Annotated in this window: 38 protein-coding genes (1 of these 38 running past the window's edge); 23 read left to right on the top strand and 15 right to left on the bottom strand. The window is 72.1% G+C overall.

The genetic code is table 11. The features are described 5' to 3' along the window. Window positions 1-485: 485 nt before the first annotated feature. A complete protein-coding gene (locus K8556_RS32720) occupies window positions 486-3,962 on the bottom strand; it encodes a protein kinase (RefSeq protein ID WP_223744038.1) in 3,477 nt (1,158 codons plus the stop codon). A 108-nt stretch (window positions 3,963-4,070) separates the two neighbouring features. On the opposite strand from K8556_RS32720, the gene K8556_RS32715 reads away from it, so the two are divergent. After that, on the top strand, window positions 4,071-4,877 hold the full coding sequence (locus K8556_RS32715) for a S9 family peptidase (protein WP_223744037.1): 807 nt from the start codon (window positions 4,071-4,073) through the stop codon (window positions 4,875-4,877). A gap of 14 nt (window positions 4,878-4,891) precedes the next feature. Here K8556_RS32715 and K8556_RS32710 read toward each other — a convergent pair whose 3' ends face one another. The 3 genes from K8556_RS32710 to K8556_RS32700 are packed head-to-tail and all read right to left on the bottom strand — an operon-like array spanning window position 4,892 to window position 9,064. Further along, complete coding sequence (locus K8556_RS32710; RefSeq protein WP_223744036.1) at window positions 4,892-5,938, bottom strand: efflux RND transporter periplasmic adaptor subunit; 1,047 nt, start codon at window positions 5,936-5,938, stop codon at window positions 4,892-4,894. Next, entirely contained in the window at window positions 5,935-7,620 is a 1,686-nt protein-coding gene (locus K8556_RS32705; protein WP_223744035.1) for a peptidase domain-containing ABC transporter, read from the bottom strand. The genes K8556_RS32710 and K8556_RS32705 overlap by 4 nt, the downstream gene beginning before the upstream one ends. Window positions 7,621-7,624: 4 nt before the next feature. Further along, window positions 7,625-9,064 carry a TolC family protein gene (locus K8556_RS32700; RefSeq protein ID WP_223744034.1) on the bottom strand — a complete coding sequence of 480 codons (1,440 nt, stop codon included), beginning with the start codon at window positions 9,062-9,064 and terminating at the stop codon, window positions 7,625-7,627. A gap of 205 nt (window positions 9,065-9,269) precedes the next feature. On the opposite strand from K8556_RS32700, the gene nhaR reads away from it, so the two are divergent. Then, window positions 9,270-10,175 carry a transcriptional activator NhaR gene (nhaR, locus tag K8556_RS32695; protein WP_223744033.1) on the top strand — a complete coding sequence of 302 codons (906 nt, stop codon included), beginning with the start codon at window positions 9,270-9,272 and terminating at the stop codon, window positions 10,173-10,175. Between the two features lie 169 nt (window positions 10,176-10,344). Further along, window positions 10,345-11,193, top strand: coding sequence for a DUF1206 domain-containing protein (locus tag K8556_RS32690; RefSeq protein WP_223744032.1), 849 nt, complete (start codon window positions 10,345-10,347; stop codon window positions 11,191-11,193). Here K8556_RS32690 and K8556_RS32685 read toward each other — a convergent pair. The 4 genes from K8556_RS32685 to K8556_RS32670 form a co-directional block, all read right to left on the bottom strand. Next, window positions 11,190-12,629 carry a glutamine synthetase family protein gene (locus K8556_RS32685; protein ID WP_223744031.1) on the bottom strand — a complete coding sequence of 480 codons (1,440 nt, stop codon included), beginning with the start codon at window positions 12,627-12,629 and terminating at the stop codon, window positions 11,190-11,192. The two genes, K8556_RS32690 and K8556_RS32685, sit on opposite strands and share 4 nt — an antisense overlap. Window positions 12,630-12,870: 241 nt before the next feature. Continuing rightward, a complete protein-coding gene (locus K8556_RS32680; protein WP_223744030.1) occupies window positions 12,871-14,133 on the bottom strand; it encodes a C39 family peptidase in 1,263 nt (420 codons plus the stop codon). 184 nt (window positions 14,134-14,317) lie between these two features. Further along, complete coding sequence (locus K8556_RS32675; RefSeq protein WP_223744029.1) at window positions 14,318-15,649, bottom strand: ferritin-like domain-containing protein; 1,332 nt, start codon at window positions 15,647-15,649, stop codon at window positions 14,318-14,320. 132 nt (window positions 15,650-15,781) lie between these two features. Further along, on the bottom strand, window positions 15,782-16,594 hold the full coding sequence (locus K8556_RS32670) for a TetR/AcrR family transcriptional regulator C-terminal domain-containing protein (RefSeq protein WP_223744028.1): 813 nt from the start codon (window positions 16,592-16,594) through the stop codon (window positions 15,782-15,784). A 91-nt stretch (window positions 16,595-16,685) separates the two neighbouring features. Between K8556_RS32670 and K8556_RS32665 the strand changes: the two genes are divergently transcribed. The 8 genes from K8556_RS32665 to K8556_RS32630 all read left to right on the top strand — a co-directional run bounded on the left by K8556_RS32665 (window position 16,686) and on the right by K8556_RS32630 (window position 27,115). After that, entirely contained in the window at window positions 16,686-17,093 is a 408-nt protein-coding gene (locus tag K8556_RS32665) for a VOC family protein (protein ID WP_223744027.1), read from the top strand. Between the two features lie 7 nt (window positions 17,094-17,100). After that, complete coding sequence (locus K8556_RS32660; protein ID WP_223744026.1) at window positions 17,101-17,619, top strand: cyclopropane-fatty-acyl-phospholipid synthase family protein; 519 nt, start codon at window positions 17,101-17,103, stop codon at window positions 17,617-17,619. 104 nt (window positions 17,620-17,723) lie between these two features. Next, window positions 17,724-18,809 carry an AAA family ATPase gene (locus K8556_RS32655; protein WP_206800695.1) on the top strand — a complete coding sequence of 362 codons (1,086 nt, stop codon included), beginning with the start codon at window positions 17,724-17,726 and terminating at the stop codon, window positions 18,807-18,809. Further along, window positions 18,809-21,121: a DUF5682 family protein gene (locus tag K8556_RS32650; RefSeq protein ID WP_223744025.1), complete on the top strand. Its 2,313-nt coding sequence runs from the start codon at window positions 18,809-18,811 to the stop codon at window positions 21,119-21,121. Before K8556_RS32655 ends, K8556_RS32650 begins: the two co-directional genes overlap by 1 nt. Then, window positions 21,118-22,335, top strand: coding sequence for a VWA domain-containing protein (locus K8556_RS32645; RefSeq protein WP_223744024.1), 1,218 nt, complete (start codon window positions 21,118-21,120; stop codon window positions 22,333-22,335). Before K8556_RS32650 ends, K8556_RS32645 begins: the two co-directional genes overlap by 4 nt. Beyond that, window positions 22,328-25,204 (top strand): HEAT repeat domain-containing protein, encoded by a 2,877-nt coding sequence (locus K8556_RS32640; protein WP_223744023.1) that lies wholly within the window; start codon window positions 22,328-22,330, stop codon window positions 25,202-25,204. Before K8556_RS32645 ends, K8556_RS32640 begins: the two co-directional genes overlap by 8 nt. A gap of 100 nt (window positions 25,205-25,304) precedes the next feature. Beyond that, window positions 25,305-26,054 (top strand): class I SAM-dependent methyltransferase, encoded by a 750-nt coding sequence (locus K8556_RS32635; protein ID WP_370640002.1) that lies wholly within the window; start codon window positions 25,305-25,307, stop codon window positions 26,052-26,054. 119 nt (window positions 26,055-26,173) lie between these two features. Continuing rightward, window positions 26,174-27,115: a serine protease gene (locus K8556_RS32630; protein WP_223744022.1), complete on the top strand. Its 942-nt coding sequence runs from the start codon at window positions 26,174-26,176 to the stop codon at window positions 27,113-27,115. Between the two features lie 55 nt (window positions 27,116-27,170). On the opposite strand, the gene K8556_RS32625 is transcribed toward K8556_RS32630, so the two are convergent. After that, window positions 27,171-28,565, bottom strand: coding sequence for a M20/M25/M40 family metallo-hydrolase (locus tag K8556_RS32625; protein ID WP_223744021.1), 1,395 nt, complete (start codon window positions 28,563-28,565; stop codon window positions 27,171-27,173). A gap of 96 nt (window positions 28,566-28,661) precedes the next feature. Between K8556_RS32625 and K8556_RS32620 the strand changes: the two genes are divergently transcribed. From K8556_RS32620 to K8556_RS32600, 5 genes are all read left to right on the top strand, one after another. Continuing rightward, complete coding sequence (locus K8556_RS32620) at window positions 28,662-29,681, top strand: dipeptide epimerase (RefSeq protein WP_223744020.1); 1,020 nt, start codon at window positions 28,662-28,664, stop codon at window positions 29,679-29,681. After that, a complete protein-coding gene (locus tag K8556_RS32615) occupies window positions 29,678-30,880 on the top strand; it encodes a DUF819 family protein (RefSeq protein WP_223744019.1) in 1,203 nt (400 codons plus the stop codon). The genes K8556_RS32620 and K8556_RS32615 overlap by 4 nt, the downstream gene beginning before the upstream one ends. 12 nt (window positions 30,881-30,892) lie before the next feature. Further along, entirely contained in the window at window positions 30,893-31,837 is a 945-nt protein-coding gene (locus K8556_RS32610; RefSeq protein WP_223744018.1) for a serine hydrolase, read from the top strand. A gap of 38 nt (window positions 31,838-31,875) precedes the next feature. Then, window positions 31,876-32,295, top strand: coding sequence for a hypothetical protein (locus K8556_RS32605; RefSeq protein WP_223744017.1), 420 nt, complete (start codon window positions 31,876-31,878; stop codon window positions 32,293-32,295). 115 nt (window positions 32,296-32,410) lie between these two features. After that, the gene (locus K8556_RS32600; RefSeq protein ID WP_223744016.1) at window positions 32,411-33,487 is read left to right on the top strand and encodes a nitronate monooxygenase family protein; all 1,077 of its coding nucleotides are present in this window, start codon (window positions 32,411-32,413) and stop codon (window positions 33,485-33,487) included. Between the two features lies 1 nt (window position 33,488). On the opposite strand, the gene opgC is transcribed toward K8556_RS32600, so the two are convergent. Beyond that, window positions 33,489-34,589, bottom strand: coding sequence for an OpgC domain-containing protein (opgC, locus tag K8556_RS32595; protein WP_223744015.1), 1,101 nt, complete (start codon window positions 34,587-34,589; stop codon window positions 33,489-33,491). Window positions 34,590-34,683: 94 nt separating this feature from the next. Here opgC and K8556_RS32590 point away from each other — a divergent pair, with 94 nt between their 5' ends. The 6 genes from K8556_RS32590 (at window position 34,684) to K8556_RS32565 (ending at window position 46,287) form a co-directional block, all read left to right on the top strand. Next, the gene (locus K8556_RS32590; RefSeq protein ID WP_223744014.1) at window positions 34,684-36,003 is read left to right on the top strand and encodes an AHH domain-containing protein; all 1,320 of its coding nucleotides are present in this window, start codon (window positions 34,684-34,686) and stop codon (window positions 36,001-36,003) included. Between the two features lie 161 nt (window positions 36,004-36,164). Beyond that, the gene (locus K8556_RS32585; RefSeq protein WP_370640001.1) at window positions 36,165-36,602 is read left to right on the top strand and encodes an imm11 family protein; all 438 of its coding nucleotides are present in this window, start codon (window positions 36,165-36,167) and stop codon (window positions 36,600-36,602) included. A 364-nt stretch (window positions 36,603-36,966) separates the two neighbouring features. Beyond that, a complete protein-coding gene (rnk, locus tag K8556_RS32580) occupies window positions 36,967-37,383 on the top strand; it encodes a nucleoside diphosphate kinase regulator (protein WP_223744012.1) in 417 nt (138 codons plus the stop codon). Between the two features lie 222 nt (window positions 37,384-37,605). Continuing rightward, window positions 37,606-39,375: an OmpA family protein gene (locus tag K8556_RS32575; RefSeq protein ID WP_223744011.1), complete on the top strand. Its 1,770-nt coding sequence runs from the start codon at window positions 37,606-37,608 to the stop codon at window positions 39,373-39,375. 57 nt (window positions 39,376-39,432) lie between these two features. Continuing rightward, window positions 39,433-42,612, top strand: a complete 3,180-nt coding sequence (locus K8556_RS32570; RefSeq protein ID WP_223744010.1) for a DUF4215 domain-containing protein — start codon at window positions 39,433-39,435, stop codon at window positions 42,610-42,612. Window positions 42,613-42,744: 132 nt separating this feature from the next. Continuing rightward, a complete protein-coding gene (locus K8556_RS32565; protein WP_223744009.1) occupies window positions 42,745-46,287 on the top strand; it encodes a serine/threonine-protein kinase in 3,543 nt (1,180 codons plus the stop codon). Window positions 46,288-46,366: 79 nt separating this feature from the next. Here the strand turns inward: K8556_RS32565 and K8556_RS32560 are convergent, their stop codons facing one another. The 3 genes from K8556_RS32560 to K8556_RS32550 form a co-directional block, all read right to left on the bottom strand. Then, entirely contained in the window at window positions 46,367-46,747 is a 381-nt protein-coding gene (locus tag K8556_RS32560; RefSeq protein ID WP_223744008.1) for a hypothetical protein, read from the bottom strand. A gap of 129 nt (window positions 46,748-46,876) precedes the next feature. Beyond that, window positions 46,877-47,233 carry a hypothetical protein gene (locus K8556_RS32555; protein WP_223744007.1) on the bottom strand — a complete coding sequence of 119 codons (357 nt, stop codon included), beginning with the start codon at window positions 47,231-47,233 and terminating at the stop codon, window positions 46,877-46,879. Window positions 47,234-47,266: 33 nt separating this feature from the next. After that, the gene (locus tag K8556_RS32550) at window positions 47,267-48,910 is read right to left on the bottom strand and encodes a sigma 54-interacting transcriptional regulator (protein WP_223744006.1); all 1,644 of its coding nucleotides are present in this window, start codon (window positions 48,908-48,910) and stop codon (window positions 47,267-47,269) included. A 188-nt stretch (window positions 48,911-49,098) separates the two neighbouring features. Between K8556_RS32550 and K8556_RS32545 the strand changes: the two genes are divergently transcribed. Then, window positions 49,099-49,812, top strand: a complete 714-nt coding sequence (locus K8556_RS32545; protein WP_223744005.1) for an HAD family phosphatase — start codon at window positions 49,099-49,101, stop codon at window positions 49,810-49,812. On the opposite strand, the gene K8556_RS32540 is transcribed toward K8556_RS32545, so the two are convergent. Both K8556_RS32540 and K8556_RS32535 read right to left on the bottom strand, forming a co-directional pair. Then, entirely contained in the window at window positions 49,784-50,536 is a 753-nt protein-coding gene (locus K8556_RS32540) for a hypothetical protein (RefSeq protein WP_223744004.1), read from the bottom strand. The two genes, K8556_RS32545 and K8556_RS32540, sit on opposite strands and share 29 nt — an antisense overlap. A 40-nt stretch (window positions 50,537-50,576) precedes the next feature. Further along, window positions 50,577-52,024: the 3' portion of a TonB-dependent receptor gene (locus K8556_RS32535; protein WP_255652789.1), read on the bottom strand. The gene runs 1,717 nt beyond the window's last position; 1,448 of the gene's 3,165 nt are visible here — the last part of the coding sequence; the start codon falls outside the window, past its right edge; it ends in the stop codon at window positions 50,577-50,579.

Genomic DNA, 52,024 nt, shown 5'->3' with positions numbered 1-52,024 from the left:
GGCTTCTTCTTGCGATGTCACCCCACCTCTATGCGGCTCGTAGGACTGCTTATTCCGCGCAGACCTCCAGTCGGACAAGTTCTGGGCGGTCAAGCCCACCGGGTGCCCTGCTCCCTCCGAGCCGCGAAAACCTGTCGGACAGTCGGACAAGTTCTGGGCGGTCAAGCCCACCGGGTGCCCTGCTTCCTCCGAGCCGCGAAAGCCTGTCCGACAGTCGGACAGGTTTGGTGCAGTCGTGTCCGCGGGGCGCCGCTCCATTCAAGCCGCAGAAACTCGGACAGGTTCTGGGCGGTCAAGTCCGCGGGGTGCCCTGCTTCCTCCGAGCCGCGAATGCCTGTCCGACTGTCGGACAGGTTTGGCGCGGTCGTGTCCGCCGGGGCGCCGCTCCATTCAAGCCTCGGAGACCTGTCGGACAATGGGACCGGTTCAGACGGTCATGCGTGGAGACCCGAGCACGGCCTCCTTGCCGCACCCCACCGGTGGGGTCAGTCCGGCGGCAGCTTCGCGAGGGCTCGACGCAGGTCTTCGCGCAAGCTGCTCGCGTCCTTCCACCGGGGGCGCGCGGTGTGCACGGCCTCGATGAGGGACAGCGCCTGCTGGAGGCGGGCGCGTGCGTCCGGGCCGGAGGCCGTCGCGCTCCAGTCGCGAAGAAACGCGCTGTAGGCCAGACGTGGCTCCAGGTTCTCGGGCTCCAACTCCAGCGCCTTCTGAAAGTCGCTCGCCGCGGCCTGGAAGGATGCGTCCGGCTTCTGGCCCCTGCGGACCTCCTCGCGAGCCTGGATCGCCCGCACTTCGCCCCGCCAGCGCCATGCCTGCGCGAGAGACGGGTTGAGCTTCAGCGCGCGCTCCAGTGCTTCCGTGGCCTGGACGAGCGCCGGCCGTGGGTCCCTCCCGTGTTTCAGCGCGTACGCGGCCACGGTGTGGTGCACCTGGCCCAGGTTGGCCCACGGCTCCGCGAGTCCCGGCAGCAATGTGGTGGCCTGCTGGAACTCGGCCTGGGCCTCCTTCGCGCTCGCGGTGGGGTCCTGGTCGCGTGACAGGCTCCAGGTCGCGCGCCACATGCGCACCTCGCCCAGGTTGTTGTGCGCGAAGCCCACCTTGGGCGCGATGGCGATGGCCTGGAGGAAGGCCTGCTCCGCCTGGTCCAGCAGGGGCTCTGGCGCGGCTCCCCGGTCCCACGCCTCGCGGGCCTGGTCGAGCAGGATGGTCCCCACCCCGTTCTGGAGCGGCGGCAGCTTCGCGTTGATGGCGACGCCCCGGCGGTAGGCCTCCAGCGCACGCGCGAGCCCGGGCCCGGCGTCACCGCCGTGGTCTCGCAGGCGCAAGGCGAGCGCGCGGTGCACCTCCGCCAGGTAGAACCAGGCGACGACGTGCCCCGGGTCCAGCCTGCTCGCGCGCTCCAGCGCGGCCCGGGCCTCTTCCAGGTCCGCGTCCTTCGACGGTGCACGCGGATGGTTGGCGCGGTTCACATACGCCGTGCCCAGGTTGATCCACGCATCCGGCCGCTTCGCGTCCAGCGCCAGCGCCTGCCGATAGGCCGTGATGGCCCGCTGCCGGAATGGCAGTGAATCCCCGCCGCGCCCGTCCTCCGAGTCCGCCCACACCTTGAAGACGAGTCCCAGGTCCAGGTGGAAGTCGTAGTCGCGCGCGGACTCGGGAATGGATTCGAAGGCGGCGACGGCGGCCCGCAGTTGCTCGCGCGGATCCTCGTTCCGGTCCTGACGGTAGCGGGCCCACTGCCACCAACCCATGGCCAGCGCGTGGCGCGCCTCCACCTTCCCGGGAGCGAGCCTCAGCGCCTCCTTCGCCGCGTCGAGCGTGCGCGTCAGGAGCGGCACCACGTCGCCTCCACTGCTGAGGCTCGCCTGGGCCAGCCGCCGGTGCAGCCAGGCCTCCAGCACCCAGGTGTCCGCTTCATCGGGGGCCGCCGTGCGCGCCCGTGACACGGCCTCCATGCCGCGCGTGTACGCGGGCAGCACGTCCCCCTTGCCGGACAACTCCAGGAGCAGTGCCTCCCGCTCCAACTCCGCCCGCGCGCGGTGCACGGCGGACACGCTGCGGCCGATGTCCGCCGCCGCGCCGTAGGCCCGCCGTCCGGCCTCCAGGTCCTCCCGGGCCGCGTCCCGCTCACTCGCCAGGGCATGGCGCACGGCGCGAGCGAGCAGCACGTCGCCCCGGAGCAGCGGCGCCTCGTGGAACCACGGCAGCCGCGTGCCCAGCGCGTCCAGCGACTTCAGCGCGTCCTCGAAGCGCTCCTGATGGAAGGCGCGGAGGGCCTCCGCGTATTCCGGGGCGGGCACCTCCGCGCCCCGGCCCTGCTCCAGGAAGGCCAGCGCCGGGTCCCGGGAGCGCGTCCAGGCCTCGCGCCGCTTCGCCTCGCGGCGGTCCGCGTCCGGGATGCGGTCCGCCTCCAGCCGCTCGCGCTGGTAGCGGTGGCCCAGCACCAGCGCGAGCGCATACGCCACGCGGGGCTCGCGGAAGCCCTTCCCCCAGGCGGCCTCCAGGTGCGTGAGCGCGGCCTCCTCGTCCCCCAGCGCGAGGAACCCGCGCCCCAGCGCGTAGTGGCCCGGGCCTTCCGCGACGGGACCGGCGTCCCGCATGGAGGCCTCGATGTCCCGCATGCGGGCGCGCATCGCCTCTCGGTCCGGCCGCGTGTCGTGCAGGGGCGCCTGGCCGGAGTAGCGGGCCTGGGCCTCGATGCGCTCGACGCCTTCCGTGAAGCGCCGGGCCAGCGACTCGCGGCGCGACACCTCCCGTTGGGCCATCACGCCCTGGCCCACGGCGCCCGCCACTGCGAGCCCGGTGATGCTCGCGACGACGACGGCGACCCGGTGACGCGCCACCCACTTGCGCACCCGGTACGCGGGGCCCGTGCGCGCGAGCACCCGGTCCCCTTCGAGGAACCGCGTGAGGTCGTCCGCCAGCGCTCGCGCGGAGCCGTACCGCCGGGAGCGGTCCTTCTCCAGGCACTGGAGGACGATGGCCTCCAGGTCCGCCGGAATGCCGGCGTCCAGCTCCCGCGGCCGGCGAGGCTCCTGGGTGGCGATGCGCCCGAGCACCTCCAATCCATTGGCACCCGTGACAGGCGGTTGGCCGGTGAGCAGGTGGTACAGCGTGGCGCCCAGGCTGTAGACGTCCGCGCGCCGGTCCAGCCGGGTGACCTCGCCCCGGGCCTGCTCGGGGGCCATGTACTGGGGCGTGCCCAGCACGGTGCCGGTGGCGGTGGCGGCCTCGTCGCTGGTCCAATCGCGCGCCAGACCGAAGTCCATCACGTAGGGGCGCTGGGCGCCGTCCTCGCCGCGCTCCACGAGGATGTTGGACGGCTTGAGGTCTCGGTGCACGAGCCCGGCCAGATGGGCCGCGTGGACGCCCAGCGTGGCGTCGCGAAGCACGAGCGCCTTCTGCTCCACGGACAGCGTGCCGGCGAGCGTGTGCAGCGGCGCCCCCGCGATGTACTGCATGGCGATGTACGCGCGGCCCTGGACCTCACCGACCTCGTACACGCGGCAGACGCGTTCGTGGTCCACGCGGGCCTGGGCGCGGGCCTCGGAGATGAAGCGGCGGGACAGCTCCGGGTCCTCGTCGCGCACGAACTTCAGCGCCACGTCGCGGTGCAGCCGCAGGTCCCGCGCGAGGAACACGCGCCCCATGCCGCCCTGACCCAGGAACCTCACGGGCCGGTAGAGCGTCCAGTGCGGCACCGGGAACGCGGGGCCGTCCGTCACGGCGGCGGGGGCGGCCCCAGGAGGCAGTGTGTCGTCCGCGGTGCCCGGCGTCTCCACGTCCAGGCTCCGGCGCAGCGATACGAGCGATTCCTCGGTGAGCCGCCCGCGCTCCACGAGGAGCCGCAGCGGGGAGACGCCACGCCGGAGCGCCTCCTCGCGCAGGGGCTCCATGTCCTCGCGGGAGAGCAGGCCCTCGGCCAGGGCCATGCGCAGCTCCGCTTCGTTCGCCTCAAGCACGCCAGCACGCTCCCATGCACCCCGGAGCGTACCGGAGCCCCCAGCCCCCACGCACGGCGGCGCGGCGCGGCTTGCGGTGCCCGGCCGCCCGTTCCCAAGATGCGCGGCATGAGCTCCATGTGGGTCCTGGAAACGCCGCAGCCGCCGCCGGACGCGCGCATCGCCTATGGCGAAGCCCCGCAGCAGTTCACCGAGCTGCGCAAGCCCAAGGGCAAGGGCCCGCACCCCGTGGTCCTCTTCGTCCACGGCGGCTTCTGGCGCGCCGAGTACGGCCTGGAGCACGCGGGCCACCTGTGCGCGGACCTGACGAAGCGCGGCTTCGCGACGTGGAGCGTGGAGTACCGGCGCGTGGGCCAGGACGGCGGCGGCTTCCCCGGCACCCTGGAGGACGTGGCCTCCGCGGCGGACCACCTGATGAGCGCGGCGCCGTCGCTGGGGCTGGACCTCTCCCACGTGGTGGCCATGGGCCACTCCGCGGGCGGGCACCTGGCCATGTGGCTGGCCGCGCGGCACCGGCTCCCGCCGAAGCATCCGCTCTACCGTGACGCCCCGCTGAAGCTGAAGGGCGTGGTGTCCCTGGCCGGCGTGCTGGACCTGTCGCGGGGCGCGGCGCTGGACCTGGGCAAGGGCATCGTGAAGACCTTCATGGGCGGCACCCCGGAGCAGGTCCCGGAGCGCTACGCCGTGGCGTCCCCCGCCGCGCTCCAGCCCCTGAAGCTGCCGCAGGTCCTCCTCCATGGCACCGAGGACGACACCGTCCCGCTGGAGGTCAGCGAGGGCTTCCACGCCCGGGGCGTCCAGCGGAAGGACCCGGTGCACCTGGTGTCGCTGAAGGGCGCGGGCCACTTCGAGCTCATCGACCCGCGCTCCAAGGAGTGGCCGCGCGTGGTCCAGGCCGTGAAGAACCTGCGCTGAGCCGCGGCCAGAGGCTACTTCTTCTGGGGCGCCGCTTCGGTGGGCGGCGCCTTGGACAGCGAGGGCGGGAACGCGTTGAAGCGGCGCCACAGCTCGTAGCCGAGCGGCACCTGCTCGAGCAGGACCCACCCGTGGGCCCGCACGCCCTGGCGCAGCAGGTCGCTCGTCGGCCACGCGTCGCCCGGCCGCGGCGTGACGAGGATGCGGAAGCGGCCCGGCTGGCCTCCCCCGGCCGCGTCGATGACGGACACCTCGCCTCCGAAGGTGCCCACGGCCACGGACGGCCAGCCGCTGGCCTGGAGCGCGGGCCAGCCCTCGAACTGCAGGCGCACCTGCCGCTGGCGCATCACCAGCGGCAGGTCGTTGCCATCCATCCACAGCTCCACCGCGCGCGAGCGCGTCTCCGGCACGAGCACCGCCAGCGTCTCTCCCGTCTTCACGTACACGGAGCTGTTGCCCGCGCTCCTGCGCAGGATGACGCCCGCGCGCGGCGCCGTCACCAACTGCCGCCCCTGGCGTGCCAGCCGCGTGTCCACCTTCGCCAGCTCCGCCCGGGCGCTGGTGAGCTCCTTCATCACGTCCGCCTCCTTGAGCTGCGCTTCCTCGTACTGCTTGCGCGAGCTGAGGCCCTGGTTGAAGAGCTGCCACTGGCGCCGCACGTTGCGCAGCGCCGTGTCGAGCGCGCGCTCGGCCGCCTTGAGACGCGCGTGCGCCGCGTCCTGCTCGGAGCGCAGGCGCTGGAGCAGCTCCGGGTCGTTGTCCACGATGCGCGCGATGGGCGCTCCCTCGGCCACGTACGAGCCCTCCTGGACGAACCACTCCTCCAGCCACCCCTCCAGCGGGGCGTCCACGCGCTGCTGGCGCTCGTCCGGCGAGTACGCCACCACCTGGCCCTCTCCGAAGGCCGACTGCTGCCAGGGGACGAAGGCCAGGCCGAGCGCGAGCGCGACGCCCGCTCCCGCCATCCACCCGGCGAGCCTGCGGGCGGAGGCCACCGGACGGACGCGCGCGAAGGACCCGACGCGGCCGTCCTCGAAGGACACGCGATAGCGCATGCTCATGACCGCTTCTCCTCCGTCAGCATGTGGTCCTGCATTCGCAGCGTCCGGTCACAGCGCGCCGCGAGCTCCGGCAGGTGCGTGGTGAGCAGCAGCGTCCACGGCGAGCCGGGGGCCAGGAGCCGGTCCACCACCCGCGCGCGCACGTCCGCGTCCAGGCTGTCCAGGGCCTCGTCGAGCACGAGCAGCCGCGGGCGCCCCACCAGCGCGCGCGCGAGCATCAGCCGCTGGGCCTGCCCCGGCGACAACTGCGTATGTCCGCCCGTCAGGCGCGTGCGCAGCCCGTCCGGCAGCCGCACCAGCTCATCCAGGAGGCCCACCGCGTCCAGGGCCTGCCGCACGTCCTGGAGCGACACCTCCGCGCGGCCCACCGCCACGTTCTCCTGCACCGTCCCGTCGAAGAGGTGGATGCCGCGCACCAGCGCCACCTGTGCCCGCAGCGAGTCGGTGGACACCTCGCGCAGGTCCATGCCGTCCAGCTCCACGAAGCCATGGGACGGCTCCCGCAGGCCCACGGACACGTCCATCAGCAGGCGCTTGCCGGAGCTGTACGGGCCGACGATGGCCACGCGGCTGCCGGGCTCCACCGTCAGGTCCACGCCGCGCAGCGCCGCGGTGGACAGCGGGGTGGGGGGCAGGCTCACGTCCCGCAGGCGCAGGGCCGCGGCGCGTCCGTCCCGGCGGTCCAGGGGCTCGCCGTCCTCGGACTGGAGGGGCAGGTCGAAGAGCTGGCCCACCTTGTCCACCGCGGCCAGCAGGTCATAGAGGGTCTCCAGGTACTTGCCGAACTTGGCGAAGCTGGCGGCCACCGGCGCGACGATGAGCTCCGCGGCCACGAGCTGGCCCAGGCTCAGTTGCTGGCGGGTGACGAGCCAGCCACCCACGCCCAGGAGCAGCCCGCTCGCCAGCGCCTGGACCGCGAGCGTCCCCACCACCTGCCGCAGCAGGATGCGGAAGTGTCCGTTGCGTGCCTCCAGGTAGGCCTGGGTCGCCTCGTCCGCGCGCCGCAGGGCCAGCGCCCCGCCCTCCGGGCCCCAGAAGGCGAGCGGCACCCGCGCCAGCTCCGTCAGCCAGCCCACGACCTCGTACTTGCGGTAGGACTCCTGGACGCTGCTGCGCACCGCGCCCCGCCCCAGCCCGAAGAGCACCAGCGCCATGCTCCCCAGCAGCAGCAGGTCGAAGCCGAGCAGCAGCGGGCTGTAGAAGGCGAGCAACACCAGCCCCACGAGCGCCTGGAGCGCGAGCGCCAGCCCGTCCAGCAGGATGAGGCCCGTCGCCTTCTGGATGGTCATCACGTCCATGAAGCGGTTCACCAGCTCCGACACGCGGAAGGTGTCATGCGCCTGCTGCCGCACGCGCGGCAGCCGCCAGGCGAGGTCCACCGCCATGCGCGCGAAGAGCCGCTGCTGGAGCCGCTCCGCCACCAGGACCTGCATCACCCGCAGGCCTCCGGCCAGGACGAGCAGGCCGCAGACGACGAGCCCCAGCACCGCCAGGGGCTGGAGCACGGTGCCGAAGGCGGCGGTGTTCACCACCGCCTGCGCGGTGATGGGCACCACGAGCGAGAGCAGCCCCACTCCCGCGCCGTAGACGATGAGGACCCAGAGGTCGCCGCGCTCCGGGGTGAGCACGGCCTTCAGCCGCTCCCAGGGCGTCATGTGGGGAGGATGCGTTCGTGTGTCCATGGGCTCAGTTCCCCGCCGGGGTGGCCGTGGCGACCGGCAGCGCCAGCGCGGCGCGCAGCGTCGCCGCGACCTTGAAGTACTCCGCGAGCGCGTCCACCTCGCGCACCTGGGCCTCGGCCGCCGTCTGCTCGCGCAGGTTCACGATGAGCAGGCTGCTGTCGCCCTGGAGCAGGCGCGTGCGCTCGCCCACCGCCAGCTCCCGCGCGGCGGCCGACTCCCGCCGGGCGAGCAGGACCCGCGAGCGGGCCGCGTCCAGGGCCGCGCGCGCGTCCCCCACCTCCACGGCGGCGCGCTCGCGCTGCAGCCGCACCTGGGCCTCCAGGCGGGACACGGCCGCGCGCGCGCTGCCGTCGCGGCCCTGCGCCACGCGGTTGAGGACGGGCACGTCCAGCACCACGCCCACCTCCAGCTCCGTCTTGCGCAGCCGGGCCGGGCCCGAGCCCAGGTCCTGCGCGGCCGCGACCGTCACGTCGATGAGGGGCGCCTGCTGGTTGGCCGCGAAGCGCGCCTCCACCCGCTGCTGGGCGGCCTGGGCCTCCAGCCGCGTCACGTCCGGGCGCCGCGCCAGCACGTCGTCGAGCGGCTCGGGGGCCGGGGGCGGTGCGTCCATCGAGGGGAAGCCCTCCGGCAGCCGCTCCGGGCGCAGGGGCACGGGCTGGCCGTCCGCGCCGCGCAGGTACAGCCCCAGCTCCAGCGCCGCCTGCGTCAACAGCCGCTCCGCCGCCACCACCTGCGACTCGCGCTGCGCGAGCGCGCGCTGGTTGTCCGTCAGCTCGAAGGCCGCCAGGTCCCCCTTGCGCACGCGCTGCGCCAACTGCGCGTCGCGGACGCGCGCGAACTCCAGCAGCTCCACGGCGATGGCCCGGCGGCGCCCGGCCGCGACCCAGTCCCAGTAGCGGTGGGCCGCCTGCCTCGAGGACTCGAGCACGGCCTGCCGCACGGACAGCTCCGCCGCGCCGCGCCCCAGCCGCGCCCGCTCCAGCGTGGCGCGGCGGCGGTCCACCGGGCCGTTGCGCCACAGCGGCACCGTCACCCCGGCGCGCAGCTCGCCCGCGCTCAGCGTCTCCAGGTTGCCGTAGTACGGCGGAATCTCCCCGTCGCCCCGGCGCCAGCCGCCGAAGACGGTGGCCCCGTGGTAGGGCGTGGGCTGCTGCACCATCGCCTCCAGCCGTGAGTACGTGTACGGCCCCAGGGGGAAGGCCGCGGCGCGCGCCTTCAGCTCCGGGTCGAAGCCTCCCTGCGCGGCGAGCAGCTCCATGCGCGCGGACTCCGCGTCCTGCCGGGCCGCCTCGATGAGGGGGAAGTGGGTCGCCGTGGAGTCGAGCACCTCCTCCAGCGTCAGGGGACGCGCGGAGGACGCTTCCTGCGCGCGTGCCCGGGGGCTCCACGACGCCAGCACCAGTCCACACAGCGCGGCCGCGCACGAGGCGCGCCAGGGGCTCATGGCGCGGGGCCAACCGAGCCCGTCACACCCCGGGACCCGTGAGGTCTGCCTGACGGCGGCGTGCATGGAGTTCCTCCTTGAGCGCGGACGAGCGGGGCGGAGGGCGCCCTCCCTCGCGCGGTCCCAGAAGCTAGAGAAGCGCTGACGTATCGGCAAATAGGTAATTGGAGAGTCTTCGCATCGGGGAAATCGATACGATGGGGCAATGGACTGGTTCAATTACCACCACCTGCTGTACTTCTGGATGGTCGCGCGCGAGGGCGGCGTCGTGGCCGCGGCGCGCAAGCTGCGGCTCAGCCAGCCCACGGTGACGGGGCAGGTGCGGGCGCTGGAGCAGTCCCTGGGGGAGAAGCTGTTCGAGCGCGCCGGCCGCAAGCTCGTGCTCACGGAGGTGGGCCGCTACGTCTACCGCTACGCGGATGAAATCTTCGCGCTGGGCCACGAGCTGCAGAAAGGGCTGAAGGGGCTGCCCACGGCGCGTCCGCGCAAGCTGCTGGTGGGCGTGGCGGAGGAGATGCCGAAGCTCATCGCGCACCGCCTGCTGGAGCCCGCGATGCGCATGTCCGACGACGTGCAGCTCATCTGCACCGAGGACCGGACGGAGAAGCTGCTGAGTGACCTGTCCCAGCACGCGCTGGACCTGGTGCTGTCGGGCTCGCCCGTGCCGCCCGCGTCCGGCATCCGCGCCTACAACCACCTGCTGGGCGAGTGCGGCACGACGCTGTTCGCGACCGCCAGGCTCGCGTCGTCGTTGCGCCGCGGCTTCCCGAAGTCGCTGGACGGGGCCCCCTTCCTGCTGCTGGCGGAGGTCGCGCCGTCGCGCCGCTCGCTCATGCAGTGGCTGGAGGCCCAGGGGGTGCGCCCCCGCGTGCGGGGCGAGTTCCAGGACAGCGCGCTGATGAAGGCCTTCGGCCAGGCAGGGGAGGGCGTGTTCCCGGGCCCCTCCGTCATCGAGGCGGAGATCCGCGCCCAATACGACGTGGAGGTGGTGGGGCGCGTGGACGCGGTGCGCGAGCACTTCTACGCGCTGACCGTCGAGCGGCGGCTGCGGCACCCCGCGGCGGTGGCCATCTCCGACGCCGCGCGCACGCAGTTGTTCCGGCAGCCGTGACACGGCGGCCGGGCCCCAGGGGCCAGGCCAGGGGCGGCCCCGGCAGTCAGGCAGCCGGGCCCACCGTCGCCCGCCCGGATGGGGGACCGGGGGGAATGGCTTGCGCCCGTTCGCGCCCGCGGATGCGCACCCTGTCCTTCGGTCCAGAGGGACGGGAGGAGCAGACGGCATGGCGACGATGGACGTGATGCGCGGGCCCGGGATGGAGCGGCTGTCACGCGGCGCGAAGGATGCCGCGAACCACCCGTGGGCGAAGAAGCTGGGCCGCATGGGCTACGCGGCCAAGGGCTGTGTCTACGCCATCATCGGCGTGCTCGCGCTGAAGCTGGCGGCGGGCGAGGGCGGACGCGCCACGGACAGCCACGGCGCGGTGGCCACCGTGGCGCACGGGCCCTTCGGCATCGCGCTCCTGTCGCTGCTGGCCGTGGGCCTGGCCGGCTACGTCATCTGGCGCTTCGCGCAGGCGTTCGCGGACACGGAGGACAAGGGCTCGGACGCGAAGGGGCTCGCCTCGCGCGCCATGTACTTCATCAGCGGCGTCATCTACGGCTCGCTGGCGCTGTTCGCCGTGAAGACGGTGGTGGGCGCGTCACAGGGGAGCCGCAAGGGCACCCAGGGCTGGACGGCGACGCTGATGGAGCAGCCCTTCGGCCGCGTCCTGGTGGTGCTGGTGGGGCTGGGCATCATCGGCTTCGCGCTGAAGCAGTTCCACACGGCGTGGAAGGCGAAGTTCCGGGAGAAGCTCTCGCTCACGGGCCTGGCGGCGGCGCATCAGCACCGCGTGGAGCGGGTGTGCCAGTTCGGCATCGCCGCACGGGGCGTCGTGTTCACCGTCATCGGCGGCTTCCTGGTGCTCGCGGGCGTGGACGCGAACCCGGGGGAGGCCAAGGGCCTGGGAGAGGCCCTGGCCGTCGTCGCCCGCCAACCCGCGGGCGACGTGCTCCTGGGGGTGGTGGCGGCGGGCCTGGTGGCCTACGCCGCCTACCTGTTCCTCCAGGCGCGCTACCGCCGGCTCTAGAAGAGGTTCCAGAGGTACTGGTTGGTCACCTCGTGGTGGAACTGGATCTCCGCGTCCTTCACGCGGGTGCCCAACTGCTTGGGGCAGCGGTCCGCGGAGGCCACCTTCAGCTCCGCGTACTTGCCCTGCACCTGCTCACCCAGCGTCTGCGCGATGAACTGGCTGCCCTTGAAGAAGCGCACCGCGTCGTAGATGTTGTCCGGCAGGAAGCGCGTGCGGCTGCGCTTGGTCTCCGCGTCCTCCTGCGGCTGCGGTCCCTCCAGGCCGGTCTTCAGCAGCGTGAAGAGGACCATGTACGGGTTCGCGTCCGGCGCCACCGAGCGGCACTCGATGCGCGCGCTGCGCTCGTTGCCGAACGGGATGCGCACCATGGCGCCGCGGTTGTTCGCGGAGGCCTTGATCTGGTTGGGCGCCTCGTAGTGCGGATCCAGGCGGCGGTACGAGTTCACGCTGGAGTTGAGGACCAGGCAGATGTCGTTCGCGTTGGTCAGGATGCGGTCGATGAACTCCCAGCCCATCGCCGACAGGCCGTCCTGGCCGCCCTTGTCGTGGAACAGGTTCTTGTTGTTCTTCGACAGCGACATGTTGATGTGCATGCCGTTGCCGTTCACGCCCGTGACGGGCTTGGGCAGGAAGCTGGCCGTCAGCCCCTGCTGCGCGGCGACCTGGCGGCAGAGCAGCTTGTAGAGCTGGATCTGGTCGGCGGCGACCAGCGCCTCGCTGTAGGAGAAGTTCATCTCGAACTGGGAGGGCGCCACCTCCGGGTGGTCCTTCTCGTTCTGGAAGCCCATGGCGCGCTGCGCTTCCGCGGCCTTGTCGATGAAGGTGCGCAGCGCGTCGCCCGGCAGCGCGTGGTAGTAGCCGCCGATGGAGATGAACTCGAACTTGCCCTCTTCGTGGTAGTGGCGCTCGGCGTCACGGTTCTTGAAGAGGAAGCCTTCGATCTCCGGCGCCGCGTGGAACACGGTGCCGTCCTTCTGGAACAACTGCTCGGTGGCGCGCTTGAGCTGGCCGCGCATGTCCGAGTGGTACGGCGTGCCGTCGCGCTCCAGCACCTCGCAGAAGGCCAGCACCTTGCCGGGGCCGAAGATGTCGGACGGCAGCCAGTAGAACGCGCTCCAGTCCACGTTCAGGCGCAGGTCGCTCTCCGCCTGCGCGGAGAAGCCGCGGATGGAGGAGCCGTCGAAGGTGAGGTTGTCCGCGCTCTTGAGCAGGAACTTCTTGTCGTAGTCCAGCATGTGCAGCCGACCTTCCAGGTCGGTGAAGCACACGGTGATGGCCTTGATGCGCTTCTCGTCGGTCAGGTACTTGATCCGCTCCTCGCGAATCTTCTCCGGCGACTCGCGGCGGAGGCGCTGTTCCTTCACCCGGAGGTTGAGCTCCTCCAGCTCGTCGTAGGGAATCTCCAGGAAGTCCCGCAGCGGCTTCTGCTCCATGGTCCTGCCTCCAGGCGTGTCCCCGGTTCCGGAATACCGGCGGAGACATCAAAAGCACGGGCGCAGGTATTTACATTCCGTGACGCGAAATCAAGCCTAAATTTGGCGGACTGAAGGCTAAAGAGCGTGTCAGGCCGCGCACGCACGCTCGAACGTCAAGGGACGGGGTGTCCGAGGCCCCGGCCAGTGGACACTGCGCGCCGCGCTGCGTTGGCCGCGTGTCCGCATTCGGACGTGCGGGCTACGGGAGGGGGACGAGCCCCTGCTCGGGCAGGGGTGTGCCGGCGGGCCACAGCACGTACGCGGCCCCCCGGGAGTGCTGCCAGGCGCGCCAGAGCTCGGCGCGGGGGTAGGTGGTGCCGGTGGTTTCGTTGGAGCCGAAAGCAGGGTCGTTGACGACGACGTCGCCGGTGTCGGTGAAGCCCCTCACGACGATGAGGTGGCCGTCGGTGCGGCGGGAGGCGCCGCCGGGGAGCTCGCCGGGTTCGTAGGCGATGCTGATGCTGACGGGGATGCCGGCGGCGATGAGGCGCTCCACGGGGGCGAACGAGTCGAAGCGGGCGACGAGTCCGTGCAGCGCGCCGTTGGACATGCTGGAGGCGTAGGCGGTGTTGAAGGCCCAGTTGCCGGTGCCCTTGTAGACCCAGTCATAGGTGTGGGCGGCGGCGGTGGGCACGGGGTGCTCCAGGTCGGCGCGGCCCAGCTTCCGGCTCCAGTAGCCGAGCAGCATGGTGGTGGACGTGGGGGAGCACCAGACCTCGCCGCCGTCGGGATAGATCATCTGCGAGTAGCCCGGCACGTCGAGCACGGTGCCCCACCCGGTGCGGTCGGACGTGGCGTCCTGGGGCCTGAGGCGAGTGTCGGTGACGGCGGCGGCGAGCGCCCGGACGCGGGGGCTTGAGTCCGCGCGTTCGGAGAAGAGGTGGACGGTGACGCGCAGGGCGTCCGCGCGGCGCTTGAGGTTGAGGGTGTCGGTGAGGACGTTGCCGTCAACGTCGCCCTGGCCGTCCACGCTGTGGCGCGCGACGGTGGCGGTGTCGAAGGCCCAGACGCCCAGCTCGTAGTCCTGGGTCCAGGTGCCTTCGATGCGGGCGGCGACGGTGAGCTTCACCCAGGTGCCGGGAGGCGTCTGGGCGTCGAAGGAGGGCACCACGCTGTCGAAGCCGCCGGGGACGGACTGGACCTCGGAGGTGGCGGTGCCGACGCGGAAGGAGCCGCCGTTGTAGAAGCTGCCGCCGTCGAGCCAGCCGCCCGCGGGGAACGGGTCGGTGCCGTTCTTCGCGGTGGACGGGTCCAGTTCCAGCGCGCCGTCAGCGGTGACGCGAGTACCGTCGCGGGAGAAGCGCGCGAGGTCGCCGGCCACGGACGTCTTCTGCCACAGGCGCGCGGGTGAGCCGGTCTCCGGAGACGACGTGTCCTGCGGGACCGAGGATGGCGAGGAGGCGCAGGCCCAGATGCAGGTGGCGAGCAGGACGGCGGAGAGGACGCGAGCGCGGGCGTTCACGAAGGTGAGTTTCGCAAACGCCCGCGTAGGGGCTCAAGGCGGATTCCGGGAAAGTCCGGCCGGGCGGACAGATGCCGGTCAAGCGCTGGAATGTCAGACGCGGTTGCTAGATCGCCGTGCGCGACCCTGCGGTGCGGCATCACGCGCAGAGGCAGATCCTCAAGGATTCATGAGCAGCGGCGGCTCATGCCCAGAGGTCCTGCTCCAGCGTGTCCAGCAGCGCCAGGGCCGCCTCGGGCGTGGGCATGCCCGCCTCCTTGATGATGCTCGCGTCCAGCGGCACCGCGACCTCCTCGCGCAGGAGCGCCACCGCGCGCTTCTGCGCCTCGCGCAGCGTCCGGCGGTCCTCCTCGGACAGGCGCGGCCGGGCCCACTGATCGATGTCCCAGGACAGCGCCGCGTGCCGCGTCTCGTCCTCCGCGATGCGGACCATGGCCTGCCTCACCTCCAGGTCCCGCGCGTGCATCGCCTGGTGGTGCGCGAGCAGCGCGCCGTACGTCTCCCGCACGCAGCCCTCCACGGCGTTCTCCAACGCCACGTCCATGAGCGAGCGCGGGGGCAGGTCCTCCACCACCGGACGCTGCGGCGTGCCTCCGAAGCGGCGCGCCAGGCGGTCCGTCACCCGGGCGTGCTGGACCTCCTCCATGGCGCTCCTCCGCGCCGCGTCCTGGAGCCCCACGTCCGCGCCGTGCAGCGCCAGCTCATCCCGCAGCCGCAGGAACGCGTGCACGGACGCCGCCTCCAGGTGCGCCGCGTTCGCGAAGTAGCGGCCCAGCGCCTCCGGGCCGTCGCAGGCCTCCGCCACCTGGAGCCCCACCGGCCGCCGGCCGATGTTGCAGTTGGGGTCCCCCTTCTCCAGGACGCGCTTCTCCTGCTCCTGGACCTCGCCGGAGGCCGTCACCTTCAGCACGTGCTGCGTCAGCTCCGTGCCCGGCCCGCAGGCGTACCCCTTCGTCGCGATGACGCTGAAGCTGCCATCCGCGTTCGTCTTCACCGCCCCCTGCTCCCTGTTGCCGCAGAGGAGCGTGTAGCCGGACGCGAAGGTCTTGAGCACCGCCTCCTGCTCCGTGTCGACCGTGCCCAGCAACTGCTGGAGCTCCGCCAGCGTCCCGTATGTCTTCACCTCGTCGCCGCGGGTCGTCACCAGGAAGGCCTCGCTGCAGAAGTCCACGCAGACATTGTGGAAGCCGGCGGTGACGTTCGCGTTCTCCAGCGCCGTCTTGCACGCGGGGACGTCCGTGGCCGTCGCGCAGGGCTCACCGGAGGCGGCCGCGTTGGCATAGGTGGACGGGGCCGGGCCTCCGTAGGTGCTGATGTAGCGGAGCTGCACGAAGTCCGGCGCTGGCGTCAGCGTCAGGCCACTGACGGACAGCCCCTGCTCCGTGCAAGCGACCTCCGCGTAGCCCGTCAGGTCCACGCTGCCCTCCGAACCGTCGCAGCCCGCCAGCACCAGGGGCGTGGCGAGCGAGGCGTGCAGGGCCCGCGAGAAGAGACGGCGCAGTCGATGGATGTTCAAGGGAGGCTCCTGGGAAGGACGTGTGTCCAGGACCCTGAGCAATGGGGATGCCAGGGCTTCTTCCCAGGGAAGCGCCCCCTCCGAGTCGCTCGGAAAGCCATGAGGGACTCGGAAAGTTGAGGGGGACAGGACCTAGGCGCCGCGCTTCCGGGCGGGCCTCCGGGCCGGGCCGCGAGGCGCGCGGGGCCGTTCGATGAGCGCGGCCAGCCCGTCCAGGACGCGCTCCAGCCCGAACGCATAGGCGTGGTCCGGGTCGTACGCGGCGCCATGGGCCTTGCCCGCCGCGGAGCCCACCCGCGACGCGATGGGGTAGCGCTCCGGGTCGGACATGCGCGCGAGCAGGGACGCATTCGCCTCCCACCAGGCCCCATCGTCCATCTGGGACTCGAGCCGCGCGGCGCGCTGGTCCGAGGCCGCCCGGGCGGAGGACTCCACGAAGCCCAGCACGAACGTCAACGCCGCGTCCTGTGCCACGTCGTCCAGGCCCACGCCTTCGAGCGCCTGGAGCTCGTACTCGTACTTGGCCATCTGGCCCGGCCCCAGGGGCGGACGCGTGGTGGACACGTCCGCGAGCCAGGGGTGCCGGGTGAACAGCGCCCGGTTGTCATGGGCCACGGCCTCCAGCCGCGAGCGCCAGTCCCGGCCCTTCGGCTTGCGCCGGGTCATGCCCGCGTAGAGGGTGTCGAGCATCACGTCGATGAGCTCCGCCCGCCCGGGCACATACGTGTAGAGCGCCATGGGCGCGATGCCGAGCTTCCCCGCGAGCGCCCGCATCGTCACCGCGTCCAGCCCCTGCGCGTCCGCCAGCGCCACCGCCGCTTCCACGACGGCGGTGACGGTGAGCGCCTGCTTCGGACCCCGCTTGCCCTGCGAGGGGAGGGAGTCCCGCCACAGCAGCTCCAGCGTCCGGGTGGGGTCTCCCATGCTGCTGCGATGCGATGCCATGCGCCGGATTCTTCCAACGCCGCCGCCTTGACGCGCAACTACGTACGTCGTACGTAGATTGGGTCCCTGGAATCCGTGAGGAGGGCCGTTCATGCGAGTCACCGCTTCCGCCGTGTCCCTGAATGTCGATGACGTGGAGGCCTCCGCCTCCTTCCTGAAGCGCCACTTCGGCTTCACGGAGGCGATGGCGGCGGACGGCTTCGTGTCCCTGTCCCGGCCCGACGTGGGCTTCAACGTCATCTACCTGCGCACGGGCCTGAAGACGCTCAAGCCGGAGTCGCTGAAGACGCGCCGGGCGGACGGGCTCATCGTCGCGTTCGTCGTGGACGACATCGACGCGGAGTACGCGCGCATCCAGGCGGAGGGCGTGAGCATCCTGACCCCCATCGAGACGGAGGCGTGGGGCGAGCGCTACTTCCAGGTCGCCGACGCGAACGGCGTCATCGTCCAGCTCGTCCAGTGGATGCACGCGACGGGGCAGCCTGAAGGCGTTGCATGATGCGCGCATGAGCACGGACCTGATCGCGCCCCGGTTCCGCTGGGCGATGGAGGTGCTGCCCCTCGCCCCGCGCCTGCGGGTGCTGGAGGTGGGGTGCGGCCACGGCATCGCGCTGGGGCTCGTGGCCGCGCGGCTGCGGGAGGGGTGCGTCCTGGGCGTCGACCGCTCGGAGAAGATGATTTCCCGGGCGCTGCGGCGCAACGCGGACGCCGTCCTCGCGGGCCGCGTCGTGGCGCGCACCGGGACGCTCGCGGAGGTGGACCTGGGGCGCGAGCCGTTCGATGTCGCCTTCGCCATCAACGTCAGCCTGTTCGCGGAGGACGACGCGCGCGCGGAGCTTTCCCGGCTGCGCGAGCGGCTGCGGCCTGGAGGCGCGCTGTTCCTCTTCCACGAAGCGCCCGTCGCCGCCCATGCGAAGCGCTTCGCCGCGCGGGCCGCGCGCAATCTGGAGGCGCATGGTTTCAACGTGCGGACCGTCCCTGCCGCGCCGTCGCGCGCGTGCGTCGTGGGGCAGGCGTCCGGGTAGAGGCATGCCTCCCACCGGGTGGGGAGTCCCACCGCTCCGGATGCGACGCGCGAGGCAGGCGGAGCGTTTGCCGGATGTCAGACCGAGTGGATAGCGTGCAGCTCATGCCGGACATCCGCCTGCCTGCCGAAGCGAAGTACAAGAACGAGCTGGACGCCCTCGCCGCGCATGACGACAAACCCCGCCCACCGGGTTGGGCGCTGTCTCCCCGCGCCGTGGAGACGTACATCCTGGGCAGCCCCAAGCCCGTGGGGGGCGTGGCCATCACGCCCAAGTACGTGGGCGACAAGGGGCTCATCCAGGTGTGCATCGCCACGCTCGCGTCGGACCGCGCGCTGATGCTCGTGGGCGAGCCGGGCACCGCGAAGAGCTGGCTGTCGGAGCACCTCTCCGCGGCCATCAGCGGCACGTCCGCGCTCGTGGTCCAGGGCACGGCGGGGACCAGCGAGGACCACATCAAGTACTCGTGGAACTACGCGCTGCTGCTCGCGCAGGGGCCCACGCCGGAGGCGCTGGTGCCGTCGCCCATCCTGCGCGCCATGCGCACGGGCAAGTTCGCCCGCTTCGAGGAGGTCACGCGCACGTCGCCGGAGATCCAGGACTCGCTCATCTCCATCCTGTCGGAGAAGCAGGTGTCCGTGCCGGAGCTGGGCGAGGTGACGAGCGCCCAGCGCGGCTTCAACCTCATCGCCACCGCCAACACGCGCGACCGGGGCGTCAACGAGATGAGCGCCGCGCTCAAGCGCCGCTTCAACTTCGTCACCGTGCCGGTGGTGGAGGACCTGGAGCAGGAGATTCAAATCGTGACGAAGCGCGAGGCGGAGCTGCGCTCGGACTACCAGGTGGGCGTGCCGCCGCCGGAGGAGCTGTCGCGCGTGCTGCTGACGCTCTTCCATGAGCTGCGCAAGGGCGTGACGAAGGACGGCAAGACGAAGGTGCGCACGCCGGGGGCGGTGCTGTCCACGGCGGAGGCCATCAGCGTGCTGTTCAACAGCTCCATCCTGGCGCAGCAGTTCGGCTCCGGGACGGTGACGTCGCAGGAGCTGGCGGCGTCGCTGGTGGGGGCGGTGGTGAAGGAGCAGGAGGACGACGTGAAGGCGCTGCGCGAGTACATGGAGACGGTGGCCAAGGGCCGCACGGGCCCGTGGAAGGAGCTGTACTCCGCGAGCAAGAAGCTCTTGAGGGGCTGATGGACCTGGCACTGCTCTCCCGGGTGCGGCACTTCCCGGTCCGTCACCACTCGCCGCGCACCACCGCGGTGCTCCTGAAGTGGCTGGAGCGCGTGAAGCCCGCCGTCGTCCTGGTGGAGGGGCCCTGCGACGCGACGGCGCTGGTGGACGTGCTGTGCGACGCGCAGACCCGGCCGCCCGTGGCCATCCTGGGCTACCGCACGGACGGCACCCCGTCCTCGTCGCTGTGGCCCTTCGCGGCGTACTCGCCGGAGTACCAGGCGCTGAAGTGGGCCCGGGCGAACGGCGCGCGGGCGGAGTTCATCGACATCCCGGTGGGCGTCAGCCTCGCGGTGGACCGCCACGCGCCCGGCCTGGGCGTGGAGTCGGAGGCCCCGGAGGGCAGCGAGCCCGTTCCCGATGAGGCGGTGCCGCTCACGGAGGCGTTCGCGCGCTCGCAGGGGTTCCGCTCCTTCGAGGAGTTCTGGGAGGCGTCCTTCGAGGCGCCGGACTGGAGCCCGGAGCAGTTCCGGCCGGTGCTCACCGCCTGGGCGGACGTGGTCAACGCGGGGCCCCGGCCGGGCTACCACCGCCAGCGCGACGCCTTCATGGCGCGCAAGGTGCTGGAGGTGGTGGCGGGCGGCGTGGCGCCGGAGCAGGTGGCGGTGGTGGCGGGCGCGGCGCACACCGCGGCGTTCCTCGCGGGGGACGTGGATCCGAAGGAGGAGGCGAAGCTGCCCCAGGCCGGGCCGTGCGCGGTGACGGTGATTCCGTACAGCTTCCCGCGCCTGGCGGAACAACTGGGATACGGCGCGGGCAACCGGGCGCCGCACTTCTACCAGAAGGCCCACGAGGCGAACTGCGACTTCCGGCGGGCCACGCTGGAGGTGCTGCTGGACTTCGCCGCCCACCTGCGGATGCGCGGCTTCTCCGCGTCGCTGTCGGACGTGCTGGAGGCGTACCGGCTGGCGGTGACGCTGTCGGACCTGCGCGAGAAGAGCGCCCCGGGCCTGGACGAGCTGCGCGAGGCGACCGTGGCCACGCTGTGCCGCGGCGACGCGACGCACGTGGACAGCTTCCTGTGGAAGAGCGTCATCGGCCACGAGGTGGGGCAGGTGGCGAGCCGCATCGGGCAGAACTCGCTCCAGGCGGAGTTCTGGCGCGAGGTGGGCGAGCGGCGGCTGCCGCGCACGGACAGCCCGGAGACGTTCAGCCTGCGGCTCAACAACCCGGTGGAGGTGGGCTCCTCCGTGTTCCTGCACCGGCTGCGCGTGGCGGGCATCCCGTACGCGTCGCTGTCCGGGACGGGGTCGTCGCGCAAGCAGGGCGCGGAAGGCGAGGCCGGCGGCTACGCGGCGCTCACCCGCGTGCGCGAGTCCTGGCAGGCGCAGTGGACGCCGTCCACGGACGTGGCGCTGGTGGAGAAGATTGTGTTGGGCGACTCGCTGGAGGGCGTGACGACGCGCGTGCTCCAGGAGCGGCTGACGCAGGCGAAGACGACGGCGGAGGCGGCGGACGTGCTCCTGGAGTCCGTCATCACCGGCTGCTCCCAGACGGTGGCCCAGGCGCTCAAGGCCTGTGACGCGCACGCGGCCACGGACGCGGACCTGCCGTCGCTGGCGAACGCGGCGCGGGCGCTGTCGGGGCTCATGGCCTACGGCACCTCGCGCGCGCATTCGGACGTGGGGGACGAGGCGGTGGCGGCCCTGGGGGAGAAGACCTTCGGCCGGGCGCTGCTGCGCGTGCGCGAGGCCAGCGCCTGCGCTCCGGAGGGCGTGCCCCCGGTGCTGGACGCGCTGCGCACGCTGCACGAGGTGGCGCTGTCCCAGCCGCGCGCGGACAAGGAGGGCTGGCTGACGGAGGCGCGCGGGTTGATGGAGAGCCACGCGGTGCACCCGGCCACGTCCGGGCTGGCCACGGGCCTGCTGTACCTGGCGCGCGAGCTGCCGGAGGCGGAGGTGGCGCTGGAGGTGGGCCGGCGGCTGTCGGCGGCGGTGGAGCCCGCGGACGCGGCGGCGTACCTGGAGGGCTTCCTCCAGGTGAACGCCCTGGTGCTGGTGAAGAGCCGCGACGTGGTGAAGGCGCTGGATGACTTCCTCACCAGCGTGGAGCCGGAGCGCTTCCGGCAGACGCTGCCGGTGCTGCGCCGGGCGCTGGGCGCGCTGGGGGCCACGGAGCGCCGCTACCTGATGGAGAACGTGATGGGCGTGCGCCAGTTGAAGGACAAGGGCCGCGCGGTGAAGGCGGTGCTGGAGGAGAAGGACAAGGCGACGCTGAAGGACCTGAGCGCGGACCTGGGCAAGGCGCTCGACGACCTGGATGACCTGCTATGAGCGTGGACCCCAAGGACCTGGACCCGAAGGACCGCGACGCGCTGTTGCGCTGGCGGCTGGCGCTGGGCCCGGAGGCGGAGAAGACAGGGGCCTGTCCCTCCCTGGGCGAGCTGGGCGCCAGCGCGGACACGGTGGACCTGAAGGGTGACGACCTGGAGGGCCTGGATGACGCGCTCTCCTTCGTCTACGGCGAGCGCTCCGCGGGGCGCGGCGGCTCCAGGCCGTACCTGCCGAAGTGGCTGGGCGCGCTGCGCGACTTCTTCCAGGACGACGTCATCGCGCTGGTGCAGAAGGACGCCATCGAGAAGAAGGGGCTCACCCAGCTCCTCTTCGAGCCGGAGACGCTGCCCTTCCTGGACAAGAACCTGGAGCTGGTGACGACGCTGGTGAGCGCGCGGGGGCTCATCCCGGAGCAGGCCAAGGACACCGCGCGCGCCATCATCCGGGAGGTGGTGGAGGACCTGCGCAAGAAGCTGGAGTCCCCGCTGCGCACGGCGGTGCTGGGGGCGCTGCGGCGCGACAGGACGAGCCCCATCCCCATCGCGCGCAACATCGACTGGCGCCGCACCATCCGCTCCAACCTGAAGGGCTGGGACGCGGAGCGCAAGCGGCTCATCCCGGAGCGCTTCTACTTCTGGCCCAACCAGCGCCGGCACCACGAGTGGGACGTGACGCTGGTGGTGGACCAGTCCGGCTCCATGGCGGAGAGCGTGGTGTACAGCTCCGTGATGGCGGCCATCTTCGCGTCGCTGGACGTGCTGCGCACGAGCCTGGTGCTGTTCGACACGGAGATCGTCGACATGACGCCCGTGCTGGCGGACCCGGTGGAGGTGCTCTTCTCCGCGCAGTTGGGCGGCGGCACGGACATCAACCGGGCGGTGGCGTACGCGCAGGAGCACTACGTGCGCCGGCCGGAGAAGACGCTCTTCATCCTCATCACCGACCTGTACGAGGGCGGCAACGCCGAGGAGCTGGTGGCCCGCCTGCGGCAGTTGGTGGACTCCCGCTCCAAGGTGTTGTGCCTGCTGGCGCTGTCTGACAGCGGGCGGCCTTCGTATGACCACGCGATGGCGGAGCAGCTCACGGCGCTGGGGATTCCGTGCTTCGGGTGCACGCCGCGCAAGCTGGTGGACGTGGTGGAGCGGGTGATGCGCAACCAGGACCTGGCGCCGCTGCTCGCGTCCGACGACAAGAAGGGGGAGCGTCATGGCTGAGGTGCGGCCCGTCATCGGGATGGGCGGAATGACGGAGATCATCAGCGACAAGGCGGAGCTGGCCAAAGGCGCGGCCCTGTTCGACGGCAAGCAGCTCACGAACCTTTCGCGCTATGAGAACCGGCTCTTCGCGGACGCCGCGGGCTCCGGGGCGACGCCGTACAAGGTCTCGCTGGTGTTCGGCGAGGCGCGCTCGGACGTGAAGGGGCGGTGCTCGTGCATGGCGGCGCGCTCGCGCCCCTTCTGCAAGCACGCGGCGGCGCTGCTGGTGGCGTGGGCCCGGGCCCCGCAGGCCTTCGTGACGGCGGAGGCGGCCCCGGCGGCGCCCGCGGGCTCCGGCGGCGCGAGGAAGAGCGTGAAGAAGGGCAAGGCCGAAGCGGGCGACCTGATGAAGGCGGGCGTGGCGCAGGTGTCCACGCTGGTGCGCGAGCTGGGGCTGTCCGGTGTGGCGTCGCTGGGCGCGGAGCGGCCGGAGCAGGTGCGCGCGCTGGGCGAGGCGCTCCGGGCCAACGGCCTGCGGCGGCTGTCCGCGCGGGCGGTGGAGCTGGCGGGCCTGCTGGACGCGGCGGCGGCGCGCACGGGCACCTTCGAGGCGCCGGCGTACGCGGACCTGGTGGCGGACATGCTGCTCACCGCGCGCAAGGTGGAGAAGCACCTGGGCGGCGAGGCGCTGGAGCCCCGCCACGTCGAGGAGCTCATCGGCAAGACGTGGACGAAGAAGGACCGCGCGCCCGTCGAGGGGCTCGAGCTGGTGGAGTACGCGTTCTCCTCCAAGGTGACGCCGGACCGGTTCATGGTCCGCGAGAGCCGCTTCGTGGACCTGGTGTCGGGCACGCACTACAGCGAGAAGCAGATCCTCCCCGCGAACCTCAAGACGGTGGCCCCGAAGAACAGCCACGCGGGCGCCGTGCTCCGGGGGGCGCACGGCGGGCAGTACCCGGGCTTCGCCCCGCACCGGCTGGACCTGGAGTCGTGGAAGGACGCGCCGACGGTGGACGCGGCGGCGCTGGAGCGGCTGGTGGGCGCGGCGCTGCCGGACGTGGGCGCGGTGATGACGGCCTTCCAGGAGCACCGCAAGGACGTGTTCGCGCCGGACCTGCTGCCGGTGTCCGTGCGGGTGGAGACGCTGCTCGCCAGCGGGGCCCGCTCGCAGTTCGTGGACGGCGCGGGGCGCGGCCTCTTCCTGCCCGCGGACCCGTCGCTGGAGGAGCCGCTGGCCAGCGCGCTGGAGGACGCGAAGCTCCTGGCGGTGCTGGGGGACGTGGGGCTGGAGGCTGCGCTGCCGACCCTGTTCCCCTCGGCCGTCGTGGTGCGGACGCCGGAGGGGTTGGACCTGCGTCCGCTGACGCGCGCCTCGGACGCGCCCGTGTCGCCCCGGCGGCGCGGCCGGGTGCGGGCCCCCGCGACGCCGAGCGCGCTGCCCCGCAGCGGGTGGGCGGACGCGGCGCGGGCGGCGGGTGCGTCACGGGCGGCCATCGCGCTCGCGGAGGTGCGCGACGAGCTGGCGGATGCCTTCGCCAGCGGCCTGTCGGCGCTGGGGCCTCGGACGGTGGAGCCGCTGGTGTCCCGGCTGAGGGAGCTGGGGCTGGAGAAGCCGGGCGCGCTGCTGGAGGCGTTGGCGCGGCGCGCGGACCCGGCGGAGCGGCTGGACGACTTCATCAAGGTGTACCAGGTGCTGGGCATCGCGCTGGTGCGGCTGGCGGGCGCGGTGCAGGTGGACATGGCCGGATTGGAGTCCGTGCCCACGCACCCGAGCATCCACGTGCGCCGCCCGGAGGAGGTGCTGAGCCCGGGGACGGCGATGGTGCGCCGGGCGCTCGGGGAGCTGACACGCTACGAGGCGGCGGCGCACGCGGCGCGCTACTACGCGGGCCTGGGGCCGGACGCGCTGATGCGGGAGCTGTACCCGGCGTGGAGCGATGGCTCGGCGAGCGCCTTCGTGGCGCGCACGGTGGCGGCGCGGGGCGAGGAGGCGCTGGGGGTCGTGCGGGGCGCGCTGAACGAGCGCCACAGCCGCATGGTGCGCCGCACCGCCATCCGCGTGCTGGGCGCGATGGGCGGGGTGCAGGCGCGGCGCGAACTGGACGCGTTGACGCGCGCGGGGCACGACATGGGCCTGCGCCTGTTCGCGCGGGAGACGCTGGAGGACGTGCAGGCCCGGGAGTCAGGGGAGAAGGCCGTGGCGGAGCTGGCGCGGCGCCGCAAGGGCAAGGCGGTGCCGCTGATGCAGGCGGCGCTGTCGGAGACGACGAAGGACGCGCGTGCCGCGGCGGTGGCCCTGCTGGCGGACCTGGGCACCGTGGCGATGCCCGTGCTGCGCCAGGTGCTGAACTCGGACCCGGCGCGCGAGGTGCGGCGCGAGGCGGCGGAGGCGCTGGCCCGGATGGGGGACGCGGACGTGCTCGGGCGGTTCGTCGACATGGTGCAGGGCCGCGGCCATGACGACGTGGAGGCGAAGCACGCCGTGTACGCGCTGGGCATGCTGGGTGACGTGCGCGGCGCGGAGGCCCTGCTGCTGGCGTTCGCGGACGGGTGGAAGCCCGGCGTCGTCGCGGAGGCCATGCGCACGCTGGGGCTGGCCCTGCTGCGGCCCGCGCTGGACCTGGCGGAAGCGCGTCCGGAGTTGTTGGAGCGGCAGGCGCTGCGCGGCCTCTTCGAGGCCTTCGACCCGCCCATCCTGGCGAAGGAGCTGCTCGCCCGCGTGCTCAAGGCCAGCGTGCACGTGGACCTGCTCAAGCGCGCGGAGGTGTACCTCAAGGTCGCGGCCGTGAACCCCGCGGTGGGCAAGGCCGTGGCCGCGCGCCTCATGGAGCTCCCGGCCGTGGCGGGAGACAGGGCCCTGGCCAAGGCGGCGAAGAAGCTCCTGTGACGCGTCCGCCCGCCCGCTTCGCGGTGGGGCCGACGCGGGTGGGGGAGGCAGGCGCGGAGCCGTTGCGCGGCGTCCGGAATCCGGACAGCCTTCGCGCCGCATGACGGAACCCGCTCCTCCTCCCGCGCCCCCACCGCGCCGCGACGACACGATGGGCGAGTTCGAGCTGACGTTCCTCGAGCGGCTGTCGCTCCAGATGCAGGGCATCGTCATCGCGGTCGTGCTGCGCGTCACCGACCTGCTGCTGCTGCTGCCGCGCCCCCGGCTCCTGAAGCCGTACCTGGGACTTTGGTGGCAGCGCCTCCTTCGGACGCCCTACAGCGCGCGGCGCACCTTCGAGATGGCGCGGGCGCTCCAGACCACGGGCCAGTCGTTCCGCGAGCTGATGTACGGCGAGACGCCGCTGGTGACGGCGCTGTGGTTCCTCAAGCGGGCGGGCGTGGGGCGGAGGAGCCGGGTGGTGGACCTGGGCGCGGGGCGCGGACGCGTGCTGCTCGCCGCGCGCTGGTGGGGCGCCGGGGCGCATGGCGTGGAGCTGATTCCGGACCACGTGGCGCGCGTGGCGCCGTGGCTCCAGCCCGCGGGCATCACGCTCACCGTGGGGGACATGGCCCGCGAGCCGTTGACGGACGCGACCCACATCTTCTGCAACTGGGTGGCGTTCAGCCCGGAGACCAAGGCCCGGCTCGTCACCCACCTGCGCACCTGCGCGCCCGGCACGCGCATCATCACCGTCACCCGTCCCATCCAGGCGGAAGGTTTCACGGGGAATGTCAGTCACTGGATGCTCTTCACGTGGGGCCTGGAGAAAGTCTGGCTTCAAGAATACCGCCCGGACGCAATCACATAGCCTTGACGTGTTGATGTCAGACGCCACGCCTAGTCTGCCTGCCTTCACTCGCAGTTGGATGGGAAAGGCAGGCCGACATGCACCTCGGGTTGAGAGGCCGTAATGCTTTCGCGGCGGCGGTGGTCGCGGTCCTCGTGGGTGGGGGCACGGCGCGGGCCGCGCCGGAGGCGGGTGGGGCGGCGGACCCCACGGGCAACGCGGGGTCGCGGACGTTCGCGGCGCAGTCGGACATCGCCGCGGTGCTCGCGTACTGGACGCCGGAGCGCATGGCGGCGGCGATTCCCGCGGACGCGCCGGCGACGTCGGGGACGGCGCCCATCAGCCTGAGGCCGACGCCGGAGGACAAGGCGTGGGGACAGGTGGACGGCGCGGAGCCCCGGGGCGGCGTGCCCATGGGGGCGGCGGACATCCACTCCATGAGCGGCCGGGTCTTCTACACGAGCGACCAGGGCGTGAATTACTCCTGCTCCGGCAGCACGGTGAACAGCAATGGCAAGCGGGTGGTCTTCACCGCGGGCCACTGCGTGCACGGCGGCGGCGCGGGGCGCGGCTGGCACTACAACTGGGTCTTCGTGCCGGCGTACCACGCGGGCTCGCCGTATGGCGTGTGGTCGTCGTACCAGTTGTGGGCGAAGAACGGATGGATCAACAACGCGGACCGCGCCTATGACGTGGCGGCGGCGGTGATGAACCCGCTCAACGGCGTGCGCATCGTGGACGCGGTGGGCGGCCAGGGCATCAAGTGGGGCATCGGGTACGGGCAGTCCATCTACCAGTTCGGCTACCCGGCGGATCCGCCCTACAACGGCTCGCAGTTGTACTACTGCGCGGGCGCCACCTGGAACGAGAGCGGCTTCCCCACCATCAGTTGCTCCATGACGGGCGGGGCCAGCGGCGGTCCGTGGCTGGAGAGCTATGGGCAGACGTTCTGGGCGTACCTGTACTCGGTCAATAGCTGGCAGTTCTGGAACCCGGATCCGACCCACGTCTACAAGTGGCAGGGCCCGTACTTCAGCTACGACACGGCGGGCAGCCTGTACGACCTCGTGAAGGACATGTAGCGCGGGTGTCCCCGGGAGGGAGCGGCGGGTGTCCGCTCCCTCCTGGCGGGGGTGCTCAGCGCGTCAGGTGCTTCAGCGTGAGGTAGACGAACTCCGCGCCGGGCTGGAGCGACGCCACCGGGACGCGCTCGTTGGGGGCGTGCGCGGTGCGCGCGTCGTCCGGCGTCAACGCGAAGAGGTCGATGCCATAGGCGTGGATGCCCGCGCGGCGCAGCGTGGCGGACTCGGTGGTGCCGGTGGACATGCGGGGAATCACCGGCGCCTTCGGCCACACCTTCGCCGTGGCGGCCTTCACCGCGCGGAACATGGCGTTGTCCCCCACGGGGGACATGGGCGAGTCCGGCGGCGACACGTCCATCTCCACCTGGATGTCCTCGTCATTCACGGCGGCGACGATGCGCTCGCGCACGGCCTTCGGGTCCGCGTCCGGCAGCAGGCGGCAGTTCACGGTGGCCTCGGCGGTGGCGGGGATGACGTTGGACTTCGTGCCCGCCTTGAACACCGTGGGCACGCAGGTGGTGCGCAGCACGGCGCCCAGCGCGGGGTCCAGCCGGGCCACGGTCGTCACCGCGTCCTCGGGCGGCGCGTCCGGAGACGCGGCGATGCGGCGCAGCGCTTCGCCCAGCTCGCCGGGGGTCGCCTGCGCGCGGCCCTGCACGTGCAGTCGGGCGGCGGGCGTCAGGTGCGCGGGGAAGGTGAGGGCGCCCACACGCGCCACCGCCGCGGCCACCCGCACCAGGGGCCCCGCGTCCACGGGCGGCGCGGAGGAGTGGCCTCCGGGGCCGGTGGCCTTGAGCGTCACGTTGCGGGACACGCGCTCCGCGGCCTGGAGCGCCACGAAGCGCACCTCCTTGCGGTCCGGCGACAGCTCCGTGAGGCCGCCCTCGTTGAGCGCGAACTCCGCCTCCTTCAGCTCCGGGCGGTGCTCCATCATCCAGTCCAGCCCCTGGCCGGAGCCGACCTCCTCGTCCGCGCCCAGGTACAGCAGGATGTCGCGCGAGCGCGCGCCGCCCTCCTGCTTCAGCCGGCGCAGCGCGAGGATGCTCGCCGCCGCCATGCCCTTGTTGTCCTGCACTCCGCGTCCATGGAGCAGGCCGTCCTTCTCCGTGAGCGTCCACGGGTCGGTGACCCACTCGGCCTTCACCGCGGGCACCGTGTCCAGGTGCGCGAGCACGAGCACCGGCCGGCCCTTGCCGTTGCCCTTCAAGCGCACCAGCAGGTTGCCGCGGCCGGGTGAGGGCTCGATGAGCTCCGAGTCGATGCCGGCCTCGCGCAGCCACTTCGCCGCCACCTGGGCCGCGGCCGTCTCGTTGCCGGGCGGATTGGAGGTGTCCGCGGCGACGAGCTCCGCGAGCAGCGTCCGCAGCTCATCCTGGGGCGCGGGACGGGATGACGCGGCGTGGCTTGGACCCAGCGCGAACAGGACGAGGACGAGGGGCAGGAGACGCATGGGGGAGAGGCTCGCCCCTTCCGGCCCGGGAAGGCAACGGAAGCGGTGTTTGCGAGGAGTGCCGTGTTAAGGGAAGAGCCCTGGAGGGATTCCGCCATGGCCTCGCCGTTGAGCTTTCGCACCGTGGAGCTGCCGCTGCGTCACGCCTGGACCATCGCCCGGGGTACGAGCACGGTGAAGCGCAACGTGTTCGTGGAGGTGCGCTCGGAGGGACACGTGGGGTACGGCGAGGCCGCGCCCAACGTGCGCTACGGCGAGTCGTGGGAGACGGTGGAGGCGGCGCTCCACAAGCTGGCCCCCGTGCTGGAGGGCCGCGACCTGCGCCACTTCCGCGACGTGTCCGAGGCCGTGGACGCGGCGCTGCCGGACAACCCCGCGGCGAAGGCGGCGGTGGACCTGGCGCTGCATGACTGGGCGGGCAAGGTGCTGGGCGTGCCGCTGTACCGGATGCTGGGCGTGGACCCCGCGCGGCAGCCGGTGACGTCCATGTCCATTGGCATCGACGCGCCGGAGACGCTGGCCGTGAAGGTGCGCGAGGCGGCGGACTTCCCGGTGCTGAAGGTGAAGCTGGGCGCGGACCGCGTGCGGGAGGTGTTCGGCACGGTGCGCGCGCTGACGGGGCAGACCATCCGCGTGGACGCGAACGAGGCGTGGAAGCCGGACGAGGCGCTGGCGCACATCCAGTGGCTGTCCACGCAGGGCGTTGAGCTGGTGGAGCAGCCGCTGCCCGCGGCGGACGTGGAGGGCGCGAGGTGGCTGCGCGCGCGCTCGCCGCTGCCGCTGGTGGCGGACGAGTCGCTGACGAAGGCGTCGGACGTGCCGAAGCTGGCGGAGGGCTTCCACGGCATCAACGTGAAGCTCCAGAAGAGCGGCGGCATCCGCGAGGCGTTGCGCATCATCGAGACGGCGCGCGCGTGCGGCCTGAAGGTGATGCTGGGTTGCATGGTGGAGACGGGGCTGGGCATCGCGGCGGGCGCGCACCTGGCGCCGCTGGTGGACTGGGTGGACCTGGACGGCAACCTGCTGCTCGCGCAGGACCCGTACCGCGCGCATCCGGTGGTGCAGGGCCGCATCCAGTTGGGAGCGGGCGCGGGCCTGGGCGTGGAGCCCCGGTGACGCCACCGCTCATCCAGGACCCCATGGCGGTGCTCGCCGTGCTGCTGGCGGTGCTGGCGGGGCTGTATGCGTTGCAGCGCTACCCGGCGGTGGCGCGGTTCTTCAACGTGGTGCCGCTGCTGGTGTTCGCGTACTTCGTGCCGACGCTGCTGTCGAACACGGGCGTCATCCCCACGCAGTCGGAGCTGTACCGCTTCACGCGCGTGTACCTGCTGCCCGCGAGCCTGGTGTTGCTGGTGCTGTCGGTGGACCTGCCGGCCATCGCGAGGCTGGGGCGCAGCGCGGTGGGCGTGTTCCTGGCGGGCTCGGTGGGCATCATGGTGGGCGGGCCGCTCGCGTATCTGGCGCTGGGGTGGCTGGTGCCGGCGGAGCTGGGGGACCAGGCGTGGAAGGGGTTGGCGGCGCTCAGCGGGTCGTGGATTGGCGGCAGCGCGAACTTCGTGGCCATTGGCCAGAGCGTGGGCGTGCTGGACAGCACGTTGAGCATGATGGTGGTGGTGGACGTGGGCGTGTCCAACGTGTGGACGGCGGTGCTGCTGTCCTTCGCCGGAAGGGAGAAGGCGATGGACGCGAGCATCGGCGCGGACCGCACGGCGCTGGACCGGGTGCGTGAGGAGTCCGCGCGCATCCAGGCGGCGTCCGCCCGGCCCGCGAGTCTGTCCGACCTGCTGTCGATGCTGGCGGTGGCGTTCGGCGTGACGGTGGGGTGCACGGCGCTGGCGAAGCTGCTGCCGGACCTGGGCAACGTGGTGACGGGCTTCACCTGGGTGGTGCTGCTGGTGACGACGGTGGGCGTGGTGCTGTCGTTCACGCCGGTGCGCAGGTTGGAGGGCGCGGGGGCGAGCCGGCTGGGCTCGCTGTTCCTGTACCTGCTGGTGGCGACGATTGGCGCGCAGGCGGAGTTCCGGCGGCTGTGGGACGCGCCCGCGCTGGTGGCGGTGGGGGCGCTGTGGATGTGCATCCACGCGGCGGTGACGATGGGCGCACGCCGCTGGCTGAAGGCGCCGGTGTTCTTCGCGGCGGTGGGCTCCCAGGCGAACGTGGGCGGCACGGCCTCCGCGTCCGTGGTGGCGGCGGCCTTCCATCCCGCGCTCGCGCCGGTGGGCGTGCTGCTCGCGGTGCTGGGGTACGTGCTGGGGACGTACGGCGGGCTGGTGACGGCGCTGATGCTGGAGCAGGTGCACCGGATGATTCACTGAAGGGAGTCGCGGATGCGGACGGGGCTGCTCTGGGCAGGGCTGTTGGCGATGAGCGGTTGCGCGACGAAGCCGGAGGTGGGCGCGCCTCGTGAGTCCCTGAAGGCGGTGGTGGAGTCGCTGGCGGGCGAGGCCACGCGCCTGTCGCCTGGGACGGACCTGTCGCTCGCGGTGATGGACCTGCGCACGGGGGAGACGGCGAGCGTCTCCGGCCTGGAGCCGCACATCTCCGCCAGCTCCGCGAAGGTGTTCTGGGTGGCGGCGGCGTTGGGACAGCGGGACATGGCGGCGGTGGCGCCGCTCGCGGAGCAGGTGTTCCGCACGTCGGACAACGAGGCGTCCGGCGAGGTGATCGACCTGGTGGGCGGCCCGGATGCCATCAATGTCTATCTTCGCGGCCTGGGCCTGGAGCACACGGCGCTGACGAAGTGGAACTACGGCCGGGAGCGCTGGGCAACGAACTCTCCGCGCGTGATGGGGCGGGATAACTACTTCTGCGCGAACGACATGGTGTCGTTCCTGGCGCGGTTGGACCGGCGGCAGTTGTTGGAGCCGGAGCCCACGGCGCGGCTGCTGAAGTGGATGGAATTGACGCCTCGGGAGGGCTGCGGTGGGTGGCTGGGAACGCGCCTGCCGGTGAGCGCTCGCGCGTCGCTCCAGCACAAGGGCGGGTGGCTGCCGCCGGGCTGCTGTGGGGATGACGCGCGCTACAACGTTCTCAACGAAGTGGGGCTGGTGACGCTGCCGGACGGAGGACGGTACGCGGTGGCCATCCTGGCCTCGCGAGGACCGGACTGGCCGAAGCAGGCGTTCTTCGTGGAGCGCGCGTCGTGTGTCCTGTATCGGCACCTGGCGAAGGACGCGGCGCTCGACTGTGGTGACGCGCTGGCGGAGGCTGGGGGCCCCGCGCCGGTGGTGTTGGAGCCCGGAGCGCCCGCGCCGAACTACGACTGCGAATGAGTCGGAAGCCCGGCCGACCTTTCAGTGCGAGTGAACTCATGAAGCAACGACCACGGTGTACCGAAGACGAATTGAAGGTCCTGGAGTCGCTGACCACGTACATGCGGACCTCGGTGTGGACGGGGCCTGGCTATCCCGTCGAGGCGTACCTGTATCGATGGCAGCAGACCGCGGAGACCGTCGCGGACTACCCGGACGGCATTGATGACTTCATCTATTGGCTGACGAGCCGGGACGCGCTGGAGTTCATCCTGGAGAAGGGCCCCCAGCCTGCCGTGGATGTACTGAGGCGGCTGGTCGAGGAGGCCGACGAAACGTTCCGTGCCGCGACACGAGACGATGGCGGGCAGGCCCTATCGAGGTTCTGGAAGCCCGCTGGCACGACGTGGTGGTACTCCCGCCGGCCTTTCACCGGGCCCCTCAGTACCTACCTGGATACGGGGAAGTACGGCGCATGACGCCGCGCCCGGCATGGGGCGCGGAAGCAGGACGGATGCCTTTGGGGCGCATGGCGTCCCCGCGTGAACTCGGGTTGTTAATGCTGTCCGACGTGAATCACGGGGAGGGGTGGCCATGATGGATCCGCAGGCGTGGCGCAGGCTCTCGGAGCGGCTCGGGGTGGCGCATTCGATCATCCAGGCTCCGATGGCAGGGGGCCTGACGCCGCCGGAGTTGGTCGCGGCCGTGTCCGAAGCCGGTGGCCTGGGCTCACTGGGCGCCGCGTACGTTCAGCCGGAGGACATCGTCCAGCAGGCCCGCGCGGTGCGCTCCCTCACCTCACGGCCCTACGCCATCAACCTCTTTGCGCCACAGCCCGCGGTGGCTCCCGCGGATCCGGGTCCCACGCTCGCCATCCTTGAGCGCTTCCATGCGGCGCTGGGGTTGCCTCCTCCCGTGATTCCGGCGGCGGCGATGCCGGACTTCGCGAAGCAGGTGGAGGCCGTGCTCGACGCGGCGCCCACGGTGTTCAGCTTCACCTTCGGCATTCCGCCCGCGCCGGTGCTGGAGGCGTTCCGGTCGCGCGGCATCCTCGTTGTGGGCACCGCGACGAACGTGCGCGAGGCCCAGGCGCTGGAGGCCGCGGGCGTGGATGCGATTGTCGCGCAGGGTTCGGAGGCGGGAGGCCACCGGGGCTCGTTCGGCGGTTCGTTCGATGCGGGCATGGTGGGCACGATGGCGCTCGTGCCGCAGATGGTGGACGCCGTGCGGGTGCCGGTCATCGCCAGCGGCGGCATCATGGACGGACGCGGCATCGCGGCGGCCCGGATGCTGGGGGCTGCGGCCGTGCAACTGGGCACGGCGTTCCTGCGGTGCCAGGAGTCCAGCGCGGCGGCGGCCCACAAGGCGCTGTTGCGCGAGGCCCGGGATGAGTCGTCACGCATCACCCGCGCCTTCTCCGGACGTCCGGCCCGCGCGATTCCCAACGACCTGACCACCACGCTGGAGGAGGCTGGAGCCATCCTGCCCTTCCCGCAGCAGCACGGCGCCACGCGCACGCTGAGGGCCGCGGCGTCGAAGCAGAACGACACGCGCTTCATGGCCCTGTGGGCGGGGCAGGGCATTGGCCTGTCGCGAGAGGGTTCTGCTGCGGACCTGGTGCGCGCCCTGGTGGCGGAGACCGACGCCGCGCTGTTCGCCGTGCGCGGCTGACTCAGGACGTGGAGGGCGGGCCCATGCTCCGGCCCGCGATGCGCTGGCGCAGCGCCACGAAGTACATGCTGCAGAAGGTGGCCACGAGGACCGCGGCTTCATCCCAGTAGTCCAGCGGCTCCTCGTTCTCGTCCAGCAGCGACAGGCTGAGCAGGCACAGCACCACGTGCACGGCGAATACGGGCAGCGACGCCTGTCCCAGCGCCTCCAGCACCTTGGGGCGCAGCCAGCGGAACAGGCGGGGCGCGAGCCAGCTCGCGAGCAGCGCCACGGCCAGGAAGTTCACGAGCCGCAGCGGCGCGAGCGACCACTTGTCGAACAGCACCCCCGCCGCGCCCAGGTCCACGTCGAGGTGGCGCACGACGAAGAACCCCAGGCTGACGACGATGGCGCCCGTGAGGAGCCGGCGGGACACGGGCTCGCGCTGCTCCGGCGCCGTGGCGCGGGCCACGCCCATCCACACCCCGAGCACCCACAGGAACTGCCACGCGAACAGGTCGAACGCGCCCGACAGGTCGATGCTCAACGGCGGCCACGGCAGCACGGGGATGGCGACGAGCAGGTCATACAGGGCGCGCTTGAGGCCGACCTGCGCCCAGACCCAGATGAGGGCGCTCAGCCCCAGCACCCGCGACCAGCCCTCCTTGCGCGCACCGAGCAGCACGGCGGGGGTGAGCAACAGCAGCACGACATAGAGCGGGAGGATGTCGAGCAGCGGGGGACAGTAGAGGAGGAACAGGCTGCTCCACAGGGCGGTGAACGGGTCCTGATGGAAGAAGCCCAGCAGGTTGTGGATGGCGGGCCTGCGCGCGGCGACGCCCAGCGCGGCGATGATGGTGAACGCGAAGGAGAGCAGGGCGACGTGGTAGCCGTACACCTTGAGGGCGCGGCTCCAGAGGCTCTTGAACATCGCGGCCGTGCCCGGCTTCTTCGCGTGCACCACGCCCACGAGGAACGCGGAGAGGAACACGAAGCCCTCGGCGGCGGACACGAAGCCGAACGGCTGATTGCCGATGACACTCAGCCGGGTGGGCAGGTGCGTCAGCGTCATCAGGACGAGCAGCACTCCGCGCAGGCTGTCGAACTCAGGGCGGCGTTTCATGGTGGGTAGACTCGCTTCACCCATGCCACAGCCCCACGCCCCGGGTAAACCGCACCGGCCTCGCGGATCCAGTGTCACTGTCCAGATGACGCACATGGCTGTCATCGCGTGGCTGCTGCTCGTGGGGACCGGCTGCGCGGCGTCCCGCAGCGTGCGGCTCGACACGGGCCAGGGACCCGCCCGTGTCCACACGCCGCGACGGGACCTCCGGCCCGTTGAATTGGACGAAGATGCCTTCGCGTCCGCGGTCACGGGGCTCGCACGCACCGCGCCTGTTGCCTCGCGCCCCGTGGAGGCGGCCCGCCGGCTGCTGGCGGCTTCGCTTCCGTCACGCCCCTACGCACACGTGCGTGGGCACCTGGGGCTCATCTCCGTGCAGGAGCCCGTGCGCGGACACCTCCGGCTCAACGATGCACCGGAGGCGGAGCTGGCGGCGGCGTATGGCCGGTGGTGCAAGCGCAAGGCGCTCTCCGGAGATTGTCTCCACCTGCTGGAGCGCGGGTCCACGCTGGATGAGGACGGCAAGCGGACGCTGGCCTTCTCCATCGCGTTGGACTCGGTGTGGGACGAGACGGAGGACGCGCTGCGCGGCATGACGGACCGTGGGGCCGTGCTCTCCATGATCGTCACGACCAGCGCCCTGTATCTGGGCCTGTGGCTGTTGCCGGAGCCGGTGTCCAAGGGCGTCGCGGCGACGATGACGGCGGTGCTCATCGCCTACCTGGGCGTCGACACGGTGTGGAGCCTCATCCAGGGATGGATGCGGCTCGCGGAGGCGGTGGCGGAGGCCACGACCTTCGACGCGCTCCGGGACGCGGGAGAACAGTACGGCGAGGTGATGGGCCAGAACGCCGCGCGGGCCTTCGTGATGCTGGCCACTGCGGCGCTGGGCAGCACTGCTGAGACACTGGCCGCGAAGGTGCCCACGCTGCCCGGTTCGGCGCAGGCGTCACTCGTGGGCGTGGCGGAGGGCGGCTTCCGGCTGGGCGCGGTCGCGCAGGTGGAGTCCGTCGCCGTGTCCACGACGGGTGACGTCCTCCTCACCCTGGCGCCGGGCGCGGTGGCGACCGGCGGGCCCGTGGAGGTGAAGGGGCCGAAGCACCACATCGCGTCCGACAAGTTCAGCACGTCCACCGCGAACGGAGGCCCGTGGACGCCGCGCTACCAGCGGATCTTCGACAAGGCAGGGATGTCGCTGAACGATCCCGAGAACCAGGTGGATGTTCCCGGCCACCGTGGCCCTCATCCTCGCGAGTACCATGAAAGAGTCCATCAACGGCTTGAGCAGGTAACGGCGACCTGCAAAACCATCGACCAATGCCGAGAGGCGTTGCAAGGTGCGCTACGCGCTCTGGCGCGTGAGATCGTCCAGGAGGGCAGTTTCCTCAACAAGCTGGTGACCCGCACGCAGTGAGTGCACGAACCCGACCCATGTCCTTGCGATATTTCGAACTCGCTGATGACGTGTACCTCGAGGGCCGCTGGGAACTGGGCCATCCACAGGACGCCCAGGGGCGGGACCTTGAGGACTCCTGGCAGTTCCGGATGGGCCGACCGAGTTCATGGGAAGGAAGCTTGCGCATCCCGGTGGAGGTTCCAGGCAACGCGCTCGACTACTCCCACGCGGCGTTCAGCACTCCGGTGGTCACCTCGCGGGTGGCATCCATCTTCGAGCAACTGGCTCCAAACGACATCCAGCTCTTCCCCGTGGACATCGAGGGACAGCCCGGCGACTTCTTCATCCTGAACGCCATCCGCCGAGTGAACTGCATCGATGACGAGGCCTCGGAGGAGGCGCGGTACTGGACGCCCAGGGATGGGCTGACGGAGAAGGTAGGGACCTATCTCTCCGTGTGGGGCATGCGCATCGACACCACGCGGCTCGGCAGCGCGCGGGTCTTCCGGCCGCTGCACTGGGAAGTGGTCCTCGTCATTCCGGAGGACATCAAGCTCGCGCTGGAGGCCATCAACGCCACGGGCGTGAGGTTCAAGGACGTGTCCCCGCTCCGCTGATTTCCGCGCCTGCGTGCGTCACGGCGGCTGTCCGCCAGGTTGCTTGTTTCCGGGGGGCCGGTTGCAATCAGGGCTCACCCGGCTACATTCAGCACTTCACCGCAGCCGCAACCCCCGGGTCCCTCGTCAGATGACGGTTTCGCTCACAGCCTGCCTGCAGCGTGCTCCGCGCCGGATTTCCGTGCGCCGGACGCTGCCCGCGCACGGCCGAGCCACCGCCTGGCTTGTCACCCACGCCGCCCGTCTCGCGTAGTTCACGACGGACGGCGTCCGCTCCACCCCCACTGAACCTTCGCGCCACGCACGCCCACCTTTCCAGGTGTGCGTGCCATCCCCACTCCCCTTCCCACAGGAGGCAATCGCCATGACCCACGACCATTCCCTCATCGTCACCGACACGGACCTCCAGCGCCTGGAGCGCGTCGTCGAGCAGTACGGCAACGCCCGCAACGCCGAACTCGTGGAGCAACTGGAGTCCGAGCTCGCCCGCGCCGTCGTCACGTCCTCCACCGCTGTTCCCCGCGACGTCGTCACCATGAACAGCACCGTCGTCTATGAGGACGAGGAGGCCGGCGAGACGCGCGAAGTCACGCTCGTCTACCCCAAGGACGCCAACAGCGACGCCGGCCGCATCTCCATCCTCGCCCCCGTGGGCAGCGCCCTGCTGGGCCTGTCCGTGGGCCAGACCGTGGAGTGGCCCCTCCCCCAGGGCCGCACCCGCCGCCTGCGCATCCTCGCCGTGCCCTACCAGCCGGAGGCCGCCGGGCACTTCCACCTGTAGGCCCCGCGTCCTCCCATGACGCGTCAGCGCCGTGCCCATGGCCCGCGCTGACGCGTCATGCCCACCCCGGACAGGCAGGCCCTCCGCCGCATCCCCGCGTGATTGCTGAACGTCGTCTTCCGGACACCTCCTGGCCCCGGGCGTGCAGACGTCCGCGCACCCCTCGCCCTGGCGAAGGGACGCGGGCCGCTCTCACGCCCGCGTGTGCATGTGGAGGAACGCTTGTTCGCACGAAGGCATCACCTGGGGCTCGGAGGACTGGCGGTCCTCTGCGCCTTCAGCGCCCAGGCCCAGAGCAGCATCCCGGGCATTGAACTGGAGCGCCTGCAGCTCAACCCCGGCATGCGCGACAGCCTCGTGCTGTCCACCGGTGACCTGCTCCCCGCGGGTCAGTTCCGCATCGGGTTGACCGCGCACTACGAGAACCGGCCCCTCGTCCTGGTGGAGGACGGCGAGCGGCAGGCCGACATCGTCTCGAACCGCGTGACGGCGCACGTGAGCGCGGCGTACTCCCTTACGAACTGGCTGGAGCTGGGCGCGCAGGTGCCCATCGTCGCCCAGTGGGGGCCGGAGACCGCGTCGAATGGCGTGTCCCGTCCCACCACCAGCGCGCTCGGCACGCCGTGGGTCCAGGCCCGCGTGGGCTTCCTCGCCGAGGACCGGGGCGGGCCGCTGGACCTGGCGCTGCACCTGGGCGCGGCCCTGCCCCTGGGCAACAAGGCCGCCCTCACCCGCGACGAGGGCTTCACCTTCTCCCCGCGCCTGGGCGCCGGCAAGCAGTTGGGCGGCACCTTCCGCGTGGGCGCGGACGTCGGCGCGCTCGTGCGCACGAAGACGTACGCGCTGACGCCGCAGACGCAGCCCCCCCTGGACGAGATGGGCGTGGAGCTCAACGGCGGCGTCAACCTGTCCGCCGGCCTCTGGGGCCTGCGCGAAGAGGTCATCGTGCGCGGCACCGTCCCCACGCAGGACTCGCCCAGCTCGCTGGAGGCGCTCCTGGGCCTGCGCGTCCCCTCCGCGGACGGCACCGAGGTGTACGTCATGGGCGGCCCGGGCTTTGGCCAGACGCCGGGCACGCCGCGCTTCCGTGTGCTCGCCGGGGTGTCCTTCGGCACGCCGCCCGCGCCCCAGGGCCCCGTCTGCATCGCGGGCCAGCCCCACGTGGCCGCCGAGTGCCCCGACCTGGATGCCGACGGCGACGGCGTGAAGAACCGCGACGACGCGTGCCCCACGACGGCGGGCCTGGCGCAGCTCCAGGGCTGCCCGGACAAGGACGACGACCAGGACGGCATCCCCAACCTGGCGGACCGGTGCCCCACGCAGGCGGAGAACAAGAACGGCTTCCAGGACGAGGACGGCTGCCCGGACGACCCCGACTCCGACGGGGACGGCATCGTGGACTCCAAGGACCAGTGCCCCAAGGAGCCGGAGACGTTCAACCGCTACAAGGACCAGGACGGCTGCCCGGACGTGGAGCCGGACCGCGACGGTGACGGCATCGTGGACCGCCTGGACAACTGCCCCGACGAGCCCGGCACCGAGGCGAACGGCGGCTGCAAGGAGGCGCCCGTCGCGCGCATCGACGCCGGGAGCATCCGCATCCTCGAGGCGGTCTTCTTCGAGAACAACAAGGCCGTCATCCAGAAGCGCAGCCACGCGGTGCTCGACAAGGTCGCGGCCATCCTCGTGTCCCACCCGGACATCGAGAAGGTGCGCGTGGAGGGCCACACCGACAACACCGGCAAGGCCGACTACAACCTGGACCTGTCCCAGCGGCGCGCCGAGGCGGTGGTGGACTACCTGGTGAGCAAGGGCGTGCAGCGCGAGCGGTTGGAGGCGAAGGGCTTCGGGCCCACGCAGCCCATCGCGGACAACGCGAAGGCGGACGGCCGCGCGAAGAACCGCCGCGTCGAGTTCAAGATCGTCGGAGAGGCCGAGGGCGTGCAGACGGCGCCGGCCTCCTCCTCTTCCCCCGACACCCTCCGGAAGTAAGGCGGACCGTTCATGTTCAAGACCCTGATGCCTTCCCTCCGGGGAGATTCATCCCGCATGGCCCTGCGCACGGGCCTGCACATGCTGGCCCTGTGCTCGCTGTTCCTCGTCGCCGGCTGCGAAGCGCGCTCCTCCACTCCCGGACCCGTGCTCACGAGCCAGGCATCCGCGCTCGTGGGGGACGGCCGGCTCCAGCCCGGCGAGCAGTGTGACGACGGCAACACGGCGAGCGGGGACGGCTGTTCGTCCACCGGCACCGTGGAGGCGGGCTACCTGTGCCACGTGCCCGGCAACGCGTGCTCGCTGGCCAGCCTGTGCGGCGACAACACGGTGAACCCCGGCGAGCTGTGCGACGACGGCAACACGACCGACGACGGCAACGGCTGTTCGGCCACGTGTGACCTGTCGCTGTGTGGCAACGGCGCGTTCGACAACCGGCAGTACCCGTCCTACGCGCAGGAGGTCTGCGACGACGGCAACCGCTTCGAGGGCGACGGGTGCAGCCGCCAGTGCGAGGTGGAGCCCGGCTTCGCCTGCGCGGGCAGCCCCAGCCGCTGCGTGAGGGCGGGCGTGGCGGTGTTCAACACCGGCGTGGACGCGCAGAACCGCCGCCTGCCCGCGGGCGCGGTGGATCCGCACTGGTTCTACGCCGGCACCACCACCGGCGCGGACACCGGCGTGCGCAACGCCAACGACTGGCCGCTGGAGATGCAGACCGCGCGCTTCATGGCGCCCCAGGGCGCGCAGACGTGCGTGTACCAGGACTTCCTCATCCCCTCGACGACGAACATCGCGCAGTTCCGCCTGCGCCTGGCCACCTTCAATGACAACCAGTTCGACGGCGCCAGGGTGAACGGCGTGGCCATCACCCCCGTCACCGTGAGCGAGCCCCCCGGCCAGCCCTGGCAGAAGAACATCTTCCGCGAGTTCGGCACCCAAGCGGCCTGGCACCCGGGCCTCAACCGCATCGAGCTGTGCAACGAGAACGCCGCCAGCCCGCCGAACGCCTTCCGCTACCTCTTCGTGGACGCCTACGACGACCGCTGCGGTGACGGCGCCATCTCCCCGCGCGAGGAGTGCGACGACGGCAACACGAACAACAACGACGGTTGCAGCGCCACCTGCGGCATCGAGCCCGGCTACGGCTGCGCCGGGGCGCCCAGCGCCTGCGCGAAGACGTGCGGCAACGGCAACCTGAACCCCGGCGAGCAGTGCGACGACGGCAACACCACCGCCAACGACGGCTGCGACGCGAGCTGCCGCGTGGAGGACGGCTACGCCTGCCCCACGCCGGGCCAGGCGTGCGTGGCCTCCTGCGGCGACGGCGTCCTCAACGCGGGGGAGCAGTGTGACGACGGCAACGTGTTCAGCTCCGACGGCTGCTCCGCGGCGTGCCGCATCGAGACGGGCTCCTCCTGTAGCGGCGCCCCGTCCGTCTGCGCCCCGCTGTGCGGCAACGGCGTGCTCAACGCCGGTGAGCTGTGCGACGACGGCAACACGCACCTGAACGACGGCTGCTCCAACGCCTGCACCCTGGAGCTGGGCTATGCCTGCGCCACGCCGGGCCAGCCCTGCGCGAAGACGTGCGGCAACGGCGACGTGGACCCGGGCGAGCAGTGCGACGACGGCAACCTCACCTCCGGCGACGGCTGCGCCACCGAGTGCCGCGTGGAGGACGGCTACGCCTGCTCCACGCCGTCCAACGGCCCCTCCGTGTGCGCCCAGTCGTGCGGCAACGGCACCCTGGATGCGAACGAGACCTGCGACGACGGCGACACGTCCTCCGGCGACGGCTGCTCCAGCGGCTGCCGCGTGGAGCCGGGCCATGGCTGCTCGGGTCAGCCCAGCACCTGCGCCACCCTCTGCGGTGACGGCCTCCGCGCGGGCGCCGAGTCGTGCGACGACGGCAACACGGTGGCGGGCGACGGCTGCGACGCCACCTGCGCCGTGGAGCCGGGCTTTAGCTGCCCCGTCCCCGGCACCGCGTGCCTCGCCACCTGCGGCAACGGCGCGCTGGAGGCCGGTGAGCAGTGCGATGACGGCGACGCCGCCAGCGGCGACGGCTGCAACGCCATCTGCGCCGTGGAGCCGGGCTGGAGCTGCAGCGGCGCGCCCAGCGCCTGCGGCACCACGTGCGGCGACGGCGTCCGCGCGGGCGCCGAGGTGTGCGACGACGGCAACCTGGTGGGCGGCGACACCTGCTCGCCGCGCTGCCTGCTGGAGGTGGGCCAGACGTGCAACGCGTCCAACGTCTGCGAGGCGTACTGCGACCCGGTCTCCCAGCAGTGCGTGGCGCAGCAGCCCGAGCCCGTGACGCCGACCCCGGTCATCACCGGCCCCGTGGCGAACAGCACGGTGTCCACCGGCACGCCTCCCATCACCGGCACCGGCGAGCCCGGCGCCGAGGTGACGGTGCGCGAGGGCTCCACCGTCCTCTGCACGGCCACCGTGGACGCGGCCGGCCACTGGACCTGCACGCCCACGACGCCGCTGGTGGATGGCCCGCACTCCGTGACGGCCACGGCGAAGGGGCCCACGGGCAGCCCCAGCTTCCCGTCCACCGCCGTCCCCTTCGTCGTGGACACGGAGGTCCCGGCCCCGGTCATCACCGGGCCGGAGGCGAACGCCACGGTGACCACCGGCACGCCCGCCATCACCGGCACCGGCGAGCCCGGCGCCGAGGTGACGGTGCGCGAGGGCTCCACCGTCCTCTGCACGGCCACCGTGGACGCGGCCGGCGCGTGGAGCTGCGTGCCCACGACGCCGCTGACGGACGGCCCGCACTCCGTGACGGCCACGGCCCGGTCGCCCGCGGGCGTCACCAGCCCTCCGTCCTCCACCGTCCCGTTCGTGGTGGACGGCGTGGTGCCGGACGCCCAGGCCCCGGACACCTCCATCGTGAAGGGCCCGGCGCCGATCACCTCCAGCCGCACGGCGGACTTCGAGTACGCCTCCACGGAGGAGGGCTCCACGTTCGAGTGCAGCCTCGACGGTGGCGCCTGGGGGCCGTGCAGCGACAGCTACACGGTGGGCACCGGGGACCATGTCCTGCGCGTGCGCGCCGTGGATGGTAGCGGCAACACGGATGAGACCCCCGCGGAGTACACCTGGACGGTGACGAGCACGCGCGCCTTCGCGGGTGGCGGGTGCAGCACCGCGCCGGATGCCTCCTGGCTGGCCCTCCTGGGCCTGATGGGAGTCCCGGGGCTGCGCCGCCGTCAGCGCCGCGCCGTCTAGCGCCGCATGGCCTTGAGGAGCCCGCCGGAGGGGCCGGCCTTCCCCTTCCCGGGAGCGCCCCCTCGCTCCCGCTCATGGCGCCCTTCCGGCGGCGCTCCCGTGTCCCCCGGCCTTCCCCGTATGCTCCCGTCCGTGCCCGGGGCAGGTCATCAGGAGTCGTACGAGGAGGAGGTCCTTCTCGCGCTGGACGAGGGGCTGCTGTCCTCCGAGGAGGCGGCCGCCCTGCGCGAGGAGGCCCTCCGCCTGCAACGCGGGCCCCTGGAGCTGTTGAAGGAGCGGGGCCGGCTGACGGAGGACACCCTGGACCTCTTGCGGCAGGACCTGGCTCGCGGCACGGACCGGGGTGAAGTCCCCATCCAGGAGGCCGCCACGCTGGGCACGGCGGTCCCGTCCTCGCTGGCCGTGGAGGGCGTGCCCGCCTTCCCGGTGCCCGGCTGGGACCGCTACGAGCCCGTGCGCTTCCTGGGGCAGGGCGGCATGGGGCAGGTGTTCCTGGCCTATGACCCGCTCCTGCGCCGCAACGTGGCCCTCAAGTTCGTGCGCGACGGGGACCCGGAGCTGGCCCGCCGCTTCCTGTCCGAGGCCCGCGCCCAGGCCCGCGTGCGCCACGAGCGCGTGTGCGAGGTCTATGAAGTGGGCGAGGTGCGCGGGCACGCCTTCATCGCCATGCGCTACGTGGAGGGCCCGTCGCTGGGGCAGCTCTCCCAATCGCTCACGCTGGAGCAGCGCGTCTGGGTGCTGTGCCAGGCCGCGGAGGGCGTGCACGCCGCGCACCGCGTGGGGCTGGTCCACCGCGACCTGAAGCCCGGCAACATCCTGGTGGAGCGCACGGAGGACGGAGGCTTCCTCCCGTTCGTGATGGACTTCGGCCTGGCGCGGGACTGGCGCGAGGACAGCGCCACCCCGAACGCGGTGCTGGGCACACCGCACTACATGCCGCCCGAGCAGGCCCGCGGCGAGGGCCACCGCCTGGACCGCCGCGCGGACGTCTACGCGCTGGGCGCGACGTTGTATGCGCTGCTCACCGGGCAGCCTCCCTTCACTGGTGGGACGGAGAAGGAGGTGCTCGCGAAGCTCCAGACGGAGCCGCCTCCGCGTCCGCGCGCGCTGGAGCCGGACATCCCGGAGGACCTGGAGGCGGTGGTCCTCAAGTGCCTGGAGAAGGAGCGGCCCCTCCGCTACGACTCCGTGCGCGCCTTCACGGAAGACCTGGAGCGCTTCCTCTCCGGCGAGCCGGTGCGGGCCCGTCACGGCGCGCGCTACTGGCTGGGCAAGAAGGTCCGCAAGCACCGCGCGGCGCTGGCGCTGGGCGGCACGGTGGTGGCGGTGGTGGCCGGCGCGCTCACGCAGGCGCGGCTCGCGCGCGGCGAGGTGGCCGAGCGCGAGCGGCTGGCCCGCGCCTTCACGGAGCGCGTGGAGCGCATCGAGTCCTCGGCGCGCTACTCCGCCCTGTCGCGCCTGCACGACACGCGCAAGGACCGCGAGGCCTTGCGCGCGAGCATGGCCGCGCTGGAGGCGGAGATTGCCCGCGCGGGAGCGCAGGCGGTGGGCCCCGGCGAGTACGCGCTGGGCCGCGCCCTGTTCGCGCTGGACGACCTGGACGGCGCGCGCGGGAAGCTGGAGGCCGCGTGGGCGCACGGCTACCGCGAGCCCCGCGTGGCGTGGGCCCTGGCGCAGACGCTGGGCCACCTGTACCGCGAGCAGTTGCTGCTGGACGTGGAGCGCCGCGCCCCCGCGCAGCGCGAGGCCCGCCTCAAGGAGCTGAACGGGCGCTACCGCGACCCGGCGCTCGAGTACCTGCGTCAGGCGGAGGGGCCGGACGTGCCCGCGCCGCCGTCGTTCGTGAAGGCCCTGTTCGCCTTCTACGAGGACCGCCCGGAGGACGCGCTGGCGCTGCTGGACGCGCCGGGCACGCAGTCGCCGTGGTTCTACGAGGCGCCGCTCCTGCGCGGCGACATCCTGCTCGCGCGCGCCACGCGGCGCTGGAACGGCGGGGACCGCGCGGGCGCCCAGGCGGACCTGGCGCTGAGCCGCGAGGCGTACGCCGCCGCCGTCGCCACGGCGGAGAGCCATCCTGTCGTGCACTCGGTGCTGGGGCGGCTGGAGCTGGCCGCGCTGGTGATGGAGCTGTACGGCGAGGGCAACGTGCTGCCGCACTACGAGCGGGGCCTGGAGGCGCTGTCGCACGCGCTCGCCGCCGCGCCGGACCACGCCCGCTCGCTGGTGCTGGTGTCGCGCTTCCACCGCCGGCTCGCGGAGCAGCGCACGAACCAGGGCGGGGAGGGCGTGGAGGCGCTGCTGGAGAAGTCCCTGGCCGCGCTGCGCACCGCGGAGGCCGTGGCCACGCCGAGCGACCGCATCCCGCTGGAGCGGGCCCTGACGCACCGCCAGTGGGCGCGCTACCAGCAACTGCACGGGGAGGACCCGCGAGGGCAGTTGAAGCTCGCGATCGCCTCGTTCGAACAACTGCGCCCGGAGGACCGCGACTACGCGTTCCACGCCAACCTGGGCCTCGCGTGGCAGGGGCAGGCGGACGCGGAGGCCGCGCGCGGCGGGGACGTGGTGCCGCTGTTGGACAAGGCCATCGCCGAGTACCAGGCGGCGCTCCAGTTGAGCGAGCAGCAGCCGTTCTCGTGGATCAACCTGGGTGTGGCGTACCGCAAGCGGGCGGATGCCCGGAACGCGCCGGATGCGACGGGCGACCTGCGCCGCGCGAACAGCGCGCTGACGCGGGCCCTGTCCCTCAACCCGGACAACTTCGGCGCGTGCTTCAACGGCGCGGAGGTGGCGGAGCAGCTCGCGCGGGCCCGCTACCTGAAGGGCGAGGACGTGAGCGTGGACCTGGAGCGCGCCCTGGCGCTGTACCGGCAGGGGCTGGCGCTCAACGCGAAGCAGCCCGCGCTCCACAACGCGCTGGGCTCCGCGGTGTTCTGGCAGGCGGAGCTGCGCGCGGAGGAGGGCGGCGACACGAGGGCCCTGCTCGACGAGGCGAAGGCGTCCTTCGAGAAGGCCCGCGCCCTGGCGCCCACGCAGGGCTTCGCCTTCAACAACCTGGGCGAGTGGGAGGTCTTCCACGCGGAGCTCCAGCTCGCGAAGGGCGAGGACCCGAGCGCCGCGCTGCGCGCCGCGGTGGATGACTACACGCAGGCGCTGAAGCGGCTGCCGGACGACGCGGACCTGCTGGCGAACCTGGGCAAGGCCTGGGTGCGGCAGGCAACGTGGACGCTGTCGCAAGCGCGAGACCCGGCGGCGGACCTCACGAAGGCGGAGGCGGCGCTGAACCAGGCTCGAGAGCTGAACCCGCGCCTAGGCAATGCCTGGCGCTACCTCGCGGAAGCCTCGGGCGTGCGTGCGCGCTGGATGGCGAAGGGCCACGGCGCGGCAGGCGAGTTCACGCGCGCGGCGCAGGCCTTTGATGAAGCGATGAGGCTCGACCCGAGGCTGGAGTACCGGCTCGCGGCGGCGGAGCTCCACGGCGCTTGGGCGCGGTGGCGCATCCAGGAGGGGCAGGACGCCGCGGCCGGGCTGAAGCGGGGGCTGGAGCTGGCCGACGCGGTGGTGACGGCCCGTCCCCGGTGGCTCCATGCGCGCGAGGTGCGGGACGGCCTGCGGTCACTCCTCGACGGGGCCCGCGCTCCGTCCGGGGAGTCTGTGGCTGACGCCCCCGCGCCCTGAAGTCCATGGGCGCGCACCGCAGTGCAGCCCCGGACGCGTCAATGACAGGACGCGGCCCGGGGCTGACGTGTCCGGTGCCCTACCGGAGCAGCTCCTTCGGCGGGTCGCTGGTCACGTCGATGCCGCCGTTCTTCCGGTCCAGCTCGATGGGACCGACCTTGGCCTCGCTCCGGGTGCTCGACCCGTCGTCGATGGTCGCGTCGAACGCGTAGATCCGCTTCAACGCCGTCACCGAGACGGTCAGCGGGGAGGTCACCAGCGCGTGGGTCCCCCCGAGCTCGTACGGGTACGGGTTCGTGGCGGAGACGGTGAGGCAGTTCCCGGAGGGGAACGTGACGGTGGCGGTGTAGGAGGCAGGGTAGCTGCCCATCGAGAAGACAACCGTGTCACCGTGTTTCACTTCCGGGCCGGGGCTGTAGCTGATGGGATCCGTGGAGAGGTCGACTGTGATGGTGGCCATAGGTCCGCACAGCATTGCAGCCCCTGTACCAACATGCATTTCCCGGAGCGCCCCCCGGATGTTTCACGCCCGCGCGCTCCCGGACGCGTCCGTGACACGTCACCGCCCGGGAGCTGACGTGTCCGGCGCCTACCGGCGCGGCTCCTTCGGCGGGTCGCTGCTCACGTCGATGCCGCCGTTCTTCCGGTCCCACTCGTGGCCCTTGCGCGCCTGGGACTCCTGGCCGTTGTTGAAGTCCACGTCGAAGGCATAGACCCCGCGCGCGGCCGTCAGGGCGACGGTCAGGGGCGCGGTCGCCATCGTCGCGCCGCCCAGCGTGTACGGGCCGGACGTGGTGAGGCAGGTGCCATTGGGGAACGACACGGTGGCCGTGGCGTTGAGCGCGTTGCCCAGCGTGAAGACCACCGCGTCGCCGTGCTTCACATCCGGGCTGGGGTTGTAGCTGACAGGGGTCGTGGAGACGTCGATGGTGAGGGTGTTGGTCATGGTGCCCGCTGCCATTGCAGACACCGTACCAGCTCAGCTCGCGTCCAATCCCAGCTCACGCACCCGGCGCTGGAGCGCGCGGCGGGAGACCTCCAGCTTCTGCACCATGCGGTCCAGGTCACCCTCGCACTCGTGGAAGCAGCGGGTGATCTCCTCCGGGCTCAGGTCGCGCGCGGTCCGCAAGAGCGAACTCTTGTCGATGAGCACGTACACGGAGGAGCGCGGGATGCCCAGCCAGTCCGCCGTGGCCTTCAAGTCCCAAGCACAGGCGCGCAGGGCCTCCAGCACCTCCTGCTCGCTCACCTCCGAAGGCTTGCGCCGCGCGGGGGCGCGCGTCTCCGAAGGCGCGGGCGTGTCCTCCGAGGCAGGGGAGGGCGCCTGCTCCGTCAGGGGCTGGCCGGGGATGGGGAGCGCGTCCGCGTCCAGCGACTGCTCCAGCCGCGCATCCACGCGCAGCCCCGGCAGCCCCCGGCTCCCAATCACGAGCTGCCGCGCGATGTTGCGAAGCTGCCGCACGTTGCCGGGCCACGCGGAGCGCACCAGCCGCGCGGCGAGCGACGCGGGCAGCCACGGCTCCGCCCTTGCGTCCGAGGAGCTCAGCCGCCCCGCCTCGCCCGTGGACTCCAGCTCCTGGCGCGCGAAGTGGAGGAACAGCGGCGCGATGTCCTCGCGGCGCTCGCGCAGCGGGGGCACGGTGATTTCGAAGCCCGCCAGCCGGTGCAGCAGCGGGGCCTTGAAGTGGCCGTCGCGGATGCGCGCCTCCAGGTCCGCGTCCGTGGCGGTGACGAGCCGCACGTCCACGCGCACCGGGCTCTGCGCGCCCACGGGATAGACCTCCTGGGTCTCCAGCACGCGCAGGAGCGCCGCCTGGACCTCCGGGGGCGCCTCCGCGACTTCATCCAGGAACAGCGTGCCGCCGTGGGCGGCGCGGAAGAAGCCCTCCCGGTCGCGCGCGGCGCCGGTGAACGCGCCCCGCACCGCGCCGAACAGCTCCGCCGCGATGAGGTCCTTGGCCAGGGCGCCCAGGTTGACGCTGACGAAGGGGCCCGCGCGGCGCGGGCTCCGCTCATGGAGCGCCTGGGCCACCAGCTCCTTGCCCGTGCCCGTCTCGCCCCGCACCAGCACGGGCACCTGGAGGTCGGCCACGCGCAGCACGTCCTCGCGCACGCGGACGATGCCCTCGCTGTCGCCCACCATGCCCAGCCCCGCCAGCTCCGTCGGGGCACCCCCGCCGCGCACGGTGGCCTGGTGCAGCAGCAGCGCCACGCGCCCGGCGAGCACCAGCGGCACGCCCGCCACCAGCGCCCGCGCGGGGAACTCCCGCCCGCCGCGCACCGGCTCGCCGCCTACCCACACCGGCGTCCCGCCCTCCGGCACCCGCAGCCGCACGCCGCCGTCCGGCCCCGCCTCGAAGCGCACCGGCGTGCGGCTGAGGAACGGGTCGCCCAGGGGCAGCGCCAGCACCGCGCCCGGGCGGCTGAAGTCCGGCGCGTTGCGCGACAGCGCCACCGCGCGCTCCGCGGACAGCAGCCCGTCCAGCAGCAGCCGCTCCCCGATGCGCTGGGGCTGGGCATGGCCAATGAGCGTCAACGCCGGCACCACCTGGGCGGCCTGTGACGGCGTGCCCTGCGTGCGGACGGCGGTCGTGGAGAAATCCGTGGGGTTCTTGGGCGGCATGGACGTCCCCGGCAGCCTACAACGGGCTGGCTGCCCCGGGGCCTGGCAGGCGGCGTTCCCCTGAAACCGACCCCACGGCTGCTCGCAAGCCGGGCACGGACGGCAGGGGCGCAAGCCACGCCCGCGCCCCGTCCGATGAATAGCTTTGTGACGCGTGCCGTGTGGATTTTCGAGAGAGCGCGACCTCCATGACTCCATCGACCTCGAACATCACCGTCTTCGGCGCCGTCCTCTTCGACCTGGATGGCGTCGTCATCGACACGACCGAGCTGCACTACCGCGTCTGGACGGAGTTCGCCCGCGAGCGGGGCTACGTGCCCACGCGCGAGCAGTTGCTCGCCACCAACGGCCGGCGGGCCGGGGAGACGCTGCGCGCGTGGTTCGGCGCGCGGTTGGGTGACGAGGAGGTGGCCGCGCTCACCGAGGACCGGGAGCGGGCCTTCCACCGGCTGCTCGACCACGAGCCCCTGTCCGCCGTGCCCGGCGTGGGCGCCTACCTGATGTCCCTGAAGCAGGCGGGCGTGCCCTGGGCCCTGGGCACGAGCGCCCTGGCGCGCAACGCGGAGCGGGCCCTGGCGCGCGTGGGGCTGGAGCACCTGTTCCCCGTGCGGGTGACGTCCACGGACGTGTCGCGGGGCAAGCCGGATCCGGAGGTGTACCTCAAGGCCTCCGCCGCGCTGGGCGTCCCGCCGCACGCCTGCGTGGTGTTCGAGGACGCGGTGGCGGGGCTCCAGGCCGCGCGGGCCGCGGGCGCGGCGTGTGTCGCCGTCGCCACGTCGTTCCCGCGCGAGGTCCTGGCGCGGGAGCGGCCGGACTGGCTGGTGAGGGACTTCCGGGACCTGCCGCAGGCGCTGCGCCCCGGAAGCCACGGCCTCACGGCGCCGACGGCACCTCACCCGTGAGCACGCAGATGAGCGCGTCCGGGTCGCACTTCACGGGGAACAGCGGGTTGATGCCGGAGCCGCGCAGCCGCCCCGCGTCGTAGTCCGCGTACGGGTCGCACAGCGCGTCGTCCGGCAGCTTCGTCTTGCTGTTCTGGCACTTCACCACCGGCCAGATGCCCTTCACGGCGTACTCGGCGCTGCAGCCGTTCTCCGCGTAGACCAGGTCCGCGGTGAACTGCGTGCCCGGAATCTCCGGCGTGTTGTAGATGCGCAGGTTGCTCCACGTGTAGCCGAAGTCCTGCGCGGGCAGCACTCCGCCGTCCGCCGCCGTGGACGCGGGCACCTCCAGCCGCGTGGGCGTCAGGTCCGGCACCGAGCAGAAGTGGTCCGCCCCCGGCGTCGCGGAGGCGAACGGCCCCACCGCGGTGGCGGACGCCTTCGAGTCCTCCGTCAGCCGGGACGCGAAGTCCTCCATCAGCTTGCCCAGCCGCGCGCTGCGCACGCCCACGGTGTCGGGCGCGGACGGGTCCGGGCTGAAGAACTTCTGCAGCCCCAGCGGCTCCGGCTTGAGCCGCGCGCAGACCGTGTCCGGGTTCTGCCCGGTCTTGAGCTGGTACGTCGCGGCGAACGAGCCGGTGGAGCCGTCCGACACGGCGCGGGCCACGACGCACTCGGGCTCCGGTTCACTGCCGCACGCGCCCACGGCGACGGCCGCCGCCGCGAGCCCTGCACTCACTGCCATCCAACGAAGCTTCATCGCGGGAGTCCTCATGGGCTTGGGCCTAGAAGCTGAGCTTCGCGCCCAGGCGGATGGAGCGCGGGGCCTGGTAGGCGGTGGGCCGCTTGAAGTTGGGGTTGATGTCCTGCACGCCGATGGGCAGCCCCGTGGCGGTGGAGATGACCTTGCAGTTGGGGTTGTTCTCGCCGAGGCAGGCGGTGAGGTCGTCCGGCTTGCCGCCCTGCTCGATGGCGTACACGCGCGTGGTGGTGAAGGTCTGGTCCACGTCCGTGTACTGCTGGAAATTGAAGAGGTTGAACACGTCCAGGGACACCGTGAGGACGTAGTCCTTCACCAGCCGCTGGTTGAGGCCCAGGTGCCCGTCCACGCCGTGCACCCAGGGCAGCCGGCCCGCGCTGCCGCGCGGCAGGATGAACGTCTCCGAGCCGCTGCGGCGCGGGTGCGCGCCCAGGTAGTTGAGCGGCGCGCCGGAGCGCGCCCGGTAGTTGCCGCCCACGTTGATGCTGGTGCGAGGCCCCAGCACCAGCTCCTTCGCGGCGAACACCTTGAAGGAGTGCGTGCGGTCCCCGGGGAGCTGGCCCTCGCGGTTGACGGTGAGCGACACCAGGTCGAAGTCGCGCGTGAGGTTGGGGGAGAGCTGGCCGGTGTCCGCGCGGAACAGGCCGGAGTAGTTCCCGCGCAGGGTGGACCAGGTGTAGCTGGCCTGGGCCAGCCACCCGTTGGTGAAGGCGCGCTGGAAGTAGAGGTTGACCGCGTCGTACTCGCGCCGGGCCAGCGGGAAGTCCGTGGAGTAGCCCTTGCCCGGGTTGCCCAGGAAGAAGGTGCTGCCGTCGTCGCGGCTCATGTCCTCGATGACGTCGTTGAGGTAGCGCCGGGTGTACGTGGCGCCCAGGCGGCTCGCGGTGAAGAGCTCGTACTCACCGCCCACCACGAACTCGTCCGCGGACTGGGCGCGAATCTGGGGGTCCACCGGCACGCGGTCTCCGCCCTGCGCGTCCCACAACTGGTTGGGGCTCTCGCGGTTGCCAATGGGCTGGCGGTTGGCGTTCTGGGTGCAGTCCCCCAGCAGCGAATCCTCCCGCGAGGGAACGCACGGAGGCGAGTCGTAGGTGGCGGAGAGCAACTGCTGCTGCGGGAAGGACAGGTCCGCCATGTCCAGGGGGACGTTCTCGAAGAAGCGCGCGAAGTTGGCGAAGAGCTTGGCGCGGCCGCTCTGCGTCGGGTCGTAGATGACGCCCAGGCGCGGGGACCACTGGTTGGGCAGGTGCAGGCCCACCTCGCCGTCCAGGCCGTAGATGGTCTGCACGTCGTAGCGCAGGCCCACGTTGACGGTGACCTTGTCCAGGACGGACCAACTGTCCTGGATGAAGCCGCCCACGGTGGTGGACGTGGAGGTGCCTTCCTTGTTGGGCAGGAACACCGGGAGGTCCGGCCCCTGGAGGTAGCCGTACTGGTTGAGGCTGAAGAAGCAGTCGCCGCCGGTGCACTCCT

Source organism: Corallococcus sp. AS-1-12 (assembly GCF_020036995.1).
GTDB lineage: Bacteria > Myxococcota > Myxococcia > Myxococcales > Myxococcaceae > Corallococcus.
This window is presented reverse-complemented; position numbering and strand designations above follow the sequence as displayed.

Bases quoted from the DNA above. Each gene is read 5' to 3' on its own strand.
- K8556_RS32715 (WP_223744037.1), top strand. From the start codon at position 4,071: ATGAGCTCCATGTGGGTCCTGGAAACGCCGCAGCCGCCGCCGGACGCG.
- K8556_RS32710 (WP_223744036.1), bottom strand. From the start codon at position 5,938: ATGAGCATGCGCTATCGCGTGTCCTTCGAGGACGGCCGCGTCGGGTCC.
- K8556_RS32705 (WP_223744035.1), bottom strand. From the start codon at position 7,620: ATGGACACACGAACGCATCCTCCCCACATGACGCCCTGGGAGCGGCTG.
- K8556_RS32700 (WP_223744034.1), bottom strand. From the start codon at position 9,064: ATGAGCCCCTGGCGCGCCTCGTGCGCGGCCGCGCTGTGTGGACTGGTG.
- nhaR (WP_223744033.1), top strand. From the start codon at position 9,270: ATGGACTGGTTCAATTACCACCACCTGCTGTACTTCTGGATGGTCGCG.
- K8556_RS32690 (WP_223744032.1), top strand. From the start codon at position 10,345: ATGGCGACGATGGACGTGATGCGCGGGCCCGGGATGGAGCGGCTGTCA.
- K8556_RS32685 (WP_223744031.1), bottom strand. From the start codon at position 12,629: ATGGAGCAGAAGCCGCTGCGGGACTTCCTGGAGATTCCCTACGACGAG.
- K8556_RS32670 (WP_223744028.1), bottom strand. From the start codon at position 16,594: ATGGCATCGCATCGCAGCAGCATGGGAGACCCCACCCGGACGCTGGAG.
- K8556_RS32665 (WP_223744027.1), top strand. From the start codon at position 16,686: ATGCGAGTCACCGCTTCCGCCGTGTCCCTGAATGTCGATGACGTGGAG.
- K8556_RS32660 (WP_223744026.1), top strand. From the start codon at position 17,101: ATGAGCACGGACCTGATCGCGCCCCGGTTCCGCTGGGCGATGGAGGTG.
- K8556_RS32655 (WP_206800695.1), top strand. From the start codon at position 17,724: ATGCCGGACATCCGCCTGCCTGCCGAAGCGAAGTACAAGAACGAGCTG.
- K8556_RS32650 (WP_223744025.1), top strand. From the start codon at position 18,809: ATGGACCTGGCACTGCTCTCCCGGGTGCGGCACTTCCCGGTCCGTCAC.
- K8556_RS32645 (WP_223744024.1), top strand. From the start codon at position 21,118: ATGAGCGTGGACCCCAAGGACCTGGACCCGAAGGACCGCGACGCGCTG.
- K8556_RS32640 (WP_223744023.1), top strand. From the start codon at position 22,328: ATGGCTGAGGTGCGGCCCGTCATCGGGATGGGCGGAATGACGGAGATC.
- K8556_RS32635 (WP_370640002.1), top strand. From the start codon at position 25,305: ATGACGGAACCCGCTCCTCCTCCCGCGCCCCCACCGCGCCGCGACGAC.
- K8556_RS32625 (WP_223744021.1), bottom strand. From the start codon at position 28,565: ATGCGTCTCCTGCCCCTCGTCCTCGTCCTGTTCGCGCTGGGTCCAAGC.
- K8556_RS32620 (WP_223744020.1), top strand. From the start codon at position 28,662: ATGGCCTCGCCGTTGAGCTTTCGCACCGTGGAGCTGCCGCTGCGTCAC.
- K8556_RS32610 (WP_223744018.1), top strand. From the start codon at position 30,893: ATGCGGACGGGGCTGCTCTGGGCAGGGCTGTTGGCGATGAGCGGTTGC.
- K8556_RS32605 (WP_223744017.1), top strand. From the start codon at position 31,876: ATGAAGCAACGACCACGGTGTACCGAAGACGAATTGAAGGTCCTGGAG.
- K8556_RS32600 (WP_223744016.1), top strand. From the start codon at position 32,411: ATGATGGATCCGCAGGCGTGGCGCAGGCTCTCGGAGCGGCTCGGGGTG.
- opgC (WP_223744015.1), bottom strand. From the start codon at position 34,589: ATGAAACGCCGCCCTGAGTTCGACAGCCTGCGCGGAGTGCTGCTCGTC.
- K8556_RS32590 (WP_223744014.1), top strand. From the start codon at position 34,684: ATGGCTGTCATCGCGTGGCTGCTGCTCGTGGGGACCGGCTGCGCGGCG.
- rnk (WP_223744012.1), top strand. From the start codon at position 36,967: ATGACCCACGACCATTCCCTCATCGTCACCGACACGGACCTCCAGCGC.
- K8556_RS32570 (WP_223744010.1), top strand. From the start codon at position 39,433: ATGGCCCTGCGCACGGGCCTGCACATGCTGGCCCTGTGCTCGCTGTTC.
- K8556_RS32560 (WP_223744008.1), bottom strand. From the start codon at position 46,747: ATGGCCACCATCACAGTCGACCTCTCCACGGATCCCATCAGCTACAGC.
- K8556_RS32555 (WP_223744007.1), bottom strand. From the start codon at position 47,233: ATGACCAACACCCTCACCATCGACGTCTCCACGACCCCTGTCAGCTAC.
- K8556_RS32550 (WP_223744006.1), bottom strand. From the start codon at position 48,910: ATGCCGCCCAAGAACCCCACGGATTTCTCCACGACCGCCGTCCGCACG.
- K8556_RS32545 (WP_223744005.1), top strand. From the start codon at position 49,099: ATGACTCCATCGACCTCGAACATCACCGTCTTCGGCGCCGTCCTCTTC.
- K8556_RS32540 (WP_223744004.1), bottom strand. From the start codon at position 50,536: ATGGCAGTGAGTGCAGGGCTCGCGGCGGCGGCCGTCGCCGTGGGCGCG.